The sequence below is a fragment of the Agathobaculum faecis genome (assembly GCF_014287995.1).
GTDB lineage: Bacteria > Bacillota > Clostridia > Oscillospirales > Butyricicoccaceae > Agathobaculum > Agathobaculum ammoniilyticum.
The window spans coordinates 57,012-112,473 of the sequence record NZ_JACOPL010000009.1; the positions used below are offsets into that span (position 1 = coordinate 57,012).

General features: G+C 58.0%; 62 protein-coding genes and 1 tRNA gene (2 of these 63 only partly in view). 51 read left to right on the top strand and 12 right to left on the bottom strand.

The annotated features are described in order from the left end of the window. From H8S45_RS10620 to H8S45_RS10655, 8 genes are all read left to right on the top strand, one after another. On the top strand, positions 1-505 hold the 3' portion of the coding sequence (locus H8S45_RS10620) for a hypothetical protein (protein WP_107631984.1). 89 nt of this gene lie to the left of the window's left edge; the window shows 505 of its 594 coding nt (coding positions 90-594); the start codon falls outside the window, past its left edge; the stop codon is at positions 503-505. A 25-nt stretch (positions 506-530) separates the two neighbouring features. Next, a complete protein-coding gene (dxs, locus tag H8S45_RS10625) occupies positions 531-2,399 on the top strand; it encodes a 1-deoxy-D-xylulose-5-phosphate synthase (RefSeq protein WP_186950051.1) in 1,869 nt (622 codons plus the stop codon). Further along, entirely contained in the window at positions 2,392-3,189 is a 798-nt protein-coding gene (locus tag H8S45_RS10630) for a TlyA family RNA methyltransferase (protein ID WP_107631986.1), read from the top strand. Before dxs ends, H8S45_RS10630 begins: the two co-directional genes overlap by 8 nt. Next, positions 3,182-4,045, top strand: coding sequence for an NAD(+)/NADH kinase (locus H8S45_RS10635; RefSeq protein ID WP_159068206.1), 864 nt, complete (start codon positions 3,182-3,184; stop codon positions 4,043-4,045). Before H8S45_RS10630 ends, H8S45_RS10635 begins: the two co-directional genes overlap by 8 nt. A 24-nt stretch (positions 4,046-4,069) precedes the next feature. After that, on the top strand, positions 4,070-4,525 hold the full coding sequence (locus H8S45_RS10640) for an arginine repressor (protein WP_054327316.1): 456 nt from the start codon (positions 4,070-4,072) through the stop codon (positions 4,523-4,525). Between the two features lie 15 nt (positions 4,526-4,540). After that, positions 4,541-6,226, top strand: coding sequence for a DNA repair protein RecN (gene recN, locus H8S45_RS10645; RefSeq protein WP_054327317.1), 1,686 nt, complete (start codon positions 4,541-4,543; stop codon positions 6,224-6,226). 103 nt (positions 6,227-6,329) lie between these two features. Continuing rightward, on the top strand, positions 6,330-7,550 hold the full coding sequence (tyrS, locus tag H8S45_RS10650) for a tyrosine--tRNA ligase (RefSeq protein ID WP_147574150.1): 1,221 nt from the start codon (positions 6,330-6,332) through the stop codon (positions 7,548-7,550). 95 nt (positions 7,551-7,645) lie between these two features. Further along, a tRNA-Pro gene (locus tag H8S45_RS10655) sits at positions 7,646-7,721 on the top strand. 142 nt (positions 7,722-7,863) lie between these two features. On the opposite strand, the gene H8S45_RS10660 is transcribed toward H8S45_RS10655, so the two are convergent. Beyond that, the gene (locus tag H8S45_RS10660) at positions 7,864-9,252 is read right to left on the bottom strand and encodes a tyrosine-type recombinase/integrase (protein WP_186950053.1); all 1,389 of its coding nucleotides are present in this window, start codon (positions 9,250-9,252) and stop codon (positions 7,864-7,866) included. Then, positions 9,252-10,061, bottom strand: a complete 810-nt coding sequence (locus tag H8S45_RS10665) for a helix-turn-helix domain-containing protein (protein ID WP_186950055.1) — start codon at positions 10,059-10,061, stop codon at positions 9,252-9,254. Before H8S45_RS10665 ends, H8S45_RS10660 begins: the two co-directional genes overlap by 1 nt. A 131-nt stretch (positions 10,062-10,192) precedes the next feature. Here H8S45_RS10665 and H8S45_RS10670 point away from each other — a divergent pair, with 131 nt between their 5' ends. The 8 genes from H8S45_RS10670 to H8S45_RS10705 all read left to right on the top strand — a co-directional run bounded on the left by H8S45_RS10670 (position 10,193) and on the right by H8S45_RS10705 (position 14,488). Next, a complete protein-coding gene (locus H8S45_RS10670) occupies positions 10,193-10,378 on the top strand; it encodes a hypothetical protein (protein ID WP_186950057.1) in 186 nt (61 codons plus the stop codon). After that, positions 10,378-10,629 (top strand): hypothetical protein, encoded by a 252-nt coding sequence (locus H8S45_RS10675; protein ID WP_186950059.1) that lies wholly within the window; start codon positions 10,378-10,380, stop codon positions 10,627-10,629. The genes H8S45_RS10670 and H8S45_RS10675 overlap by 1 nt, the downstream gene beginning before the upstream one ends. Position 10,630: 1 nt before the next feature. Next, a complete protein-coding gene (locus H8S45_RS10680; RefSeq protein ID WP_107631992.1) occupies positions 10,631-10,930 on the top strand; it encodes a hypothetical protein in 300 nt (99 codons plus the stop codon). Between the two features lie 14 nt (positions 10,931-10,944). Then, positions 10,945-11,652, top strand: coding sequence for a helix-turn-helix domain-containing protein (locus H8S45_RS10685; protein WP_186950061.1), 708 nt, complete (start codon positions 10,945-10,947; stop codon positions 11,650-11,652). Continuing rightward, positions 11,646-12,920 carry a replicative DNA helicase gene (locus tag H8S45_RS10690; RefSeq protein WP_186950063.1) on the top strand — a complete coding sequence of 425 codons (1,275 nt, stop codon included), beginning with the start codon at positions 11,646-11,648 and terminating at the stop codon, positions 12,918-12,920. Before H8S45_RS10685 ends, H8S45_RS10690 begins: the two co-directional genes overlap by 7 nt. Beyond that, positions 12,917-13,246, top strand: a complete 330-nt coding sequence (locus H8S45_RS10695; protein WP_107631995.1) for a hypothetical protein — start codon at positions 12,917-12,919, stop codon at positions 13,244-13,246. Before H8S45_RS10690 ends, H8S45_RS10695 begins: the two co-directional genes overlap by 4 nt. Positions 13,247-13,329: 83 nt before the next feature. Further along, positions 13,330-13,581 carry a hypothetical protein gene (locus tag H8S45_RS10700; protein ID WP_186950094.1) on the top strand — a complete coding sequence of 84 codons (252 nt, stop codon included), beginning with the start codon at positions 13,330-13,332 and terminating at the stop codon, positions 13,579-13,581. 148 nt (positions 13,582-13,729) lie between these two features. Continuing rightward, positions 13,730-14,488, top strand: a complete 759-nt coding sequence (locus tag H8S45_RS10705) for an RNA polymerase sigma factor (RefSeq protein WP_186950065.1) — start codon at positions 13,730-13,732, stop codon at positions 14,486-14,488. A gap of 482 nt (positions 14,489-14,970) precedes the next feature. Here the strand turns inward: H8S45_RS10705 and H8S45_RS10710 are convergent, their stop codons facing one another. From H8S45_RS10710 to H8S45_RS10720, 3 genes are all read right to left on the bottom strand, one after another. Beyond that, positions 14,971-15,375 carry a hypothetical protein gene (locus H8S45_RS10710; RefSeq protein WP_107631998.1) on the bottom strand — a complete coding sequence of 135 codons (405 nt, stop codon included), beginning with the start codon at positions 15,373-15,375 and terminating at the stop codon, positions 14,971-14,973. 393 nt (positions 15,376-15,768) lie between these two features. Next, positions 15,769-15,906 carry a hypothetical protein gene (locus tag H8S45_RS10715; protein ID WP_186950067.1) on the bottom strand — a complete coding sequence of 46 codons (138 nt, stop codon included), beginning with the start codon at positions 15,904-15,906 and terminating at the stop codon, positions 15,769-15,771. Positions 15,907-16,002: 96 nt separating this feature from the next. Then, positions 16,003-16,278, bottom strand: coding sequence for a hypothetical protein (locus H8S45_RS10720; RefSeq protein ID WP_186950069.1), 276 nt, complete (start codon positions 16,276-16,278; stop codon positions 16,003-16,005). Between the two features lie 779 nt (positions 16,279-17,057). On the opposite strand from H8S45_RS10720, the gene H8S45_RS10725 reads away from it, so the two are divergent. From H8S45_RS10725 to H8S45_RS10750, 6 genes are all read left to right on the top strand, one after another. Then, positions 17,058-17,270 (top strand): hypothetical protein, encoded by a 213-nt coding sequence (locus H8S45_RS10725; protein ID WP_186950071.1) that lies wholly within the window; start codon positions 17,058-17,060, stop codon positions 17,268-17,270. Continuing rightward, complete coding sequence (locus tag H8S45_RS10730) at positions 17,267-17,521, top strand: type II toxin-antitoxin system HicA family toxin (protein WP_186950073.1); 255 nt, start codon at positions 17,267-17,269, stop codon at positions 17,519-17,521. Before H8S45_RS10725 ends, H8S45_RS10730 begins: the two co-directional genes overlap by 4 nt. After that, entirely contained in the window at positions 17,521-17,730 is a 210-nt protein-coding gene (locus H8S45_RS10735; protein ID WP_186950075.1) for a type II toxin-antitoxin system HicB family antitoxin, read from the top strand. The genes H8S45_RS10730 and H8S45_RS10735 overlap by 1 nt, the downstream gene beginning before the upstream one ends. Before the next feature lie 1,654 nt (positions 17,731-19,384). Further along, entirely contained in the window at positions 19,385-22,534 is a 3,150-nt protein-coding gene (locus tag H8S45_RS10740) for a UvrD-helicase domain-containing protein (protein WP_186950077.1), read from the top strand. Positions 22,535-22,923: 389 nt separating this feature from the next. Beyond that, a complete protein-coding gene (locus H8S45_RS10745; RefSeq protein WP_054327318.1) occupies positions 22,924-23,337 on the top strand; it encodes an RrF2 family transcriptional regulator in 414 nt (137 codons plus the stop codon). Positions 23,338-23,363: 26 nt separating this feature from the next. Further along, positions 23,364-23,906, top strand: coding sequence for an NADH peroxidase (locus H8S45_RS10750; protein WP_054327319.1), 543 nt, complete (start codon positions 23,364-23,366; stop codon positions 23,904-23,906). A 120-nt stretch (positions 23,907-24,026) separates the two neighbouring features. Here H8S45_RS10750 and H8S45_RS10755 read toward each other — a convergent pair whose 3' ends face one another. From H8S45_RS10755 to H8S45_RS10765, 3 genes are read right to left on the bottom strand one after another with little or no spacing between them, the layout of a single operon-like run. Then, complete coding sequence (locus H8S45_RS10755) at positions 24,027-24,722, bottom strand: LrgB family protein (protein WP_054327320.1); 696 nt, start codon at positions 24,720-24,722, stop codon at positions 24,027-24,029. After that, entirely contained in the window at positions 24,719-25,084 is a 366-nt protein-coding gene (locus tag H8S45_RS10760; RefSeq protein ID WP_147574152.1) for a CidA/LrgA family protein, read from the bottom strand. Before H8S45_RS10760 ends, H8S45_RS10755 begins: the two co-directional genes overlap by 4 nt. 5 nt (positions 25,085-25,089) lie before the next feature. Then, complete coding sequence (locus H8S45_RS10765) at positions 25,090-25,644, bottom strand: DUF4364 family protein (RefSeq protein WP_186950079.1); 555 nt, start codon at positions 25,642-25,644, stop codon at positions 25,090-25,092. A 263-nt stretch (positions 25,645-25,907) separates the two neighbouring features. On the opposite strand from H8S45_RS10765, the gene H8S45_RS10770 reads away from it, so the two are divergent. The 26 genes from H8S45_RS10770 (at position 25,908) to H8S45_RS10895 (ending at position 50,954) form a co-directional block, all read left to right on the top strand. Further along, a complete protein-coding gene (locus H8S45_RS10770; RefSeq protein ID WP_054327323.1) occupies positions 25,908-26,507 on the top strand; it encodes a GNAT family N-acetyltransferase in 600 nt (199 codons plus the stop codon). Between the two features lie 30 nt (positions 26,508-26,537). Next, the gene (locus H8S45_RS10775) at positions 26,538-27,239 is read left to right on the top strand and encodes a JAB domain-containing protein (RefSeq protein WP_054327324.1); all 702 of its coding nucleotides are present in this window, start codon (positions 26,538-26,540) and stop codon (positions 27,237-27,239) included. 3 nt (positions 27,240-27,242) lie between these two features. After that, on the top strand, positions 27,243-29,201 hold the full coding sequence (gene uvrB / locus H8S45_RS10780) for an excinuclease ABC subunit UvrB (protein ID WP_054327325.1): 1,959 nt from the start codon (positions 27,243-27,245) through the stop codon (positions 29,199-29,201). Then, on the top strand, positions 29,198-30,019 hold the full coding sequence (locus H8S45_RS10785; protein WP_054327326.1) for an MBL fold metallo-hydrolase: 822 nt from the start codon (positions 29,198-29,200) through the stop codon (positions 30,017-30,019). The genes uvrB and H8S45_RS10785 overlap by 4 nt, the downstream gene beginning before the upstream one ends. Before the next feature lie 48 nt (positions 30,020-30,067). Next, positions 30,068-32,914, top strand: coding sequence for an excinuclease ABC subunit UvrA (uvrA, locus tag H8S45_RS10790; protein ID WP_107632007.1), 2,847 nt, complete (start codon positions 30,068-30,070; stop codon positions 32,912-32,914). 230 nt (positions 32,915-33,144) lie between these two features. Further along, complete coding sequence (gene recJ, locus H8S45_RS10795) at positions 33,145-35,220, top strand: single-stranded-DNA-specific exonuclease RecJ (RefSeq protein ID WP_054327327.1); 2,076 nt, start codon at positions 33,145-33,147, stop codon at positions 35,218-35,220. Positions 35,221-35,239: 19 nt separating this feature from the next. Further along, positions 35,240-37,420: a RelA/SpoT family protein gene (locus H8S45_RS10800; protein WP_107632009.1), complete on the top strand. Its 2,181-nt coding sequence runs from the start codon at positions 35,240-35,242 to the stop codon at positions 37,418-37,420. 189 nt (positions 37,421-37,609) lie between these two features. Continuing rightward, a complete protein-coding gene (gene dtd / locus H8S45_RS10805; RefSeq protein ID WP_054327328.1) occupies positions 37,610-38,059 on the top strand; it encodes a D-aminoacyl-tRNA deacylase in 450 nt (149 codons plus the stop codon). A gap of 19 nt (positions 38,060-38,078) precedes the next feature. Further along, entirely contained in the window at positions 38,079-38,714 is a 636-nt protein-coding gene (locus H8S45_RS10810) for an MBL fold metallo-hydrolase (protein WP_054327329.1), read from the top strand. Beyond that, complete coding sequence (hemZ, locus tag H8S45_RS10815; RefSeq protein ID WP_147574153.1) at positions 38,711-40,186, top strand: coproporphyrinogen dehydrogenase HemZ; 1,476 nt, start codon at positions 38,711-38,713, stop codon at positions 40,184-40,186. Before H8S45_RS10810 ends, hemZ begins: the two co-directional genes overlap by 4 nt. A 14-nt stretch (positions 40,187-40,200) precedes the next feature. Further along, a complete protein-coding gene (locus tag H8S45_RS10820) occupies positions 40,201-41,124 on the top strand; it encodes a uridine kinase family protein (protein WP_054327331.1) in 924 nt (307 codons plus the stop codon). Positions 41,125-41,216: 92 nt separating this feature from the next. Further along, entirely contained in the window at positions 41,217-41,609 is a 393-nt protein-coding gene (locus tag H8S45_RS10825; protein ID WP_147574154.1) for a hypothetical protein, read from the top strand. A gap of 62 nt (positions 41,610-41,671) precedes the next feature. Further along, entirely contained in the window at positions 41,672-43,297 is a 1,626-nt protein-coding gene (locus H8S45_RS10830) for a putative polysaccharide biosynthesis protein (protein ID WP_186950081.1), read from the top strand. A gap of 15 nt (positions 43,298-43,312) precedes the next feature. Then, complete coding sequence (mazG, locus tag H8S45_RS10835; protein ID WP_054327334.1) at positions 43,313-44,104, top strand: nucleoside triphosphate pyrophosphohydrolase; 792 nt, start codon at positions 43,313-43,315, stop codon at positions 44,102-44,104. Between the two features lie 14 nt (positions 44,105-44,118). Beyond that, positions 44,119-44,397, top strand: coding sequence for an HU family DNA-binding protein (locus H8S45_RS10840; protein WP_107632014.1), 279 nt, complete (start codon positions 44,119-44,121; stop codon positions 44,395-44,397). A 2-nt stretch (positions 44,398-44,399) separates the two neighbouring features. Continuing rightward, entirely contained in the window at positions 44,400-44,642 is a 243-nt protein-coding gene (locus H8S45_RS10845) for an RNA-binding S4 domain-containing protein (protein WP_054327335.1), read from the top strand. Between the two features lie 68 nt (positions 44,643-44,710). Beyond that, the gene (gene yabP / locus H8S45_RS10850; protein WP_054327336.1) at positions 44,711-44,995 is read left to right on the top strand and encodes a sporulation protein YabP; all 285 of its coding nucleotides are present in this window, start codon (positions 44,711-44,713) and stop codon (positions 44,993-44,995) included. A 7-nt stretch (positions 44,996-45,002) separates the two neighbouring features. Continuing rightward, positions 45,003-45,458: a spore cortex biosynthesis protein YabQ gene (yabQ, locus tag H8S45_RS10855; RefSeq protein ID WP_159068208.1), complete on the top strand. Its 456-nt coding sequence runs from the start codon at positions 45,003-45,005 to the stop codon at positions 45,456-45,458. Between the two features lie 46 nt (positions 45,459-45,504). Further along, complete coding sequence (locus tag H8S45_RS10860) at positions 45,505-45,786, top strand: FtsB family cell division protein (RefSeq protein ID WP_054327338.1); 282 nt, start codon at positions 45,505-45,507, stop codon at positions 45,784-45,786. Between the two features lie 34 nt (positions 45,787-45,820). Continuing rightward, the gene (locus H8S45_RS10865) at positions 45,821-46,279 is read left to right on the top strand and encodes a S1 RNA-binding domain-containing protein (protein WP_054327339.1); all 459 of its coding nucleotides are present in this window, start codon (positions 45,821-45,823) and stop codon (positions 46,277-46,279) included. A 200-nt stretch (positions 46,280-46,479) separates the two neighbouring features. Beyond that, positions 46,480-47,652: an amidohydrolase gene (locus tag H8S45_RS10870; RefSeq protein ID WP_186950083.1), complete on the top strand. Its 1,173-nt coding sequence runs from the start codon at positions 46,480-46,482 to the stop codon at positions 47,650-47,652. After that, a complete protein-coding gene (locus H8S45_RS10875; RefSeq protein WP_054327340.1) occupies positions 47,649-48,491 on the top strand; it encodes a fumarate hydratase in 843 nt (280 codons plus the stop codon). Before H8S45_RS10870 ends, H8S45_RS10875 begins: the two co-directional genes overlap by 4 nt. Positions 48,492-48,627: 136 nt before the next feature. Then, positions 48,628-49,155 (top strand): ribosome hibernation-promoting factor, HPF/YfiA family, encoded by a 528-nt coding sequence (hpf, locus tag H8S45_RS10880; protein WP_054327341.1) that lies wholly within the window; start codon positions 48,628-48,630, stop codon positions 49,153-49,155. Positions 49,156-49,253: 98 nt separating this feature from the next. Continuing rightward, positions 49,254-49,739, top strand: a complete 486-nt coding sequence (locus H8S45_RS10885; protein WP_054327342.1) for a GNAT family N-acetyltransferase — start codon at positions 49,254-49,256, stop codon at positions 49,737-49,739. Positions 49,740-49,759: 20 nt separating this feature from the next. Beyond that, positions 49,760-50,629, top strand: a complete 870-nt coding sequence (rsmA, locus tag H8S45_RS10890; RefSeq protein ID WP_054327343.1) for a 16S rRNA (adenine(1518)-N(6)/adenine(1519)-N(6))-dimethyltransferase RsmA — start codon at positions 49,760-49,762, stop codon at positions 50,627-50,629. A 1-nt stretch (position 50,630) separates the two neighbouring features. Continuing rightward, positions 50,631-50,954: a TfoX/Sxy family protein gene (locus H8S45_RS10895; protein ID WP_054327344.1), complete on the top strand. Its 324-nt coding sequence runs from the start codon at positions 50,631-50,633 to the stop codon at positions 50,952-50,954. A gap of 8 nt (positions 50,955-50,962) precedes the next feature. Here the strand turns inward: H8S45_RS10895 and H8S45_RS10900 are convergent, their stop codons facing one another. From H8S45_RS10900 to H8S45_RS10910, 3 genes are read right to left on the bottom strand one after another with little or no spacing between them, the layout of a single operon-like run. Continuing rightward, positions 50,963-51,253, bottom strand: coding sequence for a hypothetical protein (locus H8S45_RS10900; RefSeq protein ID WP_054327345.1), 291 nt, complete (start codon positions 51,251-51,253; stop codon positions 50,963-50,965). 22 nt (positions 51,254-51,275) lie between these two features. Beyond that, positions 51,276-51,653 carry a hypothetical protein gene (locus H8S45_RS10905; protein WP_054327346.1) on the bottom strand — a complete coding sequence of 126 codons (378 nt, stop codon included), beginning with the start codon at positions 51,651-51,653 and terminating at the stop codon, positions 51,276-51,278. 12 nt (positions 51,654-51,665) lie between these two features. After that, entirely contained in the window at positions 51,666-51,935 is a 270-nt protein-coding gene (locus H8S45_RS10910; protein ID WP_054327347.1) for a hypothetical protein, read from the bottom strand. Between the two features lie 137 nt (positions 51,936-52,072). Here H8S45_RS10910 and H8S45_RS10915 point away from each other — a divergent pair, with 137 nt between their 5' ends. Both H8S45_RS10915 and H8S45_RS10920 read left to right on the top strand, forming a co-directional pair. Then, the gene (locus tag H8S45_RS10915) at positions 52,073-52,585 is read left to right on the top strand and encodes a YfcE family phosphodiesterase (protein ID WP_161804745.1); all 513 of its coding nucleotides are present in this window, start codon (positions 52,073-52,075) and stop codon (positions 52,583-52,585) included. An 11-nt stretch (positions 52,586-52,596) separates the two neighbouring features. Continuing rightward, positions 52,597-53,442 (top strand): type III pantothenate kinase, encoded by an 846-nt coding sequence (locus H8S45_RS10920; protein WP_054327349.1) that lies wholly within the window; start codon positions 52,597-52,599, stop codon positions 53,440-53,442. 92 nt (positions 53,443-53,534) lie between these two features. On the opposite strand, the gene nth is transcribed toward H8S45_RS10920, so the two are convergent. Continuing rightward, positions 53,535-54,173, bottom strand: coding sequence for an endonuclease III (nth, locus tag H8S45_RS10925; RefSeq protein WP_054327350.1), 639 nt, complete (start codon positions 54,171-54,173; stop codon positions 53,535-53,537). A 200-nt stretch (positions 54,174-54,373) separates the two neighbouring features. Between nth and glyA the strand changes: the two genes are divergently transcribed. After that, positions 54,374-55,462: the 5' portion of a serine hydroxymethyltransferase gene (gene glyA, locus H8S45_RS10930; RefSeq protein WP_054327351.1), read on the top strand. The gene runs 153 nt beyond the window's last position; only the first 1,089 of its 1,242 coding nucleotides appear in the window; the start codon lies at positions 54,374-54,376; the stop codon falls past the right edge of the window.

Here is a 55,462-nt window from a genome sequence, read left to right on the forward strand (position 1 = left end):
CGCCAGCTTCCTGCTGTCCGTGGTGATGTCCTACGTGTCGAACGAAGCGCTCAGCAATGCGAATACGGTTTTGTCGTTTGCTGTGCTGTTTTTGTTCATCGCGCTGGGCATTCTGTTTGATATGATCGGCGTTGCCGCAACCTCGGCGACCGAAAAGGAATTTCATTCCATGGCCGCGCACAAGGTGCGGGGCGCGCGGGAGGCGGTTTGGATGTCGCGCAACGCGGAAAAGGTGTCGAGCATCTGCAACGACGTGGTTGGCGATATCTGCGGCATCATTTCAGGCGCGACCGGCGCGTTGATCGTAGCCAATATCACCGTGGGGATGCATGCGGCAATGGTCGTGGCGGTCTCCCTGCTGGTTACCGGCATGATCTCCGCCATGACGATCGGCGGCAAGGCGGCGGGCAAGGGTGTCGCGATTGCGTTCAGCAGCAAGGTGCTGGCGCTTTGCGGCCGTGTGCTGTCGCTGCTGCCGGTTTCATTCGACAGCAAGAAATCATAAGACCTTCACAATGGGAGAAGGATGGATGAAGCGATACGGAATTTTAGATACCATCACAGGCCCAGCCGATCTGCGCGGGCTTTCCTATGACTCGCTGAGCGTGCTCTGCGCCTCCCTGCGGGAATTCATTGTGGACTCGGTTTCCAAAACGGGCGGGCATCTTGCGTCCAATCTGGGCGTGGTCGAGCTGGCGGTGGCGCTGGAGCGCGAGTTTGATTCCTCGCGCGACCGTATCATCTATGATGTGGGCCACCAGAGCTACGTCCATAAGATACTGACCGGCCGGCGGGACCGTTTTGGTACCCTGCGGCAGTACGGCGGGCTCAGCGGCTTTATGCGGCCGGAGGAAAGCGATACCGACCCCTGTGTGACCGGACACGCCTCCAACTCGGTTTCTGTCGCGCTCGGCATGGCGCACGCGCGCACAATCAGAAACCAGAAGTACCATGTGGTCGCGGTGATCGGCGACGGCGCGATGACCGGCGGTATGGCGTACGAAGCGCTTAACAGCGCCGGAACGTCGGGCGAGCCGCTGCTGGTAGTGCTCAACGATAACAATATGTCCATTGCGCAGAATGTCGGCGGGCTTAGCCGACATTTGTCGCGTCTGCGCGTCAGCCCGCGGTACCTGCACGCCAAGGCCCGTGTGAAAGAACGGCTGGCGCGGATTCCGGGCGGCGCGGCGGTGTCGCGGGCGATTTCGCGCGCGAAGGCGCGCGTCAAACGCTTTGTGCTGCCCACCTCGCTGTTTGAACAGATGGGGTTTACCTATCTCGGTCCGGTGGACGGACACGATCTGAAAAGCGTGTGCGAGCTGCTCGCACAGGCGAAAAAAATGAAAAAACCCGTGCTGCTGCATGTAATGACGCAAAAGGGGCGCGGCTACGCGCCGAGCGAGCAGGAGCCGGAAAAATATCACGGCGTTTCCAGCTTTGACCCGCTGACCGGCCGCTTCGAAGCGGCCGGGGAAATGGATTTTTCCACTTTTTTCGGAAAGGAGCTTTGCTCCTTTGCGGAAAAGGACGGACGCATCTGCGCGATCACGGCGGCAATGCCTTCGGGTACTGGTCTGGGACCATTCGCGTTCCGGTTTCCGACTCGCTTTTTCGACGTCGGCATTGCGGAGGAGCATGCAGCGGCGATGGCGGCCGGCATGTCGGCGCAGGGGCTGCTGCCGGTCGTTGCGATATACTCCACGTTCCTGCAGCGCGCGTATGACCAGTTGATTCACGACGTGGCCATCTCCGGCCTGCATGTGGTGTTCTGTGTGGACCGCGCGGGCATTGTGGGCGCGGATGGCGCGACTCATAACGGCGTGCTGGACGTCGCGTTCCTGCGGGCCATCCCGGGGATGAAGATATTCTGTCCCTCGAATTTCGCCGAGCTGCGCAGCATGCTTTCGGACGCGCTCTACCATGAGGAAGGACCGATCGCCATCCGCTACCCGCGCGGCGCGGAGGGTGCGTTCCAGAGGGATACGTCGGCGGAGCCGGCGGCGTGCGTGCGCGAGGCGGAGCGGCCGGATGCCGTACTGCTGACCCACGGCATTCTGGTGAACGAGGCGTTGGCGGCGGCGCGGCTGCTGGAGGAACGTGGGCTTCGCACGCAGGTATGGAAGGTCAACCGGATCGACGGGGCGCTCAAGGAGCAGCTCGGCCGCATCTCCGAACAGGCGGACTGGTGCGTCGTGCTGGAGGACGTTGTGCAGAGCGGCGGCCTTGGGGAAACGATGGCGCAGATCCACAGAGGGCGGCTGGATCTGCTCAACACGGGCGACCGCTTTCTGCCGCATGGAAGCGTGTCTGATATTTACCGCGTCTGCGGCATCGACGCGGAGAGCGTGGCGGACTATATAACGGAAAAGCGGAAAGCAGGGGGGAACGGGCTTGGCTAAGAAACGACTGGACGTACTGCTGTTTGAAAAGGGGCTTTTCCCCTCGCGCGAGCGTGCAAAAACGGCGGTCATGGAGGGCATCGTCTATATCGCGGGCCAAAAGGCCGGCAAGGCGGGCGACATGGTGGACGAAAACGCCGTGCTTGAGGTGCGCGGCAATGAGAACGCATTCGTGTCGCGCGGCGGGAAAAAGATTGAAAAGGCACTGGCGCATTTTCAAATCGATCCGGCGGGGCTGACCGTGATGGACGTGGGCGCGTCGACCGGCGGCTTCACCGACTGCTTGCTGCGGCGCGGGGCCGCCAAGGTGTATTCGATCGACGTGGGCTATGGCCAACTGGCTTGGAGCCTGCGGCAGGACCCGCGCGTTAAATGTATGGAGCGGACGAATATTCGATATGTCACGCCGGACATGCTGGAGGAGTCTCCGGCGCTCTGTGTGATCGACGTTTCGTTCATTTCTCTGAAGCTGGTCCTGCCCGTGGTTGCCAGCCTGCTGACAGAGGACGGGCGCGTCGCCTGCCTGATCAAGCCGCAGTTCGAGGCAGGGAGGGGCAAGGTCGGGAAAAAGGGCGTTGTGCGCGAGCCGGAGATCCATCTTGAGGTGCTGGAACGGTTTGTGGAAAACGCGCGCGAAGCGGGCTTTGCGGTGCAGGATGTGACGTTTTCCCCGATCAAGGGGCCGGAAGGGAACATCGAGTTTTTGGGGTATCTGGCGAAGCGGGGTGTGGAAAGCGTACCCGATCTGAAGGAAGTCGTGCGCCAGGCGCATGCGGAATTGGATGGCTGATACGATCATGAAAAGTTTTTTCATCTATCCCAATATGCGCAAGGAGGGGGCGCACGTCCTGCTGCCCAAGGTCTGTGGACAGCTCCGGCGCGACGGCGTCCACCTGATGCTGCCGCTCCAGATGCGGTCGGCGCCACTGGGGCTGGACGATGTGGAATACGTTGAAACGGATGCGGGCGTCCGGCTTGCGGAGCTGGCGGTCGTTCTGGGCGGTGACGGCACCATGCTGCGCTTGGCGCGCGCCGCGGCGCAGCAGGAGCTGCCACTCCTGGGCGTCAACGTCGGCCATATCGGGTTCATGACCGAACTGGAGCCGGACGAGCTGGGCCGGATGGAAAAGCTTTTCACGGGCGAGTATTCGATTGACAGCCGCATGATGCTGCACGCCGTGGTGCGCCGCGGCGGCCGCGCGGTGTATGAGGACGATGCGCTCAACGACATCGTGGTCGCCAAGGGAACCGCGTTTCGGGTGGTTCGGGTGCGCATTGCGGCGGATGAGGAGGACGTTACCGGCTTCAGCGGGGACGGTGTGATCGTGGCTACGCCGACCGGCTCGACCGCGTACGGCCTGTCCGCAGGCGGGCCGGTGATCGAACCGAGCGCGGAGAATATGGCGGTCATTCCGATCTGCGCCCACGCGCTGGCGGCCAAGTCGTTTGTATTCGCGCCCGAACGCCGTATCTCCATCCGCGCAGCATGCGAGGGCGGCAGCGAGGTGTTCCTTTCGGTCGACGGCGGACAGGGCTTCGCCATCCGGCCGGACGATGTGGTGGAGATCACGCGCTCCGCGCTGCGCAGCCGGCTGGTGCGGCTCAAGGGAGACAGCTTTTACAAGATATTGCAGCAAAAACTCTGAATTCTGAAGAGGGAGGCGCGGAGCATGAAGTTTCAAAGACAGGCGAAAATACTTGACCTGATCGACCGGTTCGATATTGAGACGCAGGAGGAGCTGACCGACCACTTGCGCGCATTGGGTTACAGCACGACACAGGCCACCGTGTCCCGCGATATCAAGGAGCTGCGCCTGATCAAGACCCTGTCCGCGGAAACGGGGAAATACAAGTATTCGGCCGCGGCCGCCGGCGCGGCGGACAGCTTTACAACCCGGCTACGCAACATTTTCCGCGAATGTGTGACCGAGATCAACGCGGCGCAGAATATGGTGGTTATTAAGACGCTGCCCGGCCTGGGGCAGGCGGCAGCCATGGCGATCGACGCGATGCGCGCCTCGGATGTAATCGGCACGCTCGGCGGCGACGACACGGTGTTCGTTGTCATGCGCGACAACGACAGCGCCGACCGGTTCTGCCGGCAGGCGCATGACATCCTGAAGTGACGGAGGGAAGCGGCGATGCTGCAGTTGCTCCACATTGAGAATATAGCGGTTATCGAGCAGGCGGATATTGAGCTGGAGGACGGGCTGACCGTGCTGTCCGGCGAGACTGGCGCGGGCAAGTCGATCGTGATCGATTCGATCGGCGCGGTGCTCGGCCGGCGCGTCAGCCGCGACCTGGTGCGCACCGGTGCGCAGAAGGGCTTTGTCAGCGCCGTGTTTACCGGCCTGTCGCCGGCGCTGCACGGACTGCTGGACGAGCTTGCCCTGACCGGCGAGGAGCCGGATACGCTGCATATCCAGCGCCAGTTGACAGCGGACGGGAAAAGCACCTGCAGGGTGAACATGAAGCCGGTCGCGGCTGCGGTGCTGCGCCAGCTCGCGCCGTACCTGATCGATATTCACGGGCAGAACGACGGCCAGAAGCTGCTGGACGAGCAGTATCACATCGATTATCTGGACGGGTATGCGGGGAACGGCGCCCTGCTGGATCAATACCGCCCGCGGTATCAGGCGCTGCTTGCGCTGCGGCGCGAGATCACTGCGTTGGAGACCGGCGAGCAGGAGCGCCTGCAGCGCATCGATATGCTCACGTTCCACAAGGAGGAAATCGAGCAGGCCGCGCTCCGGCCGGACGAGGAGGAGATGCTCGCGCAGCGCAAGGCGTATTTCGACCATGCGGGGAAAATTGCGGGCGCGCTGGAGCAGGCGCGGCGCGCCCTGAACGGAGATGACGACGCCGGCGGCGCGTGCGCGCTGCTCGACCAGGCGGCGGGGGCGCTTGCCGGCCTGCGCGAGGTGTCGGGGGCGTTCGACGGGCTGGCCGAACAGGCGGAGGAGGTGCGGCTGCTCGCGGCGGACCTGCGCGACAGCGTTTCCGGACGAAGCGATACCCTTGATTTTTCACCGACGGAACGGGAATGGGTGGAGCAGCGGCTCGACCTGATCTATCGCCTGAAACAGAAATACGGCGGTACGGTTGCTGAGGTGCTGGCATACCGCGACCGGATTGCGGTGGAGCTGGAAACGTTGCAGGATTCGGACAACCGGCGCGAGGGGCTGCGCGCGCAGTACAAGGAAGAACTGGCGGAAGCAAAGGCGCTCGCCGCCCGGCTGGGCGAGGCGCGCCGCGCCGCAGCAAAGCGGCTGGAGGCGGAGATCGTCCGCGAGCTGGCGGCGCTCGATATGGAAAAGGTGAGGCTGCGCATCGCGGTGCATACGGGAGCCAAGCTCTCCGCGCACGGGTTCGACACGGTGACGTTTGAGATATCGGTCAACCCCGGCGAGCCGGAAAAGCCGCTGTCCAAGGTCGCGTCGGGCGGCGAACTGAGCCGGATTATGCTGGCGCTCAAAAACGTCTTGACGGCGGGTGAGGATGTTGGTATGCTGATTTTTGACGAGATCGATACCGGCGTTTCAGGCCATGCGGCGCAGCAGATCGCGTACAAGCTGTCCGATATCGGGCGGCAGAAGCAGACGCTTTGCGTTACCCACCTGCCGCAGATCGCGGCGATGGGGGATCATCACCTGCTGATTTCCAAATCCGTGCGTGGGGAAAGAAGCTATACCGATGTGCAGCCCATGGATGAACCGTCGCGCGCCCGTGAGATCGCGCGCATGCTGTCGGGCGAAACCATCACAGAGCTGTCGCTGCAGAACGCGAGGGAGCTTTTGCAGAAAGCGGCGGAATATCAGAGAGGATAGAAATTGCAGTGGTCATTATTCATGAGAACCTGAAGGAGCGCGCGCCCTGACAAACGGCAGATGTTGCGCGGTGATATTATCTCAGAAAGGACGAAAAACATCCATGACTTTATATGAAGAGCTCAAGGCGCGCGGCCTCATCGCCCAGGTGACCAATGAGGAAGAGATCAGTAAAATGATCAACGAGGGCAAGGCGACGTTTTACATCGGCTTCGACCCTACGGCGGACAGCCTGCACGTCGGGCATTTTATGGCGCTGTGTCTGATGAAGCGTCTGCAGATGGCTGGCAACAAGCCGATCGCACTGGTCGGCGGCGGCACAGGTTATATCGGCGACCCCTCCGGCCGCTCGGACATGCGCTCGATGATGACACCTGAAACCATCCAGCACAACTGCGACTGCTTCAAAAAGCAGATGGAGCGTTTTATCGAATTCGGCGAGGGCAAGGCGCAGATGGTCAACAACGCGGACTGGCTGCTCGGCCTGAACTATATCGATTTGCTGCGCGAGGTTGGCGCATGCTTTTCGGTCAACAATATGCTGCGTGCGGAGTGCTACAAGCAGCGCATGGAAAAAGGGCTCAGCTTCCTTGAATTCAACTATATGATTATGCAGTCCTACGACTTTTACTATCTGTTCCAGCACTACGGCTGCAACATGCAGTTCGGCGGCAACGATCAGTGGTCGAACATGCTGGGCGGCACCGAGCTGATCCGCCGAAAGCTGGGCAAGGATGCGCATGCCATGACGATTACGCTGCTCCTCAATTCCGAGGGCAAGAAAATGGGCAAGACCGCGTCCGGCGCGGTATGGCTCGACCCCAATAAGACCTCTCCCTACGACTTTTTCCAGTACTGGCGCAACGTGGACGATGCGGATGTGCTCAAGTGCATTCGTATGCTGACGTTCCTGCCTATGGATCAGATCGAGGAGATGGACCGCTGGGAGGGCGCGCAGCTCAACCGGGCGAAAGAGATCCTTGCGTATGAGTTGACCGAGCTGGTGCATGGCAAGGAAGAGGCCGACAAGGCGATGGAAGCAGCAAAAAGCATTTTTGTCGGCGGCGGCACGAGTGAAAATATGCCGACCACCGTGCTGACGGATAGGGACTTTGAGAACGGCCGGATCGGCGTGCTGACGCTGCTCGTCAAGTGTGGCCTTGCAGGCTCGAATGGAGAGGCGCGCAAGCTCGTGCAGGGCGGCGGCGTGTCGGTGAACGGTGAAAAGGTCGAGGATTTCAGGCAGATGCTCGGAAAAAGTGCCTTTGAACAGGCGTGCATTATCAAAAAGGGTAAAAAAACGTTCCATAAAGTCACGCTTTAAGAGAAAAGTTTGCGTGCAAAATGTGGAAAGCCCTTGACAACAGGGTGGAAATTTGATATTCTATTTTGGCAAGGTTTAGCGCCTTGCCAAAATATCCGGGTGTAGCGCAGTTGGTAGCGTGCTTGACTGGGGGTCAAGAGGCCGCAGGTTCAAGTCCTGTCACTCGGACCATTTAAGACCGCTGATTTGTAAGAATTGGCGGTCTTTTTATAACTTTTTGCGGATTTTTGTTTTTTGCAAAAACGGTATTGGTGTTTATTTGGTGTTTATGGGTTAAAAATCAGGCGTTCCCGTTGATGGGAACGCCCTTTTTCTATGCCCGTTTTTTCGAGCGGGTCAGCACACTTTGCAGCGCTTCCGCCGCTGCTGCTTCCGCTGATTTGATACTGTGAGAGTAAATGTTCATTGTGGTAGATGTTTGCGAGTGTCCAAGGTGTGCCGACACAGTACGGACGTTTGTGCCTGCCGCAATCAGTAGGGTTGCATTTGTATGTCTCAAGCTATGGATTGAGACGGGCGGCAAATCGCTCCGAGCAATAAAGTCGTGGAACCACCCTGTTACTGTGGCTGGATGTAGCGGCTTCCCGTTCCATGTAGTAAATAAGCGTGGATGATCGCCCCACGCTTCTGCCCATTGGTCGCCAATACGGAGACGTTCACGGCCTTGCCACGCCTTATATTGCCTGAGCATTACCAAAGCATCCGGCGTAAGTTTGAGAACACGCTTAGAACTGTTATTCTTTGTATCGTCCATGAACACGCCTTTTTCCGGCAAATATAAGGAACTGCGCTGCACATCGAGTAAACCTCGTTCAAGGTCAATATCTCCCCATTCCAGCCCGCACAATTCACCGCGCCGCAGGCCGGTATGCAGAAGCAGGGTTATCATGGTGCGGTATGTTATCGGCTCGTTATCGAGTAGATCAAGAAGGCGTTGCGCTTGAATCTCGTCAAGGTAGGCGGCTTCTTTGCGCTCGATCTTGGGCGGGTCTACACGCGCGCATGGGTTATCATAGATGATTTGCCACTTAACCGCCGTTGACATCATGGAGGACAGCATTTTGTGATAGTGCGCGACCGTGTTACCGGTCAATTGCTTGTCGCCGTCGACCGGCTCAAAGATGGATTGCGCACAGTTTAAAGCTGCATCTATTTTCTGTGCGGTCTCTGCTTTGACCTTTTGACCGCGGTTTAATGCGTAAAGCGTGCGCACACCTATGCCCGCCTTTTCTGCTAACTGTACAGCGGTGATATGCTCTTTCTGCAAGAATGTTTTGAAATCCAATTTGCAGCGATATAGCGTATCCTCGCGTATTCCGCTTTCTGCAAGGTTGTCATAGAACGCCATAAAGTGATGCGGCCGAAGTTTGTCCATGCGGATATGACCGATTGCAGGCAGCACCCGCTTGATAAAGTGTCGGTATCCGGCGACCGTGGTAGGCCTAAGCTGCTTCTCCGCATAGTCCCTGAACCACTTTTCGGCAAAGTCGGCAAACTTGATATTGCCGTCCAGAACCTGCCCGCTGCGGCATTTTTCCTCAAATAACGTCGCCTGCCGGTTAAGTTCCTTCTCGGTCTGGCGCTTTGTCATACCCTCGGGCGGTGTCCATGTCATGGTACGGCGGAGCTGCTTGCCGTTCAGATCATAGCCGCAAGAAACAACGATCTTATAGCTACTGCCGCGTTTTTGGATTGTCGCCATTATCTTTCCCCCGCTCTTTTTTCGCTTATGAAGTCAAGTATTTCACCAATAGCGTTTCGTCTTTCTGCTTCTTCGCGTTCATATTCTTCTTCTTTTCTGTATTCATCCTCATAATCAATATTTGCATAGAAGTCATCAGGAAGAATATCATCGGGATTGGGTATATATGGTTCTTCGTACAAAACAAATTCTACATATTCACGTTTGCACATATCTACATCAGCCAATTTTGCAACATATTCTTTCAGTAAACTATCTATCAATGGAATCTGCGCTTTTAGTTGATTGATTGTATCTTTCCTCCATAGGGGGAGTAACTCTATCAATTTTACTAAATTCATATCTGCATAACCGCGATCTAAATTGCGGGATAACGGAACATAACGAAATCGGCTTTCTTTTCGCTCATCTTCCAAAAAAGAAAAAAGATAATTCGTAATATAAGCAATTATCTTGCCGCTTTCGAGAATTTGATTTAATGCAATCTTGGAGAATTTATTTTCTGCAAAGCGCTTTAACTTTGAAATCGATTTATCAGAAAGTCCCAAGGCATAACCAATCTCATGGTTTTCTGCTTTTGCTGCATCGGACATACCCAATAAATAATCGGCAGAAACCTCACATCGTTCTGCAATTTTCTTCAAATCAACAGCGTTTGGAACTCGATTACCAGCAAGGTAAAATCCCATAGTAGCACGCGATATTCCTAATTTTTCGGCAAATTCGCTATAAGACATATCACCTCGCAACTTATCCAGCCTATCTCTAAAGATTGGCATTTTTGGTTTTTTATCTGCATTTGCACTCATAAACACGCACTCCGTTCTGCATTTGTGTATAACTGTGGAAATATTTCTGCATCAGTTGAACAATCTCGGTTTGTGTGGTATTATAATATCACAAACAACAAATGCAGTCAACAACAAAGGAGGTTATAAAAGTGAAAAATACTGACATTCGTTCTGAAATCAAAACCGCTGGGCTGTATCTATGGCAGATTGCGGATGCGCTCGGCATCAATGACGGCAATTTCAGTCGCAAGCTGCGGCATGAACTGCCGGACGAAGAAAAAGCACGCATCCGCACTATTATTGCGGAATTGTCTACGCAGAGGGAGGCGGTCTAATGGCCGCTCGCATGAGATTTCCAGCGCAGGCCTTGGAGGAATTGCGCAAAGCTGATCCTGAAACGCAGGTCAGCTTAAAGCTAATACGCCGCCTGATACATACCGGCGCTGTGCCGTCCGTTCCAGTCGGTAACGGAAACCGCCGTCTGGTCAATCTGGATGCGCTTATTAACTACTTGGAGAGGCCGCCAGAGGGCAAGCCCGAACAGGCGCAGGGCATCCGGCGCATCAACGAAAGGCGGGTGGTGTAATTTGAAGATTACAGACTATCTTCCTACGGGCAAGGAGAACGCCATCCCCAGCAAGACGCTTGCTGAAATACTCGGCTTTGACACTGTGCGCGAGCTTCAAAAAGCGATCGAGCGGGAGCGGCAGGCAGGCGCGGTTATCCTATCCACCTGTACAGAGGGCGGCGGCTATTTTTTGCCCGCCAACGAGACAGAGATCAGGGAGTTTATCCGCACCTTGTCGAACCGTGCCAAGAATACCCGCCGCTCTATGGAAAGCGCACTGGATGCACTGGACGGAATGACCGGACAAATGCGGCTGTAAGGCGGTGAGCGCACTTGTCAGACTACTACACAATTATTCCTGCGCAGGTGCGCACGGATAGCAGCCTATCACTACTGGCACGGCTGCTTTATGGCGACATAGCAGCACTCGCAAGCGATTCTGGTGAATGTTGGGCGAGTAACACATTTTTCGCAAACGAATATCGGAAAGACCGGACGCGAGTTATAGCGGCTATCAAAGAACTGATTTCGGCTGGGTATGTGCGAACGGAGTACCGCAAACCGGGGAATAATGGACGAGTTTTGATACCCTGTTGCGAAAACGCTACCACCAGTTGTGAAAATGCAACGGGCAGTAGTGAAAACGCAACAGACCCGTTGCAAAAACACAACGGGACCCGTCGTGAAAACGCGACACATAATAATAAAAAGACTAATAAGAATGAATACACATGCGCATTTGCGCAATTTTGGAAAGCGTACCCCAAGAAGCAGGATAAGGCCAAGGCACAAAAAGCATTTGACAAGCTCAGGCCAGACCAAGCCCTGCTTGACCAAATTCTTGCAGCGTTGGAGTGGCAAACGAGGTCGGCAGACTGGACGAAGGACGGCGGTCGGTTTATCCCGCTCGCCAGCACCTACATAAACGGCCGGCGCTGGGAGGATGAGCCGCCAGCTAACACTACGGCGACAAGGCCGAGTGTGCCGAAGCTGAAAACATTCATTGACGAGAATGGGAACGAGGTGGCGCAGTTTTGCTGAACGATAATTTTCTAACCGCCGAAAACGCGGTGATCGGGGCTTGTCTGGTTGACCCTGCCCTGTGGCGGGTGGTGCTGGACAAGCTGCACAGGGATGATCTGTATTCTGATTTCAACCGCGAAGCCTATGACATAGCGCGGCGGTTTGATCTGGACGGCAAGGAACCGCCTAACGCAGTAGAGATTGCAGACGCGGGCGTAGATCGTACCGCCTTGTTTGGCTGCATGGAAGTCGCATGCGCAGAGCGCGATTTAGACCGTTCTATCGAGCTTGTCAAGAAAGCAGCGCGCCGCCGCGAGCTGGCAACTATCGGCAAACTGCTGGAGGACGGCGCACTGAACGGCGATGAACCCGAAACGCTGATCGCGGAAACCGAAAAGCGGATCGCTGCGCTGGACGAGCGGGACAGCGGACAGCTTTTGACCGGACTTGATATTGCATCAGCTTTTTACGATTTCCGAGATCAGATAAGCGGGAAGATCGTCAAAACCGGCTTGCAGTCGATTGACGACACGTTAGGCGGCGGTATGCTTCCGAGCGGGTTTTATATATTGGCGGCGCGCCCTGGCTGTGGTAAGACGGCTTTAGCTTTGCAGATCGCGGGCAATGTTGCGGAGCACGGCGGCGCGGTGCTGTTCGTGTCATTGGAAATGGATGTTTCCCAGCTTCAAGCACGGCGGTTATCAAGCCGAACGGGAATATCCGCGACCCGACTGCTGTTGGACGAAAATCTATCTGCCGAGGAATGGCAGCGCGTACAGGCCGCAAACGTTGGACTGTCACGCCTGCCGCTGTATGCCAATGGCAAAGAGGGGTGTTCCGTGCTTGATGTGCGGTCTATGGCGCGCAAGGTCAAAGGGCTGTCGTTGGTCGTGGTCGATTATCTCGGCCTGCTGCGGCCTGAACGAAGCCGGTCAAGCCGGTATGAAGAAATCACCGCCATCTCGAACAGTCTGAAAACCCTTGCCCGTTCGCTCAAAGTACCGGTCCTATGCCTTGCGCAGCTTAACCGCGCCAGTGAACAGCGGGCGGATAAAACCCCCGGTCTTGCCGACCTGCGGGACAGCGGCGCGATAGAGCAGGATGCGGACGCGGTCTTGCTGATGCACCGGCCGGATATGTACGGCAAGGAAAGCGAACGCGGCGATCTGGTCTTTGTTTCAACACAGATCGCGAAAAACCGGCACGCGGGGACAGCGGCCTTTGAACTGGGCTTCAACCTACAGACAGGACGATTTATCCCAGTGAAAGGAGGGTATCAAGAATGACCTTTGAGGAATTGAAAAAGCGCGCCTACCACGATCACCCCATACCTGACGGCCTGAACAAGACCGAGCGCCTGCAATACATCGCCGCCCGCCGTATCTATGCAGGGTACAAGTCCGGCGAAATCGACAGGACGGAAGCCGAGCCGATGCTGGGCAAGGTGCAGGAATACCCGCGCCTGATGGCGGCAGAAAAGCGGGCGTTGCTGCGGTACTTGTTTGCCCTGCTTTGCGAGGATGCTGGATGCGGTATGCAAAGCGCGCTGGATGATTCTAAATTCGTTGCGAGGGTATACAGCTCAGAGAACTTGAAGGGATCGCTGGCCTGATCTGTTCGACTTAGTACAGATTACGCGCGCGAAATATCACAAAAAGTCACGAAATCTCACACATAAAAAAAGGAGCGATAGCAATGTTTTATCTAAAGCACAAAGAAGAAAAACTGAACATCGGCGATGATAATGTTTTCACCACTTGCCCAATATGCGGCAAGGAGCATGCCGTTGACCTGCATGAGCTTTTAGCTGGCGGTGAAGCTGACTTGTTCGGTACGGCTGTTTACTGCCCAGCTTGTGCAGAACGGCGGTTTCGGGACAGGAAAACAGCACAGAGCAGCAAACAGGAAATGGCGCGCCCGACCGGCCGTGTGCTCCCGTTCCGCTGATCGTGTGGACATTACACGCGCGCGAAATTTTGCAAAAAGCCGCGCGATCTCGCACATAAAAAAGCGGCAAGCCCCTGCACGGCCTGCCGCTCTCCCGCTCGATCTTGCTTTGTGGTCTTATTCTACCACGAGCGGGAGGTCATGCGCAATGACAAATGAAGAACTGGCCGCGCGTGCCAAGACAGGCGACAGGGACGCGCTGGCGCAGCTATGGGAGCAGAATCGCGGGGTGCTCGCATCCATATTCCGCGAACTGGCACGCAAGGCAGGCGCGAGGATGGCTGCTATGGGCGTAACATGGGAGGACGTGGAACAATCCTTCTTCCTTGCGGTCGCGCTCGCTGTGCGGCTGTACGAGCCGGAACGGGGCGTTCTGTTCGCGTCGTTTCTTAAGTATCCGGTCAGGCAGGTTTTCTTTGATATGGTCGGCTGGCGCACGGAGCGGCAGAAGCACGACCCGCTCGGGAAAAGCGTCAGCCTTGACGAGCCTGTACGCGGCGAGGATGGAAGCGAGACTGCCCGCGGCGAGCTTGTACCAGACCCAACGGACGCTTACGAGGATGCAGAGGAGCAGTTTTATATCGAGCAGCTTCACGCCGCTTTGGACAAGTGCCTTGATGCGCTCGAACAGGAACAGGCCGCAGCGATCCGGTATCGCTATTATGACGGACTGACACTGGCAGAAGCAGGGGACAGACTGGGATGTAATGCTGAGTATGCCCGCAAGCTGGAATACAAGGGCCTGCGCAGGCTGAGAAGCCCACAGAACATCCGCAGGCTGGAACAGTACAGGGAGCAGATCGTCAGCGAGGGCGCTTATCACGGTACGGGCTGGGCAGCGTGGAACAGCGGCGGCAGCGTCGAAGAGAGGACAATCATTCGCCTTGAAGGAAAGGGGCTACTGTGAGGTATCCGGAGATTTTGGAGGCTCTAAAAAGACTTGGGGAAACTTGTGTTATCGCAGGGAGTTGTGATAGCGCGAACACCCCCGTCGAAAAAACACCCCAGGTTCCACCGCCTGAACTCGGCACGGGGGGCAGGACAAAAGAGATATTTACGCGCGCACGGGAAAAGTAAATGAGATTGCTTTTGACCACAAGCGGGTGGAAAGAAAGGATATTCGTGCTGCTTGTGAAAACTTGAGTTTTTAACAGCCTGCTAAAACTGCATAAAATGTGAGAAAGTGAAACCATAAAAATGCCCCCCCTCCCTTGTGTGTGGCCGTTTGGGTTTTGATCGGTCGGCTGGGTAACTCTTTCCAACTCTATGGGAAATTACAGGGAAGGGGAGTATGCCGAGCCTTGAAAAGTGTCAAATGCTCTTCGTAGCCGCTGTCGCTTTGAGTGTCAGGATAAAAGAATATTTCATGCACACATGAGAAAAGGAACCTTACCCGTGCGGGTTTGGCTCCTTCTCCATCGGCACAATCATCCGGTATGCGTGTCCGTAGGCTTCGGCCGCGGCGCTGCACCGGTCAAAATGAGCGCTGTTTTGGGTGCGCTCTGCCTCGGCTAATAGCGCGTCCCGCCTGTTCTTGAGCGTTTCTGTGATATGTAGCAATCGTGGCGCTGTGACCTGTGCGGCCTCTATTGCCGCGTCGTGTAATGCGACTGCCCACGCAAAGCCGCCTGCGAAAGCTGCTTCCTGTATCTCGACTGCGGCGGCGTTTGCCATGTCGGTCAGGGTGGTATCATCGCCCAGAAGGTCATGCAGATGCCTTTCGGCTTCGCCTTCGACGGGGTATAGCTCTGATTGTGTCCACAACTCGTATTGTTCCTGTATCCGTTCATTCATCGGTGTGTACCTCCTGTTATAGTCCCAGTACAAGCGCCAGTATCGGGGCGTTGATAACGAACGCGAGCAGGCAGAAGCACGCTATGCTTTTTATGATCTGCACAGTATTCCCGCCTTTGCTGCATGGCTTGCCTCCTGTTCAATCACAGCGCAAAATCCAAGGCCGGAAATAAACGCATGCCGTTCCAGTGCGCCAGCATAATCCCCAATCAGACTTTCAGCCTGATTATACAAATCGGAGGGGAGCCGCTTCGCAAGGCATCCAAACAGCGCGTCAGTAGCCCTCTGCACCGACGGTACGGGCTGCTTGTCTATGCTTGACCACAAAAGGTATAATTCATCTGTTAACACTGTTTTCACGCTCCCTTGGTAAAGTTATTTCAACCATCTTACTTATTTTGTTTCGATTTGAACGTGGATTGTGATATTTTCCTCGCATGTACCGTACACTGCTGCAATAATCTGTTTGAGCAGCAATGAGTTATGCCGGGCATTGCCGATAAACTCGGTGATCGTCTGATCTTTCTCCACTTAGCTCTCACTCCTTTCTGAAAGCGATACAATCCTATGGTGGTTATTCTTGCAGGCTCCTTACCTTGCTTTGGTCGGCTGGGGTAAGGGGCTTTCTCATGCGAGTACAAACCGCCTTGTCTCAGCCGAGCGGGTGAACCGTTCGTAAAGGTCGGGCATGGCGACCTTAAAAGCCCTGCTGTCAAACCGTGCGGACTGCACCTGCTTCCATGTGGCTTTCCAGTCGTCACCGGCCAGCATGTCCACGCCCTGGGCGGTCATTTCCCGCTTGATCGTGTCGGTGATGGCCTCGATCTCGGCGGCGATCTCCTCCGACATGCGGCGCAGCTCGCGCAGGTCTTTGACCTTGCTGTTTAACTCGGTTTTGTCCATCGTGATTCCTCCTTTGGCTTTCGCCCAAAATAGCGCTGTGTGCGCTTTGGTGGCTTTGACGTGGTCTTTTGTGTCTATGCCTTGAAAATGGCATACAGCGCATTTTCGCGCCCGCTCGCGCCATCTTCGTGCCTATTGCCGTCCTCGGCTCACAGGTATATGGTTGCGAGCTTCAAGGGTTTTCGTTCCCTTTGGGCTGCTGCCCGTTTCGGTGGGCTGTTCCGGCGGTCATTATCGGTGCAAACCGCGTGCGGCAGGTAATGGGCTGCCTGCAACCTGTCTCAGGGAGTTGTGCCAGCCGCCCGCTTGCGTGTCTATTGCTCTCGCTCACAGGTACGCGGTGCGGCTCTTGGTCGGGTGGTCTTGCCCTCGGCGCTTGACTTTACGGCGGTGTGTGCTATAATGAAACCAACAAGGCGGCTGTCCCGCTGCAACGGGGCGGCTTCCTCATAATCTCGAGAACTTGTAAGGAAAGCCGCTCTTTTGCTAAGGGCGGTTATTTCTTTTTAAGGACGAGAACCGTTAAAAAGATGATGTACAATGCAAGTACGATCTCCACGGTATCACCTCCCACGGAGGAACAACCGTGCCGCCTGTTGGCTCCCAGCTCGGGAGTTTTTGTTTTCTCCTTTGCTGTGATTATATTATAATATATGGACGACAATATATCAATAGACATATCAAACAATATTGACGACAATATATTGTTTATATTTTATATGGACGACAATAGATAATTGCGCTATAATTATGGCATAATGGAGGAGGTGCGTTTTTATATGTCGACCAGCAAAGCACAACAGAAGGCTACTGCAAAGTATGTTAAGCAAAACTATGACCGCATAGAAGTAAAAGTCCCCAAAGGCCGTAAAACCGAGTTGCAAGCCCATGCAGCGAAGCGAGGGGAAAGCGTGAACGGATTTATCAACCGTGCCATAGATGAACAGGTCAAGCGGGATAAGACACCACACGAGCAAGGCGGTGACGCATGAGCCAGTTTGAAAAACTCCTGTATAGCATCTTGAGCGGCACGCAAGATAAAAGTATTGCATTTGATGATTTGTGCAAGGTTTTAGGCCGGTTTGGGTTTGTATGCCGCGTAAAAGGCGATCATTTCATATATACTAAAGGCGGTATAGAGGAAATTATCAATATCCAGCCGAAAGGGAAAATGGCGAAACCCTATCAGGTAAAGCAGGTTCGAGACTTGATTGTCAAATACCGCATGGGAGGTTTTGAGTAATGCACCAGTATGAAATTATTATTTATTACAGCCGTGAAGATGAAGCGTATATTGCTGAGGTTCCTGAACTGTCGGGGTGCATGGCTGATGGGGAAACAGCTCGGGAGGCTCTTGAGAATGTCGAGACCGTGATTGCAGAATGGATAGAGACCGCCCGCGAATTGGGGCGCTCTATTCCAGTGCCGCGTGGGAAATTGCAATACGCCTGAGTAAGGCCGCCGTGCGATAGATGAGCAGGTCAAGCGGGATAACGGCGAATAGGTGCGATTCTCGCGCCCGCATCGGGATGTCCGGCGCGGAGATGTCGCCAAATATGGCGATATGTAATATCTGCTGTACTCAATAACGAATTGTTATCTTACTTGCTGTCATGTTCGGGATACGGCGAAATATAGTACCCTGACAAAAGCGGTGAAATACCACCTTAGAGGGTGTCACGGAATAGGTGACCCCTTTCAAAAAGGGTGTCGTGAACCGCGACCCCCTCACCGCTACATCGGCATTATGCCGACCTTGCAATGAAGCTGTTTCATCCGAGCGGGCGCGTTCTGAGGGCAAAAGAAAACCGCCCTGCTGGACGGCTTGACAATCCCGCTCGGGGCGGGTATACTGAGTATAGAAAAGGGCGCTACCGGTAGACGGTTAGCCCCTATGCTTTGGTTGAGAAGTAACCGCATTCATTTGGACGTGATGGCGGTTACTTCTTTTTTATTGCGATTATGTACCCTGTAGCAACGATCAAAAGCAAGATCATAGCTTGATAGTCCATGCGCAAGCCCCCTTTCAGGGGCAAGACTTAACCGCCTACCGCTGGCTCGGTAGCGCCTGTACAAAGCATAACAGAAATCGACAGCACGCACAAGGGCGTATTCCCCCGAAATATCGGGGCAAGGCTGCAATACGGACGGTTGCTTTTTGTGGTGTTTGCTTGGTGTTTATTTGGTGTTTATGCACCTGAAAACAGCGGTTTTTAAGTGGTCGCAAAAGTATGTGATACATGACATAAAACGCTATATCTTGTGTTTTGATCGCATATATAGACGCAAACGAACACAAAATAAGTCGACTGGGGGTCAAGAGGCCGCAGGTTCAAGTCCTGTCACTCGGACCATATTTTGATTATCCGAACGGCAGTATTCGAGTGGATACTGCCGTTCGGATTTTTATTCTATCGAGAATATATGGCAGGTGAGGGAAGGGACAATATCCCTTCCCTTGTGTTTTTCTATTGTTCGATATAATGGGATGCAGGATGGGATTAGAGTGATTAGACAAATGCAGGAACGGGGAGGCGTGCAGCCCTGTGGAAATAAAGCAGTTGATTTTTTTGATCGCTATTGCAGTTGTTGACAAACTACTCGAAAAGAAATCCCCTCAATTTTATAAACGAATGGAATCGCCCTGTCTAATAGCAGCAAGTGGACTCGTGGTAATCTATTGTGTTTCCCTGCTTTGCGTTATTAATACACATACAAACGAAATGTCTGGCAGAGATAGAGCCTTTACTGTAATTTTTTTGTATCCATTATTGCCATCTGTATAGTTGGCATGGCGTTTCGGTGGAAGGACTGGATTAAAAAACGGAAAAACAACTAATGGCATTAAGCCCTCATTGGTGTGAGGCGACAGAAGAATTGTTTTAATCACTCCTGGCCATGCTTGCTTTTATTGTTTAATTTTTCTCTGCACTTTCCACTCGGCAAATTCCTGACATCCGTCCTTTTGCTTGAAAAACATCTGTATTTGCCGAAACAGGACACGGGTTCAAATTTTGATTTTGACACTTCGGCGCGGGGCATTGCCCCTGCGCTGAAATAGGGATATAATAATAAAGAAAATATTTCGTGACCGAGGGAAACCATAATGTATGTTGCAGACCTTCATATCCATTCACGTTTTTCGCGCGCAACCAGTCGGGATTGCGATGCGCCGCATCTGGACTGGTGGGCCAGACGCAAGGGCATTCGGCTGGTCGGCACGGGTGACTTTACCCATCCAGCATGGCGGTCTGAGCTGAAAGAGCAGCTTGTGCCTGCGGGCGACGGTGTGTATACCCTGCGGGAAGCGCTGCGCCTGCCGGACAGCATGCAGGGAGAGACGCCGTATTTTGTCGTGACCGGCGAGATCAGTTCGATCTACAAGCGGGGCGGCCGGACGAGGAAGGTACATAATGTGATTCTACTGCCAAGCCTGGAAGCGGCGGACGAGCTTGCCGCCCGCCTGGAGGCGATTGGCAACATTCGCTCGGACGGACGCCCGATCTTGGGGCTGGACAGCCGCGACCTGCTGGAGCTGACGCTGGAAGCCTGCCCTGACGCGGAGTTTATTCCAGCGCATATCTGGACGCCGCATTTTTCCATGTTCGGCGCTTTTTCCGGTTTTGACACGATGGAGGAATGCTTTGCGGATCTGACGCCGCATATCCATGCGGTCGAAACCGGCCTTTCATCCGATCCGCCGATGAATTGGCGCGTTTCCCAGTTGGATGGGCTGACGCTTGTTTCCCATTCGGACGCGCATTCCCCCTCCAAGCTGGGGCGCGAAGCCAATCTGCTGGAAACCGCGCTTTCGTATTCCGCGCTGACGCATGCAATCCGGACGGGCGAGGGGTTCCTGGGGACCGTGGAATTTTTTCCGGAGGAAGGGAAATACCATCTGGACGGACACCGGAACTGCGGCGTGTGCCTGACGCCTGCGGAAACCGCGGCGCGGGAGGGGCTTTGTCCGGTATGCGGGAAAAAGCTGACGATCGGCGTAGAGCATCGGGTGGAGGAGCTGGCCGATCGGCCGGAGGGCTTCCGGCCGGAAAACGCCAAGCCGTTTGAGAGCCTGGCACCGCTGCCCGAAGTCATTGCAGCCTCGACGGGCGCTTCCGCTGCCGGTAAAAAGGTCATGGAGCAGTATGAACGCCTGCTGCACGAGCTGGGGCCGGAATTCCATATTCTGCGGCAGTCGCCGATCGAAGAGATCGAGCGGCTGGCGGGACCTTGCGTGGCGGAGGGTGTCCGGCGCCTACGCAAGGGGCAGGTTGAGCGGCGCCCCGGCTTTGACGGGGAATACGGCACGATTTCCCTGCTCACTCCGGCGGAGATCGAGCAGTACAGCGGGCAGATGTCCCTGTTCGGCGCCGAACCGGTAAAGCGCAAACGCGGCGCGCGCAAAATACCGCTAAAACAGGCGGGAACGCCTCCGGACGCGCTGCCGGAGTCCAATCCCGAGACGCTCAATCCGGAGCAGCGGGAAGCGGTGGAGACAGACCGGCCTGTTGTGGCGGTCATCGCCGGCCCGGGAACGGGAAAGACCAAGACGCTGGTCGCGCGCATCGCATGGCTGGTGGAGGAGCGCGGCGTCAAACCGGATGAGATCACGGCGGTAACCTTTACGAACCAGGCTGCTGCTGAAATGCGTCAGCGCCTGGAAAAGCGGCTGGGCGGCAAGCGTGCGGTTCAGCGCATGACGATCGGCACGTTTCACTCGATCTGCCTGCGCCTTCTGGGGGAGGTTCGCCTGCTGGGACAGAGCGAGGCGCTGACCATTGCTGCGGAAACGCTGCGGACCTGCGGGCGGAAAGGCGGCGCGTGGGAGTTGCTGCAGGGTGTTTCCCGTCTCAAAAACGGTATAGCGGCGGACGCTGCCGGCATTGATCGGGAGCTGGCAGAGGCCTATAACGAACGACTGCGCGCGCTGGGCGTGCTGGATTTTGACGATCTGCTGGCCGAGGCGCTGCGGCTGGATACGGCTGGCCGAAAATGCTTCCGTTATTTGCTGGTGGACGAGTTTCAGGATATCAATGACGTGCAGTACGAGTTGGTGCGCGCATGGAGCAGAGGCGGCGCGGGACTGTTCGTCATCGGGGATCCCGACCAGTCGATCTATGGGTTCCGCGGCGCAGGCGGGCGCTGCTTCGGACGCTTACAGGAGGAGCGGCCGGATACACGAGTGATCCGGCTCAAGCGCAATTATCGCTCCACGCCGGAGATCCTACAGGCCGCGCTGCCGGTGATTGACCGGAATCCAGGCGGCCCGCGCGTGCTGGAGCCGAGCCGTCCGGCAGGGGGTGCGGTGCGGCTGGTCACGGCGGCGGACGACTTTGCGGAGGCCGTGTTCGTCGCCAAGGAAGTAGGGCGCATTGCCGGAGGCGTGGATATGCTGGAAGCACAAAAGCATGGGCAGGAGCGCGCCGTCCGTGCGTTTTCTGATATTGCGGTGCTTTGCCGCACCCACCGTCAGCTCGAGCTGGTGGAAAAGTGCCTACGGCACGACGACATCCCCTGCGTCATCAGCGGGCGCGAGGACTTTTTAGACGCGGACGAGGTGCGCGGGGTACTGTCCTTTTTCCGTTTCCTGCGTGTGCCGGAAGATCAAACCGCGTTGGAAACAGCGCTCCGGTTGGTATGGGACTGCCCGGCGGATCTGGTGCAGAAAGCGCGTCAGGCTTGTGCGGAACAGGGGGGCTTCCAACCTGAGGTGTGGGAACCGGTCGTGCGGGGATACGGCTTTCTGGAGGCGTGGCTGGAGCGGGCAGCCGAGTGGCAGCCGCTTGTGGACAGGGAAAAACCGCGCGCACTGGTCGAACGATGGGAGCAGGCCTATGGCAGCTCGCCCGCGCTGGAACGCCTGCGCAACACGGCTGTTTTTTACGAGGATTTCGACAGCCTCTGGTATGCGCTGACGATAGGGCAGGAGGCGGATCTAAACCGCGCCGCGGGAAAAGGCTGGGAGTCCGGCGCGGTGCGTCTGATGACGCTGCACGGCTCCAAGGGGCTGGAGTTTCCGGCGGTCATTCTGGCGGGAGTAACGTCCGGCATGCTGCCGCTGGTGTCGCAAAAGCATCCGACCGATACCGAGGAGGAACGGCGGCTGTTCTATGTGGGTATGACGCGGGCGCGGGAGGAGCTGATCCTCACAACGACAAAAGAAGCTTCTCCATTCCTGTGCGATCTGCCGGAGGCAGTACAGCGGGAAAGCACGGGACGGCGCCGGCAGACGGAGGAGCAAATCAGCTTCTTTTAAGAGCCTGAGCTTGACGGCACGAGGGCTCCGGATGCGAAACAGCCCCTCTTGCTTACTCCGGCATGGCATGACTGCGGTCATCCCGCTTTGCGCCGGGGATAAAACCAAATCCGGCCGTCAGCGGCGGGCGCGTACCGGCTTGGGGTATGCGCCCGCTGTTTTTGGACAAAACGGGGCGCAGAAAAGAGACAAAATGATTAGACATTTAACCGGCGATATGATATACTATCTTTGTAAACGTATTCGGGAAAAGGGCAGTTAGCAGGGAAGAATAAATTGATATTAAATATCAATTAAAAAAATATATTTATTTCTATAAAAACCTATTGACTTTTTTGCTGAACAATACTATACTAAAGGTGTTCCAAATAGAGAAAGGGAGGAACGATTTGAGAATCACACATGAAGCGGACTATGCGATTCGTGTGACCTACTGTCTGGCGCTGGCAGGGGGGAAGCAATGCGCAAAGGACATTTCTGAAACCACAGGGGTAACGCTTCGGTTTGCGCTGAAGATTCTGCGCAAGCTGACGCAGTCCGGCATTACAAAATCCTATAAAGGCGTCGCCGGCGGGTATGAGCTCAATCGAAGCCCTTCCGAGATCAGTCTGGGCGAAATCATTGAATGCATCGACGGGCCGATTGCAATCAATCACTGCCTTGCCAATGAATTCCAGTGTACGCGCGTGGGCTGCCGGAAAGAATGCGATTTTCATCATGTGTTTGGCGAAATCAACAAATCCCTGCGGGAGCAGTTGTTTTCCATTACCATGGAGCGGTTCCTTCCACCCGTGAAAAAGTAAAAAATATTTTTTAGGAGGAAAAAATCATGAAAAAGTTTGTTTGTTCCGTATGCGGTTATGTTCATGAGGGCGAGGCGGCTCCGGCCGAGTGTCCGATCTGCCATGCTCCGGCTGAGAAGTTCAAGGAGCAGTCCGGCGAGAAGACTTGGGCGGCCGAGCATGTGGTAGGCGTGGCGCAGGGCGCACCGGAAGACATCATGAAGGATCTGCGCGCGAACTTCGAGGGCGAGTGCTCCGAGGTCGGCATGTACCTGGCGATGGCTCGTGTTGCGCACCGTGAAGGCTATCCGGAAATCGGCCTGTACTGGGAGAAGGCGGCTTACGAGGAAGCCGAGCACGCCGCCAAGTTCGCCGAGCTGTTGGGCGAGGTCGTGACCGACTCCACCAAGAAGAACCTTGAGATGCGTGTTGACGCGGAGAACGGAGCAACCGCCGGCAAGTTCGATCTGGCAAAGCGTGCTAAGGCGCTCAACCTTGACGCCATCCACGATACCGTACATGAAATGGCCCGCGACGAGGCCCGCCACGGCAAGGCTTTCGAGGGTCTGCTGGCTCGTTACTTCGGCTAAGCCTGTTTGTTGAGAAATGGAAAGAGGACGGATTGATTCCGTCCTCTTTTTCTTACGATGTTGGTCATAGTCGATGGGCTTCCACTCGCTGCTCCGAACGCCGGCAAAGGTGCATTTCTTTCAGATCGATAAGAGCAGGGAACCGACCGATACGATCAAAGCAGTCAGCAGCCCGGCAATACCGATCGCAAGCCCGCTCATTGCGCCCTCGGTTTCCCCCAGCTCGATAGCGCGCGAGGTGCCGACCGCATGCGCGGCGGTGCCGATGGAAAGCCCCATCTGCACCTCGTTGCGCACGCCGATGCACTTGAGGAACACCGGCAGCAGCATCGCGCCAACAATACCGGTGAACACCACCGCGATCGTGGTGACCGGCGCAAGCCCGCCCAGCATTTCAGAAAGGGAAACTGCGATAGGCGTGGTCACGGATTTGGGGATGAGCGAGCGCATGGTCGTGTCCGAAAGACCGAACAGGCGGGAAAAAAGAATCACGCTTGCAATGGAAACCACGGAGCCGACGAGCGCGCCGGCAAGGATGGGAAACAGGTTTTGCCGGAGCACGTCCAGCTTGCGGTAGATCGGTACGGCAAGGGCAACAGTAGCGGGGGTCAGGAAAAAAGAGATAAGCCGGCCGGACTGGTTATAAGTCTCGTAGCTGGTGCCAGTACACACCAGCAGCAAGCCAACCAGAACGGAAGCAATCAGCAACGGATTGAAGAGCGCGGAGCCGGTCCGGCGCTGTACCTTTTGTCCGAACGCATAGCATGCGATCGAAACGCATATCCAAAACGGTGCGCTGGAGAGCAGAGCGGTCATGGGCGGACGCCTCCCCTGTCTTTTTTACGCTGCAGCCGCAGCGCGATATGCACGGTGAATGCGGTAGCGGCCGCGGTGCAGAAGGTGGTCAAAACGCATACCGCCAGAAGAGCGAACACCTCGCTTTTGATCTCTGCAAAAATCTCAAGCACGCCCAGACAGGCGGGCAGAAAGAAAAACGCCATGTTGTGCAGCAGAAAGTCGGCCGTATCCTCGATATGGCCGAGCCTGACCGGACCGTATGCGAGCAGAAGCAGCAGCAGCGTCAGGCCGAGTACATTGCCGGGCAGCCGGCCGCGCAGGAGAATGGAAAAGGCGTCGCCTGCGACAGCGCACGCAAGCAGAACGCCCAATTGCTTCATATATTTCAAGTGGCATCTTCTTCTTTCCTGGTTTCATAATTGGCGGTCATGGCGGAGAGCAAGGTCTGGTAGATTGCTTCGGCGTTGGATTTGAATGTGCGCTCGAGCAGCGCGGCCTGCGAGCGGTTGACAACATCCATCTCGATCGCAAACACCTGATCCATCTCCATGCGGACCGTCAGGTCGTGCTCCGAGCGTTCGCTCACACGAGTGCGGATCGCCGCGTCCCGTCGGATCTGCCGCACGACACGGAGCGCGGAGCGCTGCGCCGCCTCACGGACCGGATACGGGAGCTGCTTTTCAAAAATGCGGGTCGTCTCGCGCCCTTTTTCCGTGATGCGGTACAGCGTTTCGACGCTGTCCGCGACCTCTTCGATATGTCCGGTCGGGAGCATTTCGTAAAAGGCCTCGCTGAGCTCGAAATAGCCGAACCCCTCGTCGCACCAGGTCGTCAGATCAACGATGGCGTTGAAGGAAACCGGAAAGGGAAGCAAATCCATCGCAAAAAGAACGAGGAATTTGATATCCTCTTTGGAGTGGATAAAGCCATAGCGAACCATACAGCGCAGACCTCCTCTTTCAAAAAATCGCTCCTTTAGTATATCCTAAAACGCCCGAAAAAGCAACCGGTCCGGCCGGGCAATTATTTGCCGCCCAGCGGAGGGTCGGTGGCAGCACGTCCGCTTTTGCCGAAAAAACGCACAAATGAAAGGCGAACGGATGTACGATTTTTGGAAGCGGAAATGGGAAAAAGCTGTTGAAGAACAGAGAGCAGCGCGGTATAATAAAGTGTCAGATTTTTATGAAACCGAGGGGAAACCGCATGTCGGAAGTTGTTTTGCGCGTTGCGGGCGAGGCGGATGCGCCGGCCATGCTCGCGCTGTATGCGCCCTATGTCATCCAGACCACGGTGTCGAGCGAATACACGCCGCCATCGCTGGAGGAATTCGTGGGCAGGATGCGCACCTATATGGCAAGGCTGCCGTGGCTGGTCTGTCTGGTTGATGGCGAGGTGGCCGGTTACGGCTATGCTTCGCCGCACCGCACGCGCGCGGCCTATCAGTGGTCGGTGGAGACGTCGATCTATGTTGCGGAGGAATGGCACCGCCATGGGATCGCCGGGGCAATCTACGCCGCCCTGTTTGAACTGCTCACCATGCAGGGATACTATAACATCTATGTCGGCATCACCTCACCGAACGAACGTTCCATGAAATTCCACAAGTCCATGGGCTTTATCATTTCGGGCGCGTACCAGGAGAGCATGTACAAATTCGGCCAGTGGCGCGACGTGCTGTGGATGGGCAAAAGCCTGCGCCCGCATGAGGGGGAACCGCAGCCCGCCGTACCGTTTCCGGAGATACAGGACAGTCCGCTGGTGGACCGCGTGCTGCGGCAGGCTGAGCAGCGGATCCACCTGTGAAGCTGCGGGACGGGGAAAAAGGAGGCCGCCATGGAACCCAATCTGCATGAAAACCACCGCCAGCGCGTATGGGAAAAATTCCGCCGGTTTGGTCTGCAGGTGTTTGCCGACCATGAGGTGCTGGAATTACTGTTGTTTTTCGCGATCCGGCGCGGCGATACCAACCCGACCGCGCACGCGTTGCTCAAGCGTTTTGGCTCGCTGCACGCGGTGCTGGAGGCGCCACCGGAAGAGCTTCAGAAGGTGAAGGGCGTCGGGCCGCATACCGCGTCGCTGATCAAGGTGGCTTTCGCGCTGGTCGGCCGGTATCAGGCCGATGTGGCGAAAATGGAGGCGAATGGGGACAAGCTTAACAGCAGCGAACGGATCGGCGCGTTTTTCGTGCCGCAGTTTATGGGGGAGAGCGAGGAGGTTCTGATCGCCGCCTATGTCGACGGTGCCGGCAGGGTGATCAAATGCGAGGAAGCCGGCCGCGGCGGGCGCGCGCAGGTCCGCGTGGACTGCGGCAAGATATGCCGCAACGCGCTGCTGAGCGAGGCGGCCGGCGTGGCGATTGCCCATAACCATCCGAATGGGAGAGCGCTCCCGTCGCACGAGGATATCGAGGTGACGCGCATGCTGGAACGCTACCTGAATGATATGGACATCGAGTTGCTCGACCACTGTATTGTCGCGCGGGGAAAGTATTACTCCATGCGGAAGCAGCTGCTGATCGGGCAGGAAAGGAGATAGGGAATGCCGGATTTTCAAATCGTAAGCCCTTACAAAATGGCGGGCGACCAGCCGGAGGCGGTCGCCAAGCTGGTTGAGGGCATCCAGAACGGCCTGACCGAGCAGACCCTGATGGGCGTGACCGGCTCGGGCAAGACCTTCACCATGGCCAATATTATCGAGCAGACCCAGCGGCCGACGCTGGTGCTCGCGCACAATAAGACGCTGGCCGCGCAACTCTGCACCGAGCTGCGGGAGTTCTTCCCGCACAACGCGGTCGAGTATTTCGTGTCCTATTACGACTATTACCAGCCCGAGGCCTATATCGCTTCGACCGACACTTATATCGAAAAGGACTCGGCCATCAACGACGAGATCGACCGCCTGCGCCACTCGGCTACCTCGGCGCTTTCCGAGCGGCGGGACGTGATCATCGTCTCCTCTGTGTCCTGCATCTATTCGCTGGGCGACCCAATCGACTACAAGAAGATGGTCGTTTCCCTGCGTCCAGGTACGGAGATCAGCCGCGAGCAGCTTATTCACCGCCTGATCGACATCCAGTACGAGCGCAACGACATCGCGTTCGAGCGCAACCGCTTCCGCGTACGCGGGGACACGGTCGAGGTCTGGCCGGTCTATTCGGACGAGGACGTGGTGCGCATCGAGTTCTTCGGGGACGAGATCGACCGCATCAGCCGCATCAACCCGTTGACCGGCGTGGTGCTGGGCGAGCTGGGACACACCGCGATCTTCCCCGCGAGCCATTACGTCACGCCCAAGGACAAGCTGCAGGCCGCGATTCGAGATCTGGAGGACGAGCTGGAGGCCCGCGTCAAATTCTTTGAGCAAAACGGCAAGTTGATAGAGGCGCAACGCATCGCGCAGCGCACGCGGTACGATATTGAAATGCTGCAGGAGATCGGCTTTTGCAGCGGCATCGAGAACTACTCGCGCGTGCTCTCGCGCCGCGCGCCGGGTTCGGCGCCGTTTACGCTGATCGACTATTTCCCCAGGGACTTCCTGCTGATTGTGGACGAGAGCCACGTCACCCTGCCGCAGGTGCGCGCCATGTACCACGGTGACCGCGCGCGCAAGGAGAGTCTGGTCGAGAACGGCTTCCGCCTGCCCTCGGCCTACGATAACCGCCCGCTGAACTTCGATGAGTTCAACGAGCGCCTTAACCAGATCGTATATGTGTCCGCGACGCCGGCGGAGTATGAGTTGTCCCGCTCCGGACAGGTGGTTGAGCAGGTCATCCGCCCGACCGGCCTGCTCGATCCAGAGGTGGTCGTGCGTCCGGTCGAGGGGCAGATCGACGACCTGATCGGCGAGATCAACGCGCGTACCGCCAAGGACGAGCGCATTCTGGTGACGACGCTGACTAAAAAGATGGCCGAGGATCTGACCGCCTATCTGGAAAACGCGGGCATCAAGGTGCGCTACATGCACCACGATATCAAGACCATCGAGCGGCAGGAGCTGGTGCGCGACCTGCGCCTGGGCGTGTTCGACGTGCTGGTGGGCATCAACCTGCTGCGCGAGGGTCTGGATATCCCCGAGGTGTCGCTGGTGGCGATATTGGACGCGGATAAGGAGGGCTTTCTCCGCTCGGAAACCTCGCTCATCCAGACCATCGGCCGTGCCGCGCGCAACGAGAGGGGCATGGTCGTGCTGTATGCGGACAGCATCACGCCCTCTATGCGCCGTGCGATGGACGAGACCGAACGCCGACGCACCCTTCAGGATGCGTTCAACAAGGCACATGGCATTACGCCCCAGTCGGTGAAAAAGAAGGTGCAGGACGTGATCGAAATCACCTCCAACGTGCCGACGAGCAGCAAGAAAAAGCTGCGCACCAAGGGCGAGCGTCAGCAGGAGATCGCCCGCCTGACCCGCCAGATGAAAGAGGCGGCCAAGATGCTCGAGTTCGAGATCGCCGCCCAGCTGCGCGACCAGATCAAGGCATTGGAGGAAGGCAGATGAGGATTGTCACCCTGATGGAGGACACCGCGTGCGCGCCGGCGTTTGCCTGCGAGCATGGCCTGAGCTTTTATATCGAGACGAACGGGAAAAGGCTGCTGTTCGACATGGGTCAGACCGGCCTGTTCGTGTGCAACGCGGCGCGGCTGGGCGCCGACCTGGGAGCGGTGGATATCGCCTTTCTCTCGCACGGGCATTACGACCACGGCGGGGGATTGGCGGCGTTCCTGAGCGTTAACAGCCACGCGCCGGTCTATGTGCATGAGCGGGCGTTCGAGCCGCATTTTTCGCACAAGCCGGAGGGTATCAGGGAGATTGGGCTGGACAGCGCGCTCGCACACAGCCCGCGCCTGCGGCGGGTGGATGGCGTGGCGCGGATAGACGACACCCTGACCCTGTTCTCCGATGTCACGGGCGCAGACTGCGTGCCGCAGGGCAACCGCACGCTGTGCGAGCGGGCGGACGGGCAATATTTCCCCGACCGCTTCCTGCATGAGCAGAGCCTGCTCGTGCGCGAGGGGGATAAGACGGTGCTTTTTACTGGCTGCGCCCATCGGGGCGTGGTGAATATCTGCGCCCGCGCCGGAGAGCTTCTCGGCCGCGCGCCGGACGCTGTCGTCGGCGGGATGCACCTGTTCAGCCCGTCCACCGGCAAAAGCGAGCCGGATGAGGCGATCCGCGCGGTCGCGGCGCGGCTCGCGCACACGAGCAGCCGTTACTACACCGGCCACTGTACCGGCGCGCATGCGTTCGAGGTGCTGCGCGAAACGTTTGGGGAGCGGATTTCGCTCCTTGCGGCGGGCAGCGTGATCGAGCTGTAATAAAACCAGAAAAGAGATACTGCATTTTTGGAATAAGGATAGGTGAACATGCAGGAATTTATCCACGTAAAGGGTGCGCGCGAGCACAACCTGAAAAATATCGATATCAAGATCCCGCGCGACAAGCTGGTCGTGCTGACCGGACTGTCCGGCTCGGGCAAGTCGTCGCTGGCGTTTGACACGATTTATGCCGAGGGACAGCGACGCTATGTCGAGTCGCTGTCCAGCTACGCGCGGCAGTTTTTGGGGCAGATGGACAAGCCGGACGTGGACTACATCGACGGCCTTTCGCCCGCGATTTCGATTGACCAGAAGACCACCTCGCAGAATCCGCGCTCGACGGTCGGCACGGTCACCGAAATCTACGACTACCTGCGCCTTTTGTGGGCGAACATCGGCACGCCGCACTGCCCCAAGTGCGGCAAGGAAATCCACCAGCAGACCATCGACCAGATCATCGACCGGCTGATGGCGCTGGAGGAAAAAACGCGCGTCCAGATCCTCGCGCCGGTTATCCGTGGCAAAAAGGGCGAGCACGTCAAGGTACTCGAGGACGCGCGCAAGGCGGGCTACGTCCGTGTGCGCGTGGACGGCGAAGTGCGCGACCTGTCCGATGATATCAAGCTGGCCAAGACCCACAAGCACAACATCGAGATTGTGGTCGACCGCGTGGTCATCCGGCCGGACGCGCGCGGCCGCATCACGGACTCGGTCGAGACTGCGTCCGCGCTCTCGGGGGGGCTGGTCATCGCGGACGTAGTCGGCGGCGAGCCGATCGCGTTCTCGCAGAACTATGCGTGCGACGACTGCGGCATCTCGATTGAGGAGCTGACACCGCGTATGTTCTCGTTCAACAACCCGTACGGCGCGTGTCCGGTGTGTACCGGCCTCGGCATGCAGATGCGTGTCGATCCGGACCGCATCATCCCCAACAAAAAGCTGTCCATCAAACAGGGCGCGATCCGCGCGTCCGGCTGGGGCAGCGCCGAGCCGGGGACGATCGCGGGCATGTACTTCACCGCGCTCGGCAAAAAGCACGGCTTCACGCTGGATACCCCGATCGAGGACTTTTCGGACAAGGCGCTGCACGAGCTGCTGTACGGCACTGGAGACGAGCCGCTCGAGCTGTCGGTCAGCCGCGTGTCGGGCGGCGTGATGCGCCAGCCGTTCGAGGGCATCGTCGTGAACCTCGAGCGCCGCTATAAGGAAACGTCCAGCGACTATTCGCGCGCCGAGATCGAGGAGTGCATGAGCGAGATCCCCTGCCCCGCGTGCCACGGCCGCCGCCTGCGGCCCGAGGTGCTCGCGGTCACGATTGGCGGGCTGAACATCGCCGAATTTTCGGAAAAGTCGGTCGTCAAAGCGATGGAGTTTTTACAGACCCTGCAGCTGACCGAGATGCAGCACAAGATTGGCGACCGCGTTATCAAGGAGATCAAGGACCGGCTGGGCTTCCTGCAGTCGGTCGGCCTGGAATACCTGACCTTGTCGCGCGCCTCCGGCACGCTGTCCGGCGGCGAGAGCCAGCGCATCCGGCTGGCGACGCAGATCGGCTCGTCGCTCATGGGGGTGCTGTATATCCTGGATGAGCCGTCCATCGGCCTGCATCAACGCGACAACGACAAGCTGCTGGCGACCCTTAAACGCCTGCGCGACTTGGGCAATACACTGATCGTGGTCGAGCACGATGAGGATACCATGTTCGCCGCCGATCATATCGTGGATATCGGCCCGGGCGCGGGCCGGAACGGCGGCGCGGTCGTGTTTGAAGGCACGGTGGACGAGCTGCTGCAAAGCGAGCAGTCCATCACCGGACAGTACCTGTCCGGCCGCAAGTGCATCCCCGTGCCTGCGGTGCGCCGCAAGGGCAACGGCAAAAAGCTGACCGTCAAGGGCTGCGCGGTGAACAACCTCAAGCACACGGATTTCACCATTCCGCTGGGTACGCTCACCTGCGTGACCGGTGTGTCCGGCTCGGGCAAGTCCTCGTTCGTCAACGAGATCCTGTACAAAAAGCTCGCCGCCGAGCTGAACGGCGCCAAGACGCGCGCGGGCGCGCACGATAAGTTCGTCGGCCTGTCCTATCTGGACAAGGTGATCGATATCGACCAGTCGCCCATCGGGCGCACGCCGCGCTCCAACCCCGCGACCTATACCGGCGTGTTCAACGATATCCGAGACCTGTTCGCCAAGACCGCGGACGCAAAGGCGCGCGGCTACGGGCCGAGCAGGTTCTCTTTCAACGTCAAGGGCGGCCGTTGCGAGGCCTGCGCGGGCGACGGCCTTTTGAAAATCGAGATGCACTTCCTGCCGGACGTATATGTGCCCTGCGACGTGTGCAAGGGCAAGCGCTACAACAAGGAAACGCTCGAGGTGCGCTACAAAGGCAAAAATATCTACGAGGTGCTCGACATGACTGTGGACGAGGCGTGCGAGTTCTTCGCCAACGTGCCTAAGATCGCCCGGCGGCTGGGAACCATGCGCGAGGTCGGGCTGGGGTACGTCAAGCTCGGGCAGTCGTCCACCACGCTGTCCGGCGGCGAGGCGCAGCGCGCCAAGCTCGCCACCGAGCTGTCCAAGCGCTCGACCGGCAAGACCATCTATATCCTGGACGAGCCAACCACCGGCCTGCACGTCGCAGACGTACACCGCCTGGTGGACGTGCTGCAGAAACTGGTGGACGCGGGCAACACCGTGGTCGTCATCGAGCACAACCTGGACGTGATTAAGACCGCGGACTATATCCTCGACCTCGGTCCCGAGGGCGGGGACGGCGGCGGCCGCTTGGTGGCCGCGGGCACGCCGGAGGAGGTCGCCGCGTGCGAAGGCTCCTATACCGGTCAATATCTGAAGCCGGTGCTTGAACGCGGCAGACAGCGCGAGGAGAAGCGGTAAAGAAACACCCCCGACACCGTCGGGGGTGTTTTGCATGGCAAAGGGATATCCGGCGGGGGGCGGCAACCCAAATGCGCGCCGCCAGGCAAGTTTTTTGCGAAGTGGTTTGGCAGTTTGCCGGATGGATGATAAAATTTTGTGCGAGTTTTGTGACATTTTTGTATACTCCCTTGTCCCATATCAATAATTTTGGTATAATAATGATAATCGAAAATAAATGAGGGAGTTTTATGAAAACCAAACATTGGGTGATTGCCGCGCTGGACGAGCCGCGTGTGCGCATGCTCGCCCACGATTGCGCCTGCGCGCCGTTGACCGCCGCGGTCCTTTCCGCGCGCGGGATCGATACGGCGCAGGCCGCGGAGCGTTATCTGAGCTGCGACTCCAAAGGGCTGCACGACCCGTTCCTGATGGCCGATATGGACAGGGCAGTCCAGACCGTCCGCCGCGCGCTTGAGAATAACGAGCATATCGTCGTTTACGGTGATTATGATGTGGACGGTATCACGGCGACCTGCATCATGGTGGATTATCTACGCAGCAAAGGCGCGGTCTGCGAATATTATATCCCGAACCGTCTGAACGAAGGCTACGGCCTTTCGCGCGCGGCTATGGAGCGGCTGTATGGCCAGGGGACGCGCCTGCTGATCACGGTCGATTCCGGCATTACGGCGGACGAGGAAATCGCCGCAGCCCGCGCGCTCGGTATGAAGGTCGTGATTACCGACCACCACGAATGCCACGACAGCCTGCCCGAAGCGGACGCCGTCGTGGACTGCAAGCGCGCGGACTGCGATTATCCGTTCGGCAGCTTGGCGGGCGTGGGCGTGGCGTTCAAGCTGATCTGCGCGCTCGAGGGCGATGCCGGAACCGTGCTCGCCCGTTACGCCGATCTGCTGGCGCTCGGCACGGTAGCGGATGTGATGCCGATTGTCGGGGAGAACCGCATTATCGTCGCGGCGGGGCTGAAAAAGATGGCCGAAACCAGCAACATCGGGTTGGAAATGCTGCTGCGCGAGGCCGGCATGAAGCATAAGCGCCTGACCTCCGCTGCGATCAGCTTTGTTCTGGCGCCCCGCATCAACGCCGCGGGCCGGATGGGACAGGCCGAACTGGCTGCCGAGCTGTTCCTGACGCGCGACCCCGTGCGCGCGCAGATGCTGGCCGCAGAGCTGTGCGAACAGAACAAGCGGCGGCAGAATGAGGAAAACCAGATATTGACGCAGGCGCTTGCCCGCCTGCGCATGGAATACAATCCGCTGGAGGATAAGATCATCGTGCTGGCGGGGGAAGGCTGGCATCACGGCGTGATCGGCATTGTGTGTTCCCGCCTGTGCGACCGGTATGGATGTCCGGTCGTGTTGATCGCGCTGGACGAGGACGGGACAGGCAAAGGCTCCGGTCGGTCGGTCAAGGGCTTCAACCTGTTCGAAGCCCTGACCTCGTGCGGGGATTTGCTGCAGCGCTACGGCGGGCATGAGCTTGCCGCAGGGCTGACGGTGGACGCGGCGCATATTGAGGCGCTGCGGGAACGGCTGCGCGCCTATGCAGAAAACCATGTTTCCATGGCCGATCTGATCCCGCAGCTGCCTATCGACTGCATGATCGAGCCGGAATGGATCACGCTGGAAAATATCCAAGCGCTTTCCGTGCTCGAACCATACGGCATGCAGAATGAAGAACCGGTATTCTGCATGAAGGATCTGACCGTGGAGGAGATCACGCCCATTTCAAGCGACCGCCATGTCCGGCTGACGCTGGTAAAGGACGGGAAGCGCTGGTCGGCCATGCTGTTCGGCACGGGCGTGGGCGGACTGGGCTTTGCGCAGGGGAATATGGTCGACGCGGCGTTCCACCTGGAGATCAACGAGTTTCGGGGCCGGCGCTCGGTGCAGCTGACGCTGTGCGACGTGCGGCTGAGCGAATGCGAAAACCTTGCCGACCAAAAGCTGCTCAACCTGTATAACACCTACATGGCGGATGGCCCGCTGACCGCGCGGGAGGCGCGCATCCTGCTGCCCGACCGCAGCGATCTGGTCGCGGTATGGCGGCATATCGTGTGCCGCGCGGAGGACGGCCGCCTTTCCGTACCATCCAACGCGCTCTCACGCCGTATCGCCTGGGAAAGCCGCAGGGAGATCAATATTGGCAAGCTGTTCGTGTGTCTCGACGTGTTTTCCGAGTCGAGCCTGATCAGCTACCATTTCAAAGAGGGGATGCTCAACATCCTGCTCAAGCCTTACGAGGGTAAGGCGGATATATCGGGCTCGGTCGTCCTTGCCACGCTGCAAAGCATGGCGGGATGACAGCCGAGGGGGAAATTATATGCAGAATAAACTGGATTTTTTGATCGAGCGCGTGCAGAAACAGAATCCGCAGGCGAATATTAAAAAAATCCGCGCAGCCTATGAGTGCGCCTCCGCGGCGCACGAGGGGCAAAAGCGGAAAAACGGCGAGCCGTATATCATCCATCCGGTCTCGGTGGCCGAGATCGTGGTTGAAATGGGGCTGGATACGGATTCGATCTGCGCCGCGCTGCTGCACGACTGCATCGAGGATACGCAATTCGGCTACAAGGAGATCGAAAACAAGTTTGGCACGCCTGTCGCGGAGCTGGTGGACGGCGTTACCCGCCTGGGCATGCTGCGCTATTCCAAGGAGCAGGAGCAGTTCGAGGACCTGCGCAAGATGTTCCTCGCCATGGCCAAGGATATCCGCGTCATCCTGATCAAGCTGGCCGACCGGCTGCATAACGCGCGCACGTTCCAGTTCCTGCCCGAGCGCAAGCAGCGCGACAAGGCGCTCGAAACCATGGAGATCTATGCGCCGATCGCGCACCGGCTGGGTATGAGCCGTATCAAATGGGAGCTGGAGGACCTGTGCCTCAAGGTGCTCGACCCGATCGGCTATAACGAGATCGTCGAGGGTCTCAGGGCGCAGAGCGAGCAGCACGAGGAATTCCTCAAGGGGATACAGGAGCGCATCAGCGAGAAGCTGGCGGAGGCGCATATCCATAATACGATTTCGGCGCGCGTCAAGCATATTTATTCCATTTACCGCAAAATGTACGCCCAGCATAAGACGATCGACGAGATCTATGATATCTGCGCGGTGCGCGTGATCGTGGATACGGTGGCGGACTGCTATAATGTACTCGGCTATGTGCATGACTTGTATAAGCCTATCCCCGGACGCTTCAAGGATTATATCTCCACGCCCAAGCCCAATGGCTACCAGTCCCTGCACACCACGGTCATCGGCCGCGCGGGCATCCCGTTCGAGATACAGATCCGCACGACCGAGATGCACAAGATGGCCGAATACGGCGTCGCGGCGCACTGGAAATACAAGCAGGGCTTGGATAAAAAGGGCAACGAGGAGGCTTTCGCCTGGATCCGCCAGCTGCTCGAGGCGCAGCAGGACACCGAGGCCGAGGACTTCATCAAAAATATCAAGGTGGATCTGTTCGCGGACGAGGTGTTCGTGTTCACGCCCAAGGGCGACGTGGTCAACATGCCCGCGGGCGCGACCCCGATCGACCTAGCCTACGCCATCCATTCCGCGGTCGGCAACCGGATGACCGGCGCCAAGATCAACGGCCGCATCGCGCCGATCGACAGCCAACTGAAAAACGGCGACATCGTGGAGATCCTGACCTCCAAGGAGGCGCATGGACCCAGCCGCGACTGGGTCAAGATTGTCAAAACCACCGAGGCGCGCAACAAGATCAAGCAGTGGTTCAAAAAGGAGTGCCGTGAGGAGAATATCATCAACGGCCGCGAGGATCTGGACCGCGAGCTGCGCGCCAACCTGCTGTACAACGGCTTTTACGAGAACGAGGAAGTACAGAAGAACACGCTTAACAAGTTCTCGTTCAACACGCTCGACGAGCTGTACGCCGCCATCGGCTACGGCGGCATCACGCTGACCAAGGTCATCAACAAGGTCAAGGACGACGTGGGAAGGCTGCGCCGCCAGCGGGAGATTGCGGAGCATCAGAATCACCCCCATGTCGAACAGCAGCGCCGCACGACGCGCAGCTCGACCGGCGTGGTGGTCGAGGGGATCGACAACTGCCTGGTCAAATTCGCGCGCTGCTGCACGCCGATCCCGGGCGACGAGATCATCGGCTTTGTCACGCGCGGCTACGGCGTGTCTATCCACCGTCGGGACTGTGTCAACGTCCATGTGGCGGAGGATCCGGATCGTTGGGTAAAAGCCTGGTGGGACGAGGATCAGGTCACCGCGGACCGTGCGGGCCGGTTCTCGACCGGCCTGCAGATATCGACCCGCAGCCGTATCGGGGTGCTGAACGACGTGACGACGATCTTCGCGGTCTGCAAGATCAATGTGCATGAGATTTCGGCAAGGGATCTTAACGACGGCTACGGCGTGATCAACGCGATGGTCGACGTCGCGGGCGTACACCAGCTGGATAACCTGATCAGCCGCCTGCGGTCGATCAAGGGTGTGGTGGATGTGACGCGTACAGTGGATACAAATTGAGTATTGGATTGCGGCGTGCAGCCGCGGCCGAGAGGGCGCGGAAAGGCTTCGGGAGGCGAAACATTTCCGCATTCAGGGGAATAAAAACTGTGATATGGGTTCGCGGTTTTTATGAAAAATGCCGCTCCGCGGCATTTTTCTGTTAGAAGCTGCACGAGGTGTGCGGAATGGAAACGGAGAATAAAAGCTATGAGAGCACTCATTCAGCGCGTGACGCGCGCATCGGTGACGATCGGCAGCGCGGTGCGCGGAGAGATTGGACAGGGCTTTCTGATCCTGCTGGGCATCACGGATGGAGACACGGTGGACGACGCGGTTTATCTGGCCGACAAGACGGTTAAGCTGCGGGTGTTCACGGATGAGAACGACAAGATGAACCGCTCGCTCGCGGATGTGGGCGGTGGCATCCTCGTGGTATCGCAGTTTACCCTGTACGGGGATTGCAAAAAGGGAAACAGGCCGAGCTTTACCGCCGCGGCGCGGCCCGAAACCGCGGTCCCGCTGTACGAGGCGTTCATCGCGCGCTGTCGGCAAAGCGGCCTGCCGGTCGAAACCGGCGAGTTCGGCGCGGATATGAAGGTCGACCTGTGCAACGACGGGCCGGTCACACTATGGATGGATACCGCACAGATGCGGTGAGGGAAAGGAGAACCAGCTTATGAAAATCATGCAGCTTTGCGTGGGCATGGTCGCCACGAACTGTTATATTGTATACGATGAAAAGAGCCGCGAGGCCGCGGTGATCGACCCAGGCGACAACGCCACCTCTATCCTGAGCGCGGCGAAAAAGGAAAAGCTGGATATCAAATATGTTCTGCTGACGCACGCGCATTTTGACCATATCCTTGCCGCGCACGAGGTGCTGGCGGCAACCCATGCGCAGTATGTCGTACCCGAGGGGGATCTGTGGCTGCTCAAGCGGGAGAATATGGGTCAGTTCCGCTCGTTGGCCAGCGCCTATGTGGAGGATAAGCCGGATCTTTTGGCGAACGAGGGGACACAAGTGACGTTCGGCGGGATGACGGCGACGTATATGAACACCCCTGGCCATACGCCCGGCTCGTCGGTCATCCGGATTGGCGACTGCCTGTTCACGGGCGACACGCTGTTCCGGCATGAATGCGGCCGGTGCGACCTGGAGGGCGGTGATTTCGGGCAGATGCTGCGGTCGCTGCGGCGTCTGCACGACCTGGAGGGGGATTACAAGGTGTTGCCCGGGCATGAGGGCATCTCCTCCCTGTCCGAGGAGCGCGCGGCCAATCCCTATATGGCGCAGGCGGTTGGCAGACGATGATTTATACGCTGGAGGGACACGCGCTCAAGCATGCGGTGGAGGAAATGCTGTTCCATCTGCTCCCCACGGCGGCGCTTGCGCGGGCGGATGCCGTGGATGCGGCGGACGGGACGGGGGACTATTGCCGGAGCGTCCTGACCGAAGTGGACGGCAGGGCGCGGGCTTGCGCCGACGTCCGCATCGGCGGCGTAACGCGTCGCAGCGAGCGGTGCGCGTCGGTTCAGGGGCTTGCGCCGATTGCTTATAAACGCACGGTCACCGAGCTGGTCAAGACGACCGTGTACGAGGCTGTGGTGCCGTCGCTTGCCCAGCCGCCCGTATGGGGCAGCCTGACCGGCGTGCGCCCCGCCAAGCTCGCGCGCGGGCTGATCGAGCGGGGGATGGCGCGCGGCGAGGCGGCAGAGTACCTGCGGGAGCACTTCCATGTTTCGCCGGAGCGCACGGCGCTGACCATACGCGCGGCCGCAACGGCGATAGAGATGGATAAGCGGATGGGCGAAAAGGATATTTCCCTTTATGTCGGTATCCCGTTTTGCCCGTCGCGGTGCTATTACTGCTCGTTTGTATCCTCCGCGACCGCGCAGTCCGGCCACCTGATCGAGCCGTACCTGGAAACGCTGTGCCGTGAGATCAGAGAGACCGCCGCGCTGGTGCGCGAGGCGGGCCGGCGGGTGCAGAGCGTGTATATCGGCGGCGGCACGCCGACCACGCTGGACGAGAACCAGCTCTCGCGCCTGCTTGACACACTTGAACAAAGCTTTGATTTTTCCGGACTTTGTGAATATACTGTGGAAGCGGGGCGTCCGGATACGATCACACAGGGCAAGCTGCGCGTGTTGCGCGCGGCGGGCGTGGGACGGGTCAGCATCAACCCGCAGTCCATGGACGACGCGGTGCTGGCCGCGATCGGGCGCAGGCACGTGGCGTGCGATGTGCTGCGCGCCTATGACGAGGCGCGGCGGGCGGGCTTTGCTGGCATCAACATGGATGTGATCGCGGGGCTGTCCGGCGATACGCCGGACAGCTTCGCCCGAACGGTGGATACCTTGATCGGCCTTGCGCCGGAGAATATCACGGTACATACGCTGGCCATCAAGCGAGGGGCGGATCTGACGGATAAGCAGGCCGCCGCCGCACAGCGCGAGGCGGTGGCGCGTATGCTGGACGGCGCCTCGCGCGCGCTGCAGGGCGCGGGCTACGGCCCGTATTACCTGTACCGGCAGAAATTCACCACCGGCGGCTTTGAGAATGTCGGCTGGTGTCGGCCGGGGACCGAATGCTTCTACAATGTGGCCATGATGGAGGAGCTGCAAACCATTTTGTCGCTCGGCGCGGGCGGCGTTTCCAAGCGCGTCGAGCGGGACACGGGCTGGATCGAGCGAACGAACAACCCCAAGTATCCGCTCGAATACATTCGGGCGGCGGACCGGCTCGCCGGTGGTAAGCGTAAATTGCTTTTCCCAAAGCAGTAAGGAGGAACACGGCTATGGCGGAATACACACTCAAATATATCAACCACCGCGCGCGGTACGATGCGGCCGACTTTATCGCGGAATGTGAACGGACGTACCATGCGCAGGTGGATCAGGTGGCGGAGGAAATCGCGGAAAACAGCCGTCAGAAGCCGATCGTGCTGATCAACGGCCCCTCCTCGTCCGGAAAGACCACGACCAACGACCGGATCGGCCGCGCGCTGGAAAAACGCGGCATCCATGCGGAGATGATCTCGATGGACGATTATTACCGCACGGTCGGCAGCTATGACATCCCGCCGGACACGGAAAACGGCGTGCCTGACCTGGAAAGTCCGGAATGTATGGATCTGCCGCTGCTGAGCCAGCATTTGACCCAGCTGGTCGCAGGAGAGGAAATCGACCTGCCCCGTTTTGATTTTGAAACGCGTACTTCAATCCCGCACGCGCGTTCGCTGCGTCTGGATCCGGACGAGGTCGTGCTGATCGAGGGGATCCACTCGTTCAATCCGGTCATCATGGGGGATCTCGCGCACGCGGCGACCGGCGTTTACCTGTCCGTGGCAAGCGCGGTCGTCCCCAAGGAGGGGGCGCGGGTCGAGCCGTATATGCTCCGCTTCCTGCGGCGGGCTATGCGGGACAGCCTGTTCCGCAATTCGCCAGTCGAGGACACGCTGCGCCAGTGGAACTCAGTGCGGCGCGGAGAAAAGCTGTATATCGCGCCGCATCGCGGGCAGGCCAACCTGACGGTGGACACCTTCCTGCCGTATGAGCTCAATATACTCATGCAGTATTTGGCGCCCAAGCTCCGCCTGCATCGGGAGGAGCTTGGCAGGGCGGGTCTCGTGCCGGTCGGCGCGGTGCTTGATCAGGTAGCGCCGATCGATTATACGGATTTTATCCCCGAGGATTCGGTATTGCACGAGTTTATTGGGTAAAATACAGGCGCGCTTGCTTTTTATAGGGCTATGCAGTATAATAAAATGCAATATAGCGGGGCGGACAGTCCCGTTGGAAGGAGCGAGGACCCATGGATGCAAAAATGCAGACGTTTTTGGAAAAGGTCAAGGTAATGGCGGATAAGACCAGCAAAGCGGCTGGCCGCGCGGCGGATGCCGCCGGAAAGAAAGCGACCGAGCTTGCCAGCGCGACGCGGATCAACCTCCAGATTTTTGATCTGAATACCGAATGCGAGGTGCTGTTCAAAGAGATCGGCAGAATGGTGTATGAGCTGCATCGGGGAACAGAGGTCTCTAACGAGGAAATGGATCAGAAGATCGATTTGGTGGATGAGAAGCAGGCCAGGATTGCCGCGCTGCGCGAGGAGCTTGCAGGCATGAAGTCGGTCGTGACCTGCCCGCACTGCGGGCGTCCGTGCAGCAGGGAGGATGCGTTTTGCTCCGGCTGCGGCGGCGCGCTGTGAGCGCATATTTTAGAGCGCCCTGCCATACCGTACAATAAGAAAAGACAAAGGGCGTGTAGCGTTTGCAGCGAAAAAAACAGAATTTTGTGCAGGGCGCGGTCATCCTGATGGCGGCGAGCCTGATCGTCAAGGTGATCGGCGCGTTTTTCCAGATACCGCTCCAAAACCTGATCGGCGGGGAGGAATCCCCAGCGTTTGGCATGTTCAGCGCGGCTTACCGGATATACACCGCGATGCTGATGATTTCGACGGTCGGCCTGCCGGCGGCGCTGTCCAAGATGGTGGCGGAGGCTACGGCCTGCGGGCGCGAGCATGAGGTGCGGCGTATCGTTCGCGTCGCGGGTAGCATTTTTGTGCCGGTCGGCGCGCTGTGTTCGGTCGCGCTGTTTTTTGGCGCGGGTACGTTTGCGGAATGGATCAAAAGCGCAGATGCGCGGCTTGCCGTTATGGCGATCGCGCCGAGCGTGCTGATGGTGGCCATCCTTTCCGTGTTTCGCGGTTATTACCAGGGGCGGTCCAATATGGTGCCGACAGCGGTTTCCCAAGTCATTGAGGCGATGGGTAAGCTGTTTGTTGGCCTTGGCCTTGCCTACTATGCGATGGGGCAGGGCTACAGCGATCCGGTGGTAGCGGCAATGACCGTGCTGGGCGTAACGCTGGGCGAGGTCGTGGCGGCGGCGTATATGCTGGCGCAGGCGGCGGTAACGCGCCGCAGAGCGACGCCCGTGCGCATTTTGAACGATGCGGTGCGTCCTGCGGGGGAACTGGCGAAGGTTTTGCTTTCCCTGTCCATCCCCATTACGATCAGTTCGGCGGTCATGAGCCTGACCGACCTGATCGACGTTGCGCTGATTTCCGCGCGGCTGCAAAGCCCAGCGGTGGGGATGACGGCCAAGCAGGCGATGGCGACCTACGGCATTTACACCGGCCAGGCCATCAATTTCTTCAACCTGCCGCAGACGCTGATCACGGCGCTGGCGGTCAGCGTGCTGCCGACGATTGCCAGCGCGCGCGCGGCGCAGAATTTTACCAAAGTGTCCAAAACGCTTTCCACTTCGCTGCGGCTGACCATGATCATCACTTTGCCGGCAGGCACAGGGTTCCTCGTTCTATCCGAGCCGATCCTGCGGCTGCTCTACCATTCGGGGACGGAAACCGGAGGCCGGCTGATGGCGATTTTAGGCTTTGCCGTACCCGCTGTGGCGCTGGTCGCGATCACAAACGCTACCCTGCAGGCGTTCGGGCGGATTGACCTGCCGCTGGTTTCGATGTTCCTCGGCGCGCTGGTCAAAATGTTCGGGGATTATTATCTGATCGGGGATCCGCGGTTCGGTATCGCGGGAGCGCCGATCAGTACGGCCGTGTGCTACTGGCTGATTGCGCTGCTGAATCTGTTCCACATCGCAAGGCTGTCCCATGCGCTGCCCCCGCTGGGCAAAACCGTGGGCAGGCCGCTTGCCGCAACGGCTGGCATGGGGGCGGCGACTTATATCTGCTTTACCGTGCTGACGCGGGTGCTTGGCGCGGCGCCGGGTTCGGCAGTGGATAAGCTGAGCACGCTCGTGTCGATCCTTGTAGCGGTGGCGGTATACGGCGTTTTGCTGCTGGCGTTGCACGCGGTTGACCGCGAGGATGTGCAGCTTCTGCCAAAAGGGGAAAAAATTGCCAACCTTTTGCGTTTAAAATGACAGGAAGTGTAGAAAATGGTTGATTTTCAAAAGAAAGAGCAGTATAATTTTAACGATCTGTTGCGGATCATGGAAATACTCCGCGCGCCGGACGGATGCATGTGGGATCGGGAACAGGATCACCGGTCGATCCGCCGCAATTTTATTGAGGAGACCTATGAGGTCTGTGAGGCGATCGACGAGGAGGATACCGAACACCTGAAGGAAGAGCTGGGCGACGTATTGCTGCAGGTCGTTTTTCACACGCAGATGGAAAAGGAAAAGGGCGTGTTTGACATCAATGATGTGGCGGACGGCATCTGCAAAAAGCTGATTTACCGCCATCCGCATATTTTCGGTGATGTCAAGGTGGGCTCCTCGGAGGAGATCCTGAGCAATTGGGACGACCTCAAGCGCAAGGAGAAGCACCAGGAAACCGATACCTCCGCGCTTGCCAGCGTGGCCAAAAGCCTGCCGGGTCTGATCCGCGCGGAAAAAATCCAGAAGAAGGCCGCTAAGGTGGGGTTCGACTGGGATGGGGCGGACGGAGCGCTGGAAAAGGTCGAGGAGGAGCTTGCCGAGGTGCGGCGGGCGCTCGCAGGCGACGGCGATATCGAGGAGGAACTGGGCGACCTGCTGTTCGCGGTCGTCAATGTGGCGCGCCATAAAAAGGTGGACGCCGAGCGCGCGGTGGAAAAGACCTGCGACAAGTTCATTCATCGGTTCGGTTTTATGGAACGGCAGGCAAAAGAAGAGAACAAAGTGCTGTCCGACTTGTCGCTGGCAGAAATGGACTCGCTTTGGAATAGATCAAAAGAAAAGGTATAAACGGAGGTATAAGCATGAAAAAAAGCGAATTCGTCACGCTGGTTGCGGAAAAAACCGGCCTCTCCAAAAAGGATACAGAAAAGACGATCGACGCTGTCTTCGCCGCGATGGGCGATGTGATGGCGCAGGGAGATAAGCTGCAGATGAGCGGCTTCGGTACGTTTGAGACCAAGGTGCGCGCTGCGCGCACGGGTCACAACCCGCGCACCGGCGAGGCGATCGAAATCGCGGCCGCGACCATTCCGGTATTCAAGCCCGGCAAGGCGCTCAAGGATAAGGTGGACACGAAGTAACCGTGAGGCTGGATAAATATCTCAAGGTTTCCCGACTGATCAAGCGCCGAACGGTAGCGAACGACGCCTGCGACGCGGCGCGGATCACAGTGAACGGCAAACCGGCAAAGGCATCCTACCAGGTGAAAACAGGCGATGTTATCGAGATTGCGTTCGGACAGCGCACGATGAAAGTCGAAGTACTCGAGATCGCGGAGCACGCGCTGAAAGCGGATGCGGCCGCGATGTATCGGGAAATCCCGTAATAAAAACATCCCGCCCCTTCATATAGTGAAGGGAGCGGGATGTTTTTTATGAGAGGGAGGGACTGCATATGGCAGCCGACGAACGCAACAGGGAAATGCCGCATACCGTTATTCTGGAGGGCAGGGAGAAGCTTTCGATCTCCGGCGTGGTGGATGTGCAGAGCTTTGACGAGGACCAGGTATTGCTGGAGACCGTGCGCGGGATGCTGGTCGTGCGGGGGCAGGGCCTGCATGTCGAGCGGTTGCAGCTGGAAGCAGGCGAGCTGATTGTGGAGGGCGAGGTTGGCTGCCTGGAATATGACGACAGCGTACAGCCGCGCGGCGGTTTTTTCAGCCGTCTGTTCGGCGGGTGAACGCGGCATGACGGTACCGATGCAGGCACAGTTCCTGCTGGGGCTGCAAAGTATTTTACTGGGCGCGTCCCTGGGGCTTTTTTATGATATTCTGCGGGCGTTTCGGGTGTATTTCTCGGCCGGGCGCCTGGCTACCGCATTGTATGACCTTGTGTTCTGGCTGGTCCTGCTGGCGGCTTTTTTCGAATTCAGCCTGGTTTTTGCGATGGGGCAGAGCCGCTGGTATGTACTTGCGGGGGCGTGCGTCGGCGCGGGAATATATTTTTTTCTGCTCAGCGGGCTGGTGCAGGGGGCGCTGCGGCTTGTGCTGGATTTGGCCGCGCGGCTGTGCGGCCTGTTCGTCACAGCGGGGGAAAAGGCGCGCGGGCTTGCGGGTAAAGCTGGTTTACCGGAAAAAATTCGCTCTTTTACAAAAAAGTTTGCGAAACCCTCTTCCATTTTTCGCAGGAAAGGTATAAAATAAAACTCGAATTAGTCTGGGCCAAGGGAAGATGGAGCGAGGTGTCCGAATGTCCAAGCGCAAAGCGCCGGTCTGGGTCAAAATCCTGATGCTGGCCTTTTTGCTGTATGCCGTGGTGACAATCATCAGCCTGCATGCACAAATTGCGGATAAACGTGCGGAGCTGGATTCGCTCAATATGCGTGTCGAGGAATACGAGGCTGCAAATGAAGCGCTCCGGCAGGAGATGCAGAACGGCATTTCGGAAGCAGACATCAGCGAGATCGCCCGTACCGAGCTCAGCTATGCAGAACCGGGAGAACGTGTCTTTGTGGACACATCCAGCAGGTAAAAGGGAAACAAATAACGGAGGCAAAACAATTTATATGGATTTGGCAGTGGGAGCGATCGTAGAGGGTAAAGTGACCGGTATCACGAAGTTCGGCGCGTTTGTCGCCCTGCCCGAAGGGAAGTCGGGCATGGTGCATATCTCCGAGGTTGCGGCGAGCTTTGTCAGCGACATCAAGGACTTTCTGCAGGAAGGCCAGCAGGTCAAGGTGAAAATCATTAATATCGACCAGGCGGGCCGCATCAATTTGTCCATCAAAAAGGCACAGCCGCAGGAGTCACGTCCGGAACGCGCCGGCGGCGCCGCGCCACGGCAGCCGCGGTTCCAGCAGCGTTCCAGCCAGGCGCCGCGCGGCAGAACGCCGCAGCCGCCCAAGGACCCCGCGACCATGAGCTTTGAGGATAAGCTCAAGGCGTTCATGTCCGACAGCGAGAGCCGGCAGGCCGACGTGCGCCATGCGACCGACCGCAAAAACGGATCGCGCCGCCGCCGATAAACACATAAAACCGAGGGCGACCTCGGTTTTGTTTTTATTCCGCAGGGCAAAAAAACGCGCCCTTTCCTGCGAAAGGGCGCCAAAAGTAGGATTGTGGGGATAAAGATATGAACGGTGCATGGCAGTTCTCTCAACTGCCATAATCAATATAGCATAATTTACAATAAATGTCAATTGCTTTTTTGAGGGAAAGGACGGAAATGGAAGAAATACTTCTGAAAAACTGCACGTTTCTGACGATGGATGAATCGAATCCGCGTTTTTTCGGATGGATTTGGATGAAAAACGGGAAGATTGTGTCGATGGGAACGGACGAGCCGCCCGCCTGCGGTCAGGTGGTTGACGGGCGCGGCGGCGTGGTGACACCCGGTCTGATCGACATTCATTCCCACCTCGGTCTGTATGAAGACGGGCTGGGCTTTGAGGGCGCGGACGGGAACGAGGATACCGACCCCGTTACGCCGCACCTGCGCGCGATTGATGGGGTAAACCCATTGGACCGTGGCTTCCGCGAAGCTGTCGAGGCGGGGGTGACAACGGTCGCGGTCAGCCCAGGCAGCGCCAACCCGATCGGCGGGCAGATCGCGCTGCTCAAGACGGCCGGCCGGCGCATCGACGATATGGTGCTCAAAGCGCCGCTCGCGATCAAGTTTGCGCTGGGTGAGAACCCCAAGTCGGTCTATCACGACAAGGATGAAGCGCCGGTTACCCGCATGGCGACCGCGGCGCTCATCCGCGAGCAGCTTTACAAAGCAAGGGAATACCTGTTGCGGATGGAGCGCGCGGAAAAAGAGCCGGAGGAGGACAAGCCGGACTACGATATCAAGCTGGAGGCGTTGCTGCCGCTGCTGCGGGGCGAAGCGGAGGCGCACTTCCATGCGCACCGCGCGGACGATATTTTTACCGCGCTGCGGATTGCCGGGGAGTTCGGCCTGAAAGCCGTGATTATCCACGGTACGGAGGCGCATCTGGTCGCCGACCTTTTGGCAGGGGAGCAGGTGCCGGTCGTTTGCGGGCCGTATATGACCGACCGCTCCAAGCCCGAGCTCAGGAACCTGACGGACGAGGCGCCGGCCCTGCTGTGCAGGGCGGGGATTGAGACTGCGATTACCGTGGACCATCCCGAGATACCTCTCCGCCTGCTGCGCGTGGCGCTGTTGCTGGCGGTGCGGGAGGGGATGGACAGGACGGACGCGCTCCGCGCGGTGACAACCGTTCCGGCGCGCATTGCGGGCATGGAGCAACGGATCGGAATGCTCCGCACGGGGATGGACGCGGACTGCGTCCTGTGGAGCGGGGAACCGCTGGATTTTACAAGCCAGGTGCAGGCCGTGTTCATCAACGGCGCGCCGGAATACAGGAGGACGGTATGAGAACGATCGATGTTTCGGAAGTCACGTGGCTGGTGCGTCGGCTCTGCATGGAAGCGAATTACTATCTGCCCGCGGATCTGCGGCAGGCTTTCGTCCGTGGGCAGAAAGCGGAACAGTCCCCGCTGGGGAAAGAAATTTTCGGGGAGATGCTCGCAAACTGCGATCTGGCAAGGCGGAATGATGTGCCGGTCTGCCAGGACACTGGCATGGCGATTGTGTTCGCGGAGGTGGGACAGGAAGTACACCTGACCGGCGGGGCGTTTGAGGACGCGGTCACGGAGGGGGTGCGCCGTGGGTATATCGACGGGTATCTGCGGCTTTCCGTGGTCGGCGACCCGCTGCGGCGCGAGAATACCAACGATAATACCCCCTGTGTGCTGTATACTTCGATCGTGGCGGGGGATAAGATCAAGATCACGGTCGCCCCGAAGGGCTTTGGATCGGAGAATATGAGCGCGATGAAAATGTTTACGCCGGCCGCGACCAGGGAGCAGATTGTGGATTTTATCGCGGACGCATGCATCCGCGCAGGGTCCAACCCCTGCCCGCCGATCGTAATCGGCGTGGGGCTGGGCGGCACCTCGGACAAGGCGGCGTACTTGGCAAAGCGCGCCCTGCTCCGGCCGGTGGACCGGCGGAACGAAGACCCGATGTACGCGGAAATGGAGCGGGCAGTGCTGGATAAGGTCAATGCGTCCGGCGTGGGTCCCCAGGGGCTTGGCGGAACGGTGACCGCGCTTTCCTGCGCGATCGAGCCGTTCGGCACGCATATCGCGGGCCTGCCCTGCGTGGTGAACATTTCCTGCCATGTGACCCGACACGCGGAAGGGGAATTGTGACCGCGTTGGGGAAAATGCTGAACAGTTTGTGAATTTGTGTAAAATCTATTGGACAATTTCACCTAAGACGTGGTATACTAATTATAGCAAATTCCCATAAGTATCTTGGGCAACCCGCCCGATAGGAGATGATGTTATGAAGTTCACCATCGTCGAGAGAAAAATGAAAATCGATGACGACCTGCGCCAGTATGCGCTGCGCAAAGTCGAGAAGCTGGATCGGTACTTCCATCAGGATTCAGATACCACGCTGACTTTCAGCGAGCTGCGCGGCAAACAGACGGTAGAAATTACGGTGCGCCAGACAGGTCTGGTCGTCCGCGCCGAGGAGACGACAACCGATATGTTCGCCTCGGTCGACGGTGCGGTCAGCAGCATTGAGCGGCAGATCCGCAAGCATAAGACCCGCCTGGAAAAGCGCCTGCGCGAGGGTGCGTTCGATAAGATCGCCGAGCAGCAGGCTGCGCTTTCCGAGGAGGATTTCGATATCGTGCGCCGCAAGCGCTTTGAGGTCAAGCCCATGAGCGTGGACGAGGCGATCCTGCAGATGAACCTGCTCGACCATCAGTTTTATTTTTTCCGCAATGCGGATAACGATAATATCCATGCGGTCGTATACAAGCGCGCCGCAGGCGGTTATGGCCTGATCGAGGGTGAGGAATAAGCTGCTTAAAAAGGGCAGTTTGAAATGAATTGAGACATTAAAAATAAAAAAGCCGGCGGCGTTCTGCCGTCGGCCTTTTTGTTGGACGGAGTGATAAAATGAGAATCATGGAGCCTGAAAGCCGACCGCAGGCGCTGATAAGGCAGCTTTTAACGGTGTGGGAAGGTGCGGTCAAACAGACCCATTTGTTTTTGTCCGCTGAGGAAATTGAGAAGATCAAACAATATGTTCCACAAGCACTGCGGGTGGTTCCACATTTAGTCGTTTTGGAAAACAGGGATGGCGTGCCTGTTGCGTTTATGGGCATAGAGGAACGAAATCTGGAAATGCTGTTCGTTGCACCAGAGCAAAGGGGACAAGGCTGGGGGAAAAGCTTGATAGAGTATGGGGTGGAGCGGTATGGTATTGAAACGGTAGGAGTAAACGAGCAGAATCCACAGGCAAGGGGATTTTACGAGCATCTGGGCTTTGTGGTCTATGAGCGGAAGAACCACGACGAGCAGGGGAATCCCTATCCGATTTTATATATGAGGCGCTCCAGCGCTGCTGAAAGCGGCTGGGAAACGGGAATAGCGCAGGAATAACAGATAGTGGGGTGTGCGCAATGAACCTTTGTGACATTGATACCATACGGGCGGTTTTGGGACGGCATGGCTTCCGCTTTTCCAAGTCGCTGGGACAAAACTTCCTGACGGATGAAACCGTGCCGCGCCGGATTGCGGAAATGAGCGGTGCGGGGGAAACGGGGAACGCGGTCGAAATTGGCCCGGGCATGGGCTGTCTGACCGCCGAGCTGTGCCGCAGGGCGGACAGAGTGGTCGCGGTCGAGCTTGACCGCGCGCTGCTGCCCGTGTTGGGGGAGACGCTGGCGGGATATGATAATTTCGAGGTCGTGCAGGGCGATGTGCTTCAGATTGACCTGGCCGCGCTGTGTCGGGAAAAATTTGGCGAGGCTCAGGCAGTGGCCTGCGCCAATCTGCCATATTACATCACTACGCCGGCCATCACAGCCCTGCTGGAAAGCGGAGCCTTCCAAAAGATCACCGTCATGGTACAGAAAGAGGTTGCGCAGCGCATCTGCGCCGCGCCGGGTACGGCGGCGTATTCTGCGTTTTCCATTTATGTGCAGTATCATGCGGAGGCCGCGCTGCTGTTCGACGTGCCGGCGGATTGTTTCGTGCCGAAGCCCAAGGTGGATTCCGCAGTAATACAACTAACGCCGCGCACCCAGCCGCCGGTCGCAGTGCGCAATGAAAAGCTGTATTTCGCACTTGTGCGGGCGGCGTTCAACATGCGCCGGAAAACGCTGGTCAACGCGCTGGGACCGGTGCTCGGCAGCGCAATGGGCAAGGAGGAGATCACAGAGCTGATCCAATCGGTAGGGCTGGACGCGCGTGTGCGCGGCGAGCGGCTCAGCCTTGCGGAATACGCCGCGCTGTCCAACGCCGCGGAGGGACGCCTGAAAGGGAGATAACATGGCATCCAGCCTGGAATTTGTAAATTATGTATGCGACCAGCTTTCCGGTGCGGGGACGATCACCTGGAAGCGTATGTTCGGTGAATTCGGCCTGTGGTGCGACGGAAAGTTTTTCGCCACGGTCGAGGACGATATGCTGTGCCTGAAAATCACGGACGCGGGGCGGGCATTGCTGCCCGAAGCGCGTATCGTGGAGCCGCACGAGGGCGCGCGCCTCCTCTATGTCGAGGAGCTGGACGACCGCGCGCGCATGGCCGAGTTGGTGCGGCAGACCTGTGCGGCGCTGCCGGAGCCAAAGCCGCGCAGGAAAAAGGGTATCTGACCTATGTGTCAGATACCCAGGATAAGCAGGGCGCCGATCAGGAGAAGCTGCTCCCAATCGATCTCCTCTCCGTCTTTCAAAAGGAACCAGACGATGACGAGTACGATGATGGTGTCCATGTCGAGCTTGATGTTTTGCAGGCGTCCGGACAGGCCGCGCGACAGGTCGGTAAACACGGACGCCGTCTGCGAACTGGCTCCGCTGCGGCTCCGGTCTGCGGGGGTCTGACCGGACGGCGGCTCTTTATGTAGCGGCGGGGCGTCGTCGGCTTCCGCAGCGGCGAGATAGCGGTTATACAAGCGGCTTCGCTTCCTTTCTGGTTCAGAGTGATTGAGTGCCGTCGTCGGAGGAGGTGCCGCCGGATTGGCCCAGCTGTCCCAGCACAGTGCGCGCGATGCGCGCTATGCTGACCAGCCGCATCGCATGGTCGAACTGCCCGGCAACCTCGTCCGTGACAAAGGGCTTTACCGCGTTGAGCAGGACGCGCTTTTCCGGTTTGACCGCGCCCTGCCCGCTTTGGAGGATGGTGCTGATGACCGGCAGCGCGCGCTCCATCAGCTCCGCGGAGGGGTCGTAATCCTTGCTGGCAGGGGCGCCGGCCGGCTGCTGGGGGCTTCCCAGCATATCGGAAACGGTTTTCATTGCGTTCTGTAGCGCATCAGGATCGTTCAGCAGGGAGGACAGCATATCGTTGTCCATGCGGGTACCTCCTTATTTCTGGAACAGCTTTTTGAGCTGCGCCGCGAGCGTAGTACCCTCATGCGACTGCATGAGCTTTTGCGCGAGCATCGCCGCCTCCCGCATATCGCCGCGCTGCGCGGCCTGCGCGGCGCGCTCCAGATCGGCCGCGTGCTGGGCGGAAATGATCTGCGCGGCCTTCTTTCCGTCCGGCGTGTTCAGCGCCGTGCGGAGCTGATCGACCGCCTGGGGGTTGCCGGCTTGCTCTGCAAGGCGGCGTAAAATTTCATTTTGATCGGGCATAGTTCCCATCCCTTTCCTGGTTTCGTTACTGCCAGTATATGCGGCAAATGGAAAAATGTGATGCAGTGGGTTTACAAGTGGGCCGCGCCGGTGTAAAATACTGCTATATGTGTCGCGGCGAAAGGGGCGAAAACACGTTGAATATATTGGTTTTTGCCGATTCACATGGACGGAATATCGCTATGGCCGCAGCGGTCGAGCGGGAGAAGCCGGACGCGGTCATCCACCTGGGCGACTATGCGGACGACGCGCGGGAGCTGGAGCGGCTTTTCCCGATGCTGCCGGTCTATCGGGTGCGCGGCAATAACGATTATAAGCCGGACGTTGCGCAGTATGCGGTAATCACGCCGGACAACCTGCCAATCTATATCACGCACGGGCATAAGGAGCGGGTATCCATGCTGGCCTGCGGCATCCTGCCGCAGCGGGCACGGGAAGAGGGCTGTTTGGTGGCGCTATACGGTCACACCCACCGCATGCTGCTGGAGCGGATAGACGGTGTGCTGGTCTGCAACCCAGGCAGCATCAGCCTGCCGCGCGGCGGTCCGGCAAGTTATGCGCGCCTGACGATTGAAAATGCACAGCTTCGCGCAGTTACGCTGCTCGATGAGGACGGCGGGCTGATCCGGCGCGATAAATTCAGACAATAAGGGGAAACGGTATGCTTTTGACCATTGACGTAGGCAACACCAATATGGTGTTTGGATTATATGACGGGGACAGGCTGCGGGGTTCGTTCCGCATCTCCACCAACGCGGAGCGGACATCGGACGAGCTTGGCATGCAGATTTCCCAATATTATCATTTTCACGGGCTGGACCGCACCCAGACCGATGCAGTCATCATCGCCTCGGTCGTGCCGCCGGTGATGTATACGCTGATCAACGCCATCCGCAAATATCTGCATGTGCAGCCGGTCATCGCCGGGCGGGATGTGGATATCGGGATTGAGAACCGCTACACCAATCCGCGCGAGGTAGGCGCGGACCGCCTGGTCAATGCGGTGTCCGCGGTCAGAAAGTACGGGAAGCCGCTGATCATCGTGGATATCGGCACCGCGACCACCTTTGACGCGATCGACGGGAACGGCGCATATCAGGGCGGCGCGATTTTCCCCGGCATCAAGGTGGCGATGGAAGCGCTGTTTCTCAAGGCGTCCAAGCTGCCGCGCGTGGATATCGAGCGGCCGGAAAAGGCGATCGGGAAAACCACGGTGCAGTCCATGCAGTCGGGCGCGGTGCGCGGATATGTGGGCGCGCTGGCCGGCATCATTACAGATATCCAAGAGGAGCTGGGTGGTAATGCGCGCGTGGTTGCGACCGGCGGCATGGGCCGCATGATGGCGGAATACTGCGGCCTGATCGACGAGGTGGACCCCAACCTGACGCTGGAGGGGCTGCGCCTGATCTACGAGAACAACAAAGACTGCTTTGCGGGCCGCCAGCTTGACAGCGAGACGTGCCTGCTGGAAGCGGTGGAGGAAGGCGCCTGGAGCGCGGAGAAATGAGTGCGGCGGTGCCTGACGCTGCGGCCGGCGCTGCCTGCGGCAAGACAATAGCATTAAAAAGAGAAGCTGCCCCCTGTGGAGCAGCTTCTTCCTTATTTTGTGACCGGATAAGAGGGGCAGACCGCGCCGAGCGGGCAGCCGGAGCATTTGGGGCTGCGCGCGGTGCAGTGCTCGCGCCCGAACAAAACAAGCCGGTGGCAAAAGTCCGAGGATTCCGCAGGGGAGATCAGCTTGCGCAGCGCGTTCTCCACCTTGACGGGGTCCTTTTCGTTTTTGACAAAGCCGAGCCGGTTGGACAAACGGATACAATGCGTATCGGCCACGATAGCGGGCTTGCCGAAGATATCGCCGAGAATCAGGTTGGCGGTCTTGCGCCCCACGCCGGGGAGACGAAGCAAATCTTCCATGTTATCTGGCACTTTGCCGTCATATTCGCTCAGCAACATGATGGCGCAGGCTTTCAGGTCACGCGCCTTGGTGCGGAACAGGCCGCAGGTTTTGATCGCCTCCGCGATCTCCTCCTCCGGCGCTTCGGAGAAGCTCTGCAGGGTGGGGAACTGTCGGAACAGAGTTTCGGTCACGATATTGACGCGGGCGTCCGTACATTGGGCGGACAGGCGTGTGGCGAACAGCAGCTCGTAATCATGGGTATAGTGCAGCGCGCAGACAGCGTCCGGATAAACCTCCTTGAGCAGCTCGGTCACCGCGGCGGCGCGTTCTTTTTTTGTCATGTCTTTCTCTCCTGACGACGTAAGTATTAATATCATAGCATATTTGTACGAAAAAGCAAGAGTTTTGTCGGCATTTTACATTTTTAACATAAAAAAGTGCTAAAACAGGGCAAAATCTATCTGTTTGCCAGTAGCCGTAAGATGAAAAATGTGGTTTAATGGAGATACAGAATTTATAGCACGTTGATGGAGGTTGAAATATGGTTCGCGAGGCAATGGAATTTGTGAAAGCGTATGATCCTGAGCTGGGCAAGATGATGCAGGCGGAATACGACCGTCAGGCACGCAATATCGAGCTGATCGCTTCGGAGAATATTGTCAGTGAGGCTGTTATGGCCGCGATGGGCTCGGTGCTGACCAACAAATATGCGGAGGGCTACCCAGGCAAGCGATATTACGGCGGCTGCGAATGTGTGGACGAGGTTGAAAACCTTGCGATCAAACGTGTTTGTGAAATTTTCGGCGCGAAGTACGCTAACGTGCAGCCCCATTCGGGCGCGCAGGCGAATATGGCGGTTTATCAGGCGCTGTGCCAGCCGGGCGACACCGTGCTGGGCATGAGCTTGGACAACGGCGGCCACCTGACCCATGGCTCGCCGGTGAACCAGTCCGGCCTGCTGTACCATATCGTGCCGTATGGCGTGGATGAAAACGGTTATATCGATTACGATGCGCTGCGCGACCTGGCCAAAAAGGAAAAGCCCAAGATGATTATTGCGGGCGCCTCGGCCTATCCGCGCGCGATCGACTTTGCCAAGTTTGCGGAGATCGCGCATGAAGTAGGCGCATACCTCTTTGTAGATATGGCACACATCGCGGGCCTGGTGGCGGCCGGCCTGCATATGAACCCGCTGCCGTACGCGGACGTGGTCACCACCACGACCCATAAGACGCTGCGTGGGCCGCGCGGCGGCGTCATCCTCTCAAACAATGAGGAGCTGGGCAAGAAATTCAACAAGGCGATTTTCCCGGGTACGCAGGGCGGCCCGCTGGAGCATGTGATCGCAGCCAAGGCGGTTTGCTTCGGCGAAGCGCTCAAGCCGGAATTTAAGGCGTATCAGAAGCGCGTTGTTACCAACGCCAGGGTGCTGGCGGACGCGCTGATGAAGCAGGGCTTTGACTTGGTTTCCGGCGGTACGGACAATCACCTCATGCTGATCGACCTGCGCAAGACCGGCGTGACCGGCAAGGAGCTACAGCACCGTCTGGACGAGGTATATATCACCGCGAACAAGAACGCCATCCCGAACGATCCAGAAAGCCCGTTCGTTACCTCCGGCCAGCGCGTG

What these genes read in the sequence shown, in the direction of transcription:
- H8S45_RS10640 (WP_054327316.1), top strand. Translation starts at nt 4,070, where the DNA reads ATGAAGTTTCAAAGACAGGCGAAAATACTTGACCTGATCGACCGGTTC.
- recJ (WP_054327327.1), top strand. Translation starts at nt 33,145, where the DNA reads ATGAAAACCAAACATTGGGTGATTGCCGCGCTGGACGAGCCGCGTGTG.
- H8S45_RS10720 (WP_186950069.1), bottom strand. Translation starts at nt 16,278, where the DNA reads ATGGACAAAACCGAGTTAAACAGCAAGGTCAAAGACCTGCGCGAGCTG.
- H8S45_RS10660 (WP_186950053.1), bottom strand. Translation starts at nt 9,252, where the DNA reads ATGGCGACAATCCAAAAACGCGGCAGTAGCTATAAGATCGTTGTTTCT.
- H8S45_RS10750 (WP_054327319.1), top strand. Translation starts at nt 23,364, where the DNA reads ATGAAAAAGTTTGTTTGTTCCGTATGCGGTTATGTTCATGAGGGCGAG.
- H8S45_RS10695 (WP_107631995.1), top strand. Translation starts at nt 12,917, where the DNA reads ATGACCTTTGAGGAATTGAAAAAGCGCGCCTACCACGATCACCCCATA.
- H8S45_RS10820 (WP_054327331.1), top strand. Translation starts at nt 40,201, where the DNA reads ATGGCGGAATACACACTCAAATATATCAACCACCGCGCGCGGTACGAT.
- H8S45_RS10920 (WP_054327349.1), top strand. Translation starts at nt 52,597, where the DNA reads ATGCTTTTGACCATTGACGTAGGCAACACCAATATGGTGTTTGGATTA.
- H8S45_RS10730 (WP_186950073.1), top strand. Translation starts at nt 17,267, where the DNA reads ATGAGCCAGTTTGAAAAACTCCTGTATAGCATCTTGAGCGGCACGCAA.
- hemZ (WP_147574153.1), top strand. Translation starts at nt 38,711, where the DNA reads ATGATTTATACGCTGGAGGGACACGCGCTCAAGCATGCGGTGGAGGAA.
- H8S45_RS10700 (WP_186950094.1), top strand. Translation starts at nt 13,330, where the DNA reads ATGTTTTATCTAAAGCACAAAGAAGAAAAACTGAACATCGGCGATGAT.
- H8S45_RS10755 (WP_054327320.1), bottom strand. Translation starts at nt 24,722, where the DNA reads ATGACCGCTCTGCTCTCCAGCGCACCGTTTTGGATATGCGTTTCGATC.
- H8S45_RS10910 (WP_054327347.1), bottom strand. Translation starts at nt 51,935, where the DNA reads ATGCCCGATCAAAATGAAATTTTACGCCGCCTTGCAGAGCAAGCCGGC.
- H8S45_RS10895 (WP_054327344.1), top strand. Translation starts at nt 50,631, where the DNA reads ATGGCATCCAGCCTGGAATTTGTAAATTATGTATGCGACCAGCTTTCC.
- H8S45_RS10865 (WP_054327339.1), top strand. Translation starts at nt 45,821, where the DNA reads ATGGATTTGGCAGTGGGAGCGATCGTAGAGGGTAAAGTGACCGGTATC.
- H8S45_RS10675 (WP_186950059.1), top strand. Translation starts at nt 10,378, where the DNA reads ATGGCCGCTCGCATGAGATTTCCAGCGCAGGCCTTGGAGGAATTGCGC.
- recN (WP_054327317.1), top strand. Translation starts at nt 4,541, where the DNA reads ATGCTGCAGTTGCTCCACATTGAGAATATAGCGGTTATCGAGCAGGCG.
- dtd (WP_054327328.1), top strand. Translation starts at nt 37,610, where the DNA reads ATGAGAGCACTCATTCAGCGCGTGACGCGCGCATCGGTGACGATCGGC.
- mazG (WP_054327334.1), top strand. Translation starts at nt 43,313, where the DNA reads ATGGTTGATTTTCAAAAGAAAGAGCAGTATAATTTTAACGATCTGTTG.
- H8S45_RS10710 (WP_107631998.1), bottom strand. Translation starts at nt 15,375, where the DNA reads ATGAATGAACGGATACAGGAACAATACGAGTTGTGGACACAATCAGAG.
- H8S45_RS10785 (WP_054327326.1), top strand. Translation starts at nt 29,198, where the DNA reads ATGAGGATTGTCACCCTGATGGAGGACACCGCGTGCGCGCCGGCGTTT.
- rsmA (WP_054327343.1), top strand. Translation starts at nt 49,760, where the DNA reads ATGAACCTTTGTGACATTGATACCATACGGGCGGTTTTGGGACGGCAT.
- hpf (WP_054327341.1), top strand. Translation starts at nt 48,628, where the DNA reads ATGAAGTTCACCATCGTCGAGAGAAAAATGAAAATCGATGACGACCTG.
- H8S45_RS10825 (WP_147574154.1), top strand. Translation starts at nt 41,217, where the DNA reads ATGGATGCAAAAATGCAGACGTTTTTGGAAAAGGTCAAGGTAATGGCG.
- H8S45_RS10635 (WP_159068206.1), top strand. Translation starts at nt 3,182, where the DNA reads ATGGCTGATACGATCATGAAAAGTTTTTTCATCTATCCCAATATGCGC.
- yabP (WP_054327336.1), top strand. Translation starts at nt 44,711, where the DNA reads ATGGCAGCCGACGAACGCAACAGGGAAATGCCGCATACCGTTATTCTG.
- H8S45_RS10760 (WP_147574152.1), bottom strand. Translation starts at nt 25,084, where the DNA reads ATGAAGCAATTGGGCGTTCTGCTTGCGTGCGCTGTCGCAGGCGACGCC.
- H8S45_RS10870 (WP_186950083.1), top strand. Translation starts at nt 46,480, where the DNA reads ATGGAAGAAATACTTCTGAAAAACTGCACGTTTCTGACGATGGATGAA.
- dxs (WP_186950051.1), top strand. Translation starts at nt 531, where the DNA reads ATGAAGCGATACGGAATTTTAGATACCATCACAGGCCCAGCCGATCTG.
- H8S45_RS10725 (WP_186950071.1), top strand. Translation starts at nt 17,058, where the DNA reads ATGTCGACCAGCAAAGCACAACAGAAGGCTACTGCAAAGTATGTTAAG.
- uvrB (WP_054327325.1), top strand. Translation starts at nt 27,243, where the DNA reads ATGCCGGATTTTCAAATCGTAAGCCCTTACAAAATGGCGGGCGACCAG.
- uvrA (WP_107632007.1), top strand. Translation starts at nt 30,068, where the DNA reads ATGCAGGAATTTATCCACGTAAAGGGTGCGCGCGAGCACAACCTGAAA.
- H8S45_RS10885 (WP_054327342.1), top strand. Translation starts at nt 49,254, where the DNA reads ATGAGAATCATGGAGCCTGAAAGCCGACCGCAGGCGCTGATAAGGCAG.
- H8S45_RS10775 (WP_054327324.1), top strand. Translation starts at nt 26,538, where the DNA reads ATGGAACCCAATCTGCATGAAAACCACCGCCAGCGCGTATGGGAAAAA.
- H8S45_RS10905 (WP_054327346.1), bottom strand. Translation starts at nt 51,653, where the DNA reads ATGGACAACGATATGCTGTCCTCCCTGCTGAACGATCCTGATGCGCTA.
- H8S45_RS10800 (WP_107632009.1), top strand. Translation starts at nt 35,240, where the DNA reads ATGCAGAATAAACTGGATTTTTTGATCGAGCGCGTGCAGAAACAGAAT.
- H8S45_RS10810 (WP_054327329.1), top strand. Translation starts at nt 38,079, where the DNA reads ATGAAAATCATGCAGCTTTGCGTGGGCATGGTCGCCACGAACTGTTAT.
- H8S45_RS10840 (WP_107632014.1), top strand. Translation starts at nt 44,119, where the DNA reads ATGAAAAAAAGCGAATTCGTCACGCTGGTTGCGGAAAAAACCGGCCTC.
- H8S45_RS10740 (WP_186950077.1), top strand. Translation starts at nt 19,385, where the DNA reads ATGTATGTTGCAGACCTTCATATCCATTCACGTTTTTCGCGCGCAACC.
- H8S45_RS10665 (WP_186950055.1), bottom strand. Translation starts at nt 10,061, where the DNA reads ATGAGTGCAAATGCAGATAAAAAACCAAAAATGCCAATCTTTAGAGAT.
- H8S45_RS10705 (WP_186950065.1), top strand. Translation starts at nt 13,730, where the DNA reads ATGACAAATGAAGAACTGGCCGCGCGTGCCAAGACAGGCGACAGGGAC.
- tyrS (WP_147574150.1), top strand. Translation starts at nt 6,330, where the DNA reads ATGACTTTATATGAAGAGCTCAAGGCGCGCGGCCTCATCGCCCAGGTG.
- yabQ (WP_159068208.1), top strand. Translation starts at nt 45,003, where the DNA reads ATGACGGTACCGATGCAGGCACAGTTCCTGCTGGGGCTGCAAAGTATT.
- H8S45_RS10860 (WP_054327338.1), top strand. Translation starts at nt 45,505, where the DNA reads ATGTCCAAGCGCAAAGCGCCGGTCTGGGTCAAAATCCTGATGCTGGCC.
- H8S45_RS10770 (WP_054327323.1), top strand. Translation starts at nt 25,908, where the DNA reads ATGTCGGAAGTTGTTTTGCGCGTTGCGGGCGAGGCGGATGCGCCGGCC.
- nth (WP_054327350.1), bottom strand. Translation starts at nt 54,173, where the DNA reads ATGACAAAAAAAGAACGCGCCGCCGCGGTGACCGAGCTGCTCAAGGAG.
- H8S45_RS10735 (WP_186950075.1), top strand. Translation starts at nt 17,521, where the DNA reads ATGCACCAGTATGAAATTATTATTTATTACAGCCGTGAAGATGAAGCG.
- H8S45_RS10875 (WP_054327340.1), top strand. Translation starts at nt 47,649, where the DNA reads ATGAGAACGATCGATGTTTCGGAAGTCACGTGGCTGGTGCGTCGGCTC.
- H8S45_RS10765 (WP_186950079.1), bottom strand. Translation starts at nt 25,644, where the DNA reads ATGGTTCGCTATGGCTTTATCCACTCCAAAGAGGATATCAAATTCCTC.